The sequence below is a fragment of the Tissierella sp. genome (assembly GCF_032104385.1).
Taxonomy (GTDB): domain Bacteria; phylum Bacillota; class Clostridia; order Tissierellales; family Tissierellaceae; genus Tissierella.
In genome coordinates, this window is record NZ_DAMCHJ010000005.1 from 1 (window position 1) to 57,671 (window position 57,671).

Consider the following 57,671-nt stretch of genomic DNA (forward strand, 5'->3'; position numbering starts at 1 on the left):
TAAGGGGCTTATTGATGTAAACAATTTCAACATTCTATCTCCAGTTATTAAATAATCAATATACTTGAAAACACCCCTTAATCTTTAAATTAAGGGGTGTTTCCAATACTTAGAATAATTATTTATTTTTTGACGCATTTTCACCTAATCTATTTGTACCATGGATACCGTCAGTAACTTCTCCAGCTGCAAATAAGCCGGTGATTATAGATATAAACTTGTCATTGTATATTTCTATAATACTGTCAAAAGATTGACAATATTATTTGCTAGTAATATACTGTAAATGTTAGATTAAATTAAATTAAATGAGGGGGTTTTTTTAATGGCTATTGAGGTTTTTAAAAGTACAACTAAACTAACTAATGGTATGAAAGTAGAGTGTAAAGCTAGGAATCATACTATCCTTTTAGATGAACCAGAAGAACTAGGCGGAACAGATACTGGAATGAATCCAGTAGAAGCAGTATTATCTGCACTAGGAGCTTGTAAATGTATAGTAGCTAGGTGTTTTGCAAAAGCCCATAGAATTGATCTAGAAGATTTTTATATTGAATTAGAAGGGGATTTAGATCCAGATGGATTTATGGGAAAAAATAAAGATGCTAAAATTGGTTTTTCTGAGATAAGATCTAATATATATATTAAATCAAACTCATCAAAAGAAGATATTGAAAAATTTATTGAATTTATAGATAGAACTTGCCCAGTGGCAGACACTTTAGCAAATTCACCTAAATTAATAACAAATGTAAAAATAGAAAGTGATAAAGCTTTATCAGTTTAGACAAAGAGGAGGATGTATAGGTGAAGACGACTATATTTACTGGTGGATTATTGATAAGAGGAAATGGAGAAGTAGTGGACAACTCCATGGTTGTTATTGAAGGAACAAAGATTAAATACGCAGGACCTATTACGAATATTGATTTTGATGGAGAAAAGATAGATATAACTGGAAAAACTATTATGCCAGGTCTAATAGATACACATCTTCATTTTAGTGGAAATCTAAGTGATAATGATACGGAATGGGTTCTTGAACCAGTTATACAAAAGACTATAGTTGCTGTAGCTCAAGCTAAGGAAGCATTGGAACATGGATTAACAACTGTTGGAGAAATTTCTCGCTCAGGTATTCATATTAGAAATATGATTGAGAAAGGCATTATTCCCGGACCTAGAGTTATAACAACTGGTCTTGGGTTTTGCAGAACTGCTGGACATGGGGATTCTCATGAGTTGCCTTTAGAATATAACAATGACTCCCATCCTTGGGCTGAAAGAGTAGATGGACCTTGGGAACTTAGGAAAGCTATTAGAAAAAGACTTCGTGAAAACCCAGATGCAGTTAAGATTTGGTCTACAGGCGGAGGAATATGGAGATATGATGCTAAAGCAGCTACCCATTATTCTATGGAGGAAATACAAGCAGTAGTTGATGAATGTAATATGGTAGATATTCCAGTATGGTCCCATGCAGAAGGTTATGAAGGTGCATTAAATTCATGTAAGGCTGGTGTATCAGCTATTATTCATGGACAAGAGTTAAATGAAGAATGTCTAGAAATTATGAAGGAAAAGGATATTACCTTCTGCCCTACTTTACAGTTTTTCTATGAATGGTTCACTGTATATGAGCCACCTTATAGACCTATACATGATAAATATCCAGGTAATACAACTGCGGAGAAAGAATTAAATCGTATAATAGATAATCTGCAAAATGCCAATAAGAAGGGTATCCGTATAACAGTAGGGTCAGACTCATTTTGCAGTAGTTTAACTCCTTATGGAAAGTATGCAATAACTGAAATGTATGCTCTAAATAAAGCGGGTCTGTCGGAGATGGAAGTAATATTAGCTGCAACTAAGAATGGTGCAGAGATGTTAAAAATAGATGATATTACTGGAACTCTAGATGAAGGTAAGTATGCTGATTTAATAGTTCTTCAAGATAATCCGCTTCAAGATATTCATAATATATCCGTTGAAAAGATGGAAGTAATTATGAAGGAAGGGGAATTTGTAAGGCGATTAATATAAAATAATATTTAATAAAAGTATCCCTCAATTTTTATAATTGGGGGATACTTTTTATTATATAAATACTATAAGGTTTATACTAGATACTATAAATATGTTAAAATATTAGAATAAGAAAAAAATTTTTTTCTAATAAAAGGAGAATGATTATGGATAAAAATAATGAAAAGGGTTGTTTAGAAAGAATTGTAAAGTTGTATAGTAATTTAAATAAAGCAGAAAAGAAAGCAGCAAAATATATATTAGAAAATCCTAGAGATATAGTACATTTTTCAATAACAGAACTTGCTGAATCTAGTGATGTAAGTGAAACGACTATTTTTAGATTATGTAATAGTTTAGGATATAAGGGATTTCAAGATTTGAAAATTAATTTAGCAGGTACAATTATTAAACCTATAGAAAATATACATGAGGAAATAGAAGAAGGTGATGACTCTTATATTATTATGAAAAAAGTATTAAATGCCAATATCTTTAGCATGGAAAGCACTATTAAGTTAAATAATCCAGAAAAATTAGAAGATATAAGCAAACTTATATTAGATTCCTCCCAATTGTTATTTTTTGGGATGGGGGGGTCAGCATCCTTAGCAGAAGATGCATATCATAAATTTATTAGAACAGGGATAAAATGCAATGTAAGCGGAGATTCTCATTGGCAGGCAATGTATATATCTATGGCAGAAAAAGGTGATTTAGTATTTGCTTTTTCAAATTCTGGAAGTAATAAAGAGTTGCTAGATACAATTAAGATAGCTAGAGAAAAGGGTCTAAAGGTAGTTTCTATAACAGGAAATGCAAAATCTCCTATTGCACAAGAATCAGATATCAACTTAATTTGCTATGGAAAAGAATCTATGTTTAGATCTGAAGCTATGGAATCTAGATTAACTACATTAATGTTAATGGATTGTATTTATATTAAGGTAGCATTAGTAAAAAAAGAAGAAACTTTAGGAAATCTTGTAAAGATAAGAGAAGGAATAGCTTTTAAAAGACTATAGTAAAATTTTCTGTCTTTAGAAAGAAATTTTCTTCATGGTTGAATAAATATAATAATATGATATAATAAAGAAAAAAGTTTCGTATCATTAATACTATAAGATTGTAGGAGGAACAAATATGTTTTCTGTTGGGATAGACATTGGTACCACAAGTACAAAAGCCATATTATTTGATGAAAATGGGAAAATGTATGGAAAAGCATCAAAGGAATATCCAATTAATACTCCATCACCTGCCATGAGAGAACAAAATATACAAGAAATTTTTAATGCAGTGGTAACTACACTTGGTGAAATATCAAAGTTGGCTAAAGGTTTAAAAGGAGATATTTCTTTTGTTTCTTTCTCTTGTATGATGCATAGCATTATTGTAGTAGATAAAGATTGTAACCCTCTTACAGAGTGCATTATTTGGGCAGATAGTAGAAGTACTGAGTACGCAGAAGAATATAAAAAGAACGGAAAAGGGATAGAGTTGTATAAAAGAACCGGTACTCCTTGTCATCCAATGTCACCTCTTTATAAAATTATGTGGATAAGAGACAATCAACCTGAAATATTTAATAGGGCTTATAAATTTATTTCAATAAAAGAATATATTTTATATAAATTTTTTAATGAATATATTGTAGATTATTCCATAGCATCAGCTACAGGGATGTTTAATATATATGATTTTAAATGGGATGAAGAGGCACTTAGACTTGCAGGAATTAAGGAAGAACAATTATCTAAGGCATTTCCTACTACATATTGTATCAAAGGAATGAATGAGGAATATCAAAAATTAACAGGATTTAATAATAATACTGTAATAGTCCTGGGTGCCAGTGACGGTTGTTTAGCTAATCTTGGCTCAAATGGCATAGAAGTTGGTTCAGCAGTAGTCACTATAGGTACTAGTGGAGCAATTAGAGTAGTATCTGATAAACCTATGATAGATAGTGAGGGCAGGACTTTTTGTTATATTTTAACAGAAGATAAGTACGTATCAGGAGGTCCAATAAACAATGGTGGAATGGTCTATCGTTGGTTTAGAGATAATTTTTCTCAGAAGGAAATAGCAGAAGCAGATAAATTAAATATAGATCCTTATGAATTAATTAATATTTTAGTAGAAAACACTAAGGTAGGTAGTGATGGGTTAATTTTTCTGCCTTTTTTAACAGGAGAAAGAGCACCTTATTGGAATGCAAATTTAAGGGGGGCTTTTGTAGGAATATCTGATATTCACAAGAGAAGACATTTTGCTAGAGCTATAGTTGAAGGCATATCCTATGCTATAAATGATGTATTTCAAGTATTAAAGGAATTAACAGATAAAATTGATGTAATATATGTTAATGGCGGATTTACAAAATCAAAGTTATGGATTCAAATACTATGTGATATCTTAAATACTAATATTGTTGTATCAAATAATTATGAAAGCCCCTGTTTAGGAGCAGTAATGTTAGGTATGGTAGCAGTAAATAAGGTCAAAGATTTTTCTGAGTTAAGTTATATGTTGGAAGATGGAGATAGATATACTGTGACAGAAGCTAAAGAATTATATGAAGAATTATTCAATATCTATCAAGAAATTATTTTTAGTTCGATGAATGTGTTAGAAAAACTGGCACATTTTCAAAAAAATAAAATATCTTAGGAGGGTAAAAGTATGCAAAGCCAATTGTATTTAGTATCACTTCTTATTATTTCAGTTGCGGTATTATTATTTCTTATTATGAAACTTAAACTCCATGCTTTTGTTTCTCTATTGATAGTTAGTATGCTAACAGCAATTGCTGCTGGGATGCCTATTCAATCTATTATGGGAACAATACAATCCGGTATGGGAGGAACTTTAGGTTTCATATCAGTAGTAGTAGGTTTAGGGGCTATGTTTGGTCAAATGTTAGAAGTATCTGGAGGCGCAGAGAGATTAGCTAGAACCCTTATTAAATCTTTTGGAAAAGATAAGGCAGCTTGGGCATTGGGATTGGCAGGGTTTATTATATCAATACCAGTATTCTTTGATGTAGGATTTATTATTTTAGTTCCATTAGTTTACTCACTATCTAAAGAAACTAAAAAATCTTTACTTCATTATGGGATACCATTATTAGCAGGGTTAGCAGTAACTCATGCATTTGTACCGCCTACACCAGGGCCTGTTGCAGTTGCTCAATTAGTTGGAGCAGACTTGGGTAAGGTAATTTTATTCGGTATTATTGCAGGGATTCCAGCTATGATTATAGCAGGACCAGTATTTGGAAAGTTTATTGGTGAAAGAATATATGCAGATATACCAGACTATATGTCTTTTGATGATAGTATTATAACAAAGGATGATAAGGACTTACCGTCTTTCTCATTAATAATTACACTAATATTAATTCCAATAGTTTTAATATTATTAAATACTTCAGCAACTGTATTTTTGCCTGAAGGCAACTCATTGAGAAATATTGTGAGTTTTATTGGACATCCTTTTTCAGCCTTGACTATTGCAACAGTATTGGCATTTATTACCCTTGGTAAACATAAGGGACTTAGTAGGGAAGAAGTAAGCAAGGTTGCTACTGCAGCTCTTGCACCAACAGGACTGATTTTATTGGTTACAGGTGCTGGTGGTATATTTAAGCAAGTTCTTACAGATAGTAATATAGGAAAGATGTTAGCAGAAGGGTTGGCTAGTTCAAGTATGAATCCAATTATCTTAGCATTTTTAATTGCAACAGTAGTTAGGGTTGCAGCAGGATCAGCAACAGTAGCTATGATGACTGCAGGCGGTATTATGGCCCCTCTTCTTCCAGCTTTTAATGTAGAGCCAGCATTAGTAGTAATTGCCATTGCCTCTGGTGCAACTGTACTTTCCCATGTAAATGATAGTGGATTTTGGTTAGTAAATAGATATTTTGGAATATCAGAAAAGGATACATTAAAGTCTTGGACTGTAATGGAAACATTAATTGGTATAGTGGGATTGATATCAGCTCTAATATTAAGTATATTTATTAAGTAAAAGTAAATAATCCTCCTGTACTTTTGTATAGGAGGATTATTTTACGGATGGATTATTTTATTGATTAACTAAAGAGAGGATGGTAATATGGAAGTTGGAATAATTGGACTTGGAAAAATGGGCTATAACTTGGCGTTAAATTTAAAGAAAAATGGACATAAGGTTGTAGCCTATGATGTATCTGAGGAAAATGTAAAAAATATTATTGAAAAAGAAATAGAGGGTGTTTTTTCTATTGAAGATTTAGTAAGCAAACTAAATAATAGAAAAATTATATGGTTAATGATACCGGCAGGAGAAATTGTTGATGAAGTAATTAAAGAACTTCTAAATTATTTATCAGATAGGGATATAATAATTGATGCTGGAAATTCAAATTATAAGGATTCTATTAGAAGATATAATTATTTGAAAGAAAAAAACATTGAGTTTCTAGACTGTGGGACTAGTGGAGGACCATCTGGAGCATTAAATGGAGCTTGTTTAATGATAGGTGGAGATGAAAATATATATAATTACTGTGAAGAAATGTTTGAAGCTATATCTGTAAAAGGTGGATATCTATATGTGGGTAAAGCGGGTTCTGGACATTTTGTAAAAATGGTTCACAATGGGATTGAATATGGTATGATGCAATCAATAGCAGAAGGTTTTGAAGTGCTGCATAAATCTGAGTACGATATAGATTATGAAAAGGTAGCGAAGTTATGGAATAATGGATCTGTAATTAGATCTTGGTTAATGGAACTAGTAGAAATAGCTTTTAATAAAGATAAAAATCTTGAATCTATAAAAGGAATTATGCAATCTTCGGGAGAAGGGAAATGGACTGTAGAAACAGCACTAGATTTACAGGTGGCTACACCAGTTATTGCAATGTCACTATTTATGAGATATAGATCATTAGAAGAAGATACCTTCGCAGGGAAAATAGTAGCCGCCCTTAGAAATGAATTTGGCGGACACGAAGTTAAAAAAAGATGATTATTTAAACTTAACTAAAAAATAGATATCCCCTTGACTATTATAGTAAGGGGATAAATTTGTTGAAATCTATTATTTTATATATTCATTACTAACTAATATATCTGATATTGCCTCTGTTGGAATAACAAACTCAGGGTTTCCCATGTATCCAGGTGCTACTTCATATTTATCAAAGGAGATTACCAATTTTCCTTCACTTGTGATATAGAAACTTTGTTCATTTGAAATCTTTTCAAAAGGATCTACAAGTTCTTCGTCTAGACCTTCAACCCAGTAAGCTTTATTTTCATCGGATTTCATTTGTTCTTTCATTTGACTCTTAATATTTTCGCTTATAATATCAACATAGGTATTATCCTTAAATAAACTAGGTAATGTTATTAAAATTTGCTTTTCTTTATCTATAGTATCGTATTTAATTGTTGTTGAAGATGAAGCCGCTGTATTTACAACAAAACGTCCAATAGAAAGTATTTTATCTGTATCAGTTTTTATTTCATATCCATGATCTATCCCTAGATGTCCGCCACCATCTTTTTCCAAATCCTTCATATCCTTCATAAATGCATCATATAGTTCCTTGCCTTCATTTAAATATTTTTCATTTAAACTATTTTCTAATTCCTTATTTTCTAAGCCTTGCACTTCTGGAACCTTAATATCAGCATTATAAGTATCTTCATCTATTTTATATTCTCTAAATGTCAATACTTTTACTATGCCACCTACAACGGGTACCTTTGATAATGTACTTGCTAATACTGGACTAGAATTTACCCCAGCTGTTAGTAAAACAATTGATGCAGCCACAGATGCCGATGTTACTTTAATTTTTTTAATATTATTTTTTCTTTTCATGTTTTTCCTCCCATTCTTTATTGCTTTTCTAACTAAAAAATCTAACTCTTCTGGAATTTGAGTATTTATATGCTCTTGTTTTAGTTGTTCCAGATTTCTATTATTCATTGTTGACCTCCTTATTTTCATCATCCATTGAGATACGTAAATTTTTTAGACCTTTATAAAGTCGAGTTTTTACAGTATTTATATTTTCATCTAAAATTTCTGCAATTTCTTCTAGCTTTAAATCCTCGAAAAATCTTAGTACTATTATACTTCGATAATTTTCTGGTAAAGCTTCTAAGGCTTTTTCTAAGTCTATATTGGGATAATTGTCAACTGTACCTATATCATTATTTAATAAAAACTCTTCATCAGTCGCAACTTCTCTTTTTCTCTTACGAAGTAAATCCAATGAAACATTTACTATAATCCTATAAAACCAAGTTTTTATATAATCAAAGTTTTTAAGTGAATCAATAGATGAAAAAGCTTTATAAATAGATTCTTGAACAACGTCCAATGCATCATCAATATTTTTCACATAACTATAAGCTAGCCTATAAAAAAGTTCTTTATTTTCAATAATATAATTTTCAAGTTGTTTTTCTAAGTTGTTATTTGCCATTCGTACGAATTTCTCCCTTCAGCTGTTGTGGGGTCTTTTTTTCATCTTACACTATATAGACGGATATGTAGTATAGAAAGTTTTGGATTTTAAAAAATAATTAATAAATTTTTGGATTCTAGAAAATTATCTCCATAGGATTATTTTATAGACCAGGCTGAAAGCAGAAAGGAAAAGGATATTACTAAAATTATATAATTTCTAGCAATATCCTTTCAAATTCTTCTTTAGGGTAAACTTCTATTTTTCTAGTTTTTACTTTTCTATCTATTAATCTATTTATATCATCTTCAACCTTCCATATAGTATTTTCATAAACAATTTTTCTAAACATTTCAATACCTTTATAATATTGTCCTATAGCTAATATATTTTCTTCTAAAATTGTTAAAGTTGATTTTGAAATTATCTCAATTCTTTTACCATTTATGAAAACATTAATATATTTTGCTCCTTTTCCTGCTATTTCTTTTAGATATTTGGAATAAATATTTCTTATTTCTATTTCCAACATATTTTTAGCATCCTCTGTTAAAATAAAACTTTGATTTATTACTAATAACCCTTCCTTTTCTTCTAAAATATCTGTAGCTATTTGAGTTAAGCTTCTTACTAAAATATCTATATCAATAGGTTTAATCAAATATTTTTCTATTTTTAAGTCTACGGTTTCTAAAATAGTTTTTGCATCAGATAAAGCAGATGTTATGATACAAGGTATACGATATCCTCTTTCTCTTAAATCTCTCATCATCTCAATTCCATTCATATCTGACATAATTAAATCAGTTACTATTATGTCGGGCATAAACTTAACGCATAATCTTATACCAGAATCTCCATTCTCTGCCATGATTATTTTACCAACTTTTTTCTTTAAAGAATTATAAACCCAATTTCTAGTAAGATTATCATCTTCTACATACAATATTTTAATGTGTTGTAATACATTCTTATTCACATTTCACAGCTCCTTCTATTCTTTGCAACCTTTTTGGAATATTAATAAATTATTGATACTATAATATCATTATATATTTTTTAAAAACTTTTCCAATAGCATTAAAGTACTATAATAAAAACTATATTTACTTTTCAAAATATACTAATACTCATAGATACAAGGGTATTATCAATTTAAGTTAATAAAAAACCCTTTGTTTTATTTTACCAAAGGGTTTTTTTACTTACAATCAAAGTTTAACTTGGGACACAATTTCTTCCAAATTTTCAGATACCCGTCTATTTTTTTCCATTGTATCTTTTATATCGGATATAGCTTCAACTATATTCATATTTTTTTCAGCTATATTAGTAGTTGCAATTGTAGATTCTTCTACGGTGCTAGAGATTTCATTCATAGAATTAGATACTTGATTAATAGTGGCAGATAACTCTTCTGAGGTGGCAGATAATTCAGAGAGTATATTGTTTAGCACAGAACCATCTTCTCTATATTCTTTGACTGCTTCTACCATCATTTCATAATCATTTATAATGTCTTTTTCTAAGAAATGTATTAACTCATTTGTATTATTTACTAACTGTTCTACAGCCTTAGTTATACTTTCAGTTACATTTTGTATTTCTCCCACTGTATCATGAGAACTTTCAGCTAATTTCCTTATTTCGTCAGCCACTACGGCAAATCCTCTACCAGATGTTCCAGCTCTAGCTGCTTCTATGGCTGCATTCAAGGCAAGTAAGCTTGTTTGTTCTGATATTTCTAATATGGCATTGGAGAGTATCTTTATTTCATCTACTTTTTTAGAAGATTTAATAGCTTCTTCTATCTCTTTTCTTGTATTAACATATATACTCATAGTGCTATCTTTTGCTTCTGTAAATTGACTACTTAAATTTCCAGCCTTGCTACTTATTTCATTAGATGTAAGAGCACCTTCCTCGACTTTTTGAGCGAAATCTGATATAGCTTTATCAATATCATTAGTGGATTCTTTTATGGATAAAGCTGTAGCGGTGGTTTCTTCCATTCCTGCTGATAACTCTTCAGTAGTAGCTGATGTATCTTCTGCTTGATTTACTAGGAAATTCAATCTGTCTACAGTATCGTTATATACTTGATGATTGGCATTAATAGATTCATTCATATTCCTCATAAAATCTTTTAATTTAATGATTATATTTTGATATGAATTATACATTTGACCGATTTCATCTTTTCTATTTAAATCCTTTTCATCTATTGTATCTAATAGATTAAGATTTCCTATATTTTCTGCAATCTTAACTGTTTTAACTATTGGTTTTGTGATGGAATTTGATATATATACTGATACAATTAAAGAAATCATTAAAACAATAATAGTTGCAGCAATAGTGTAGAAAATTACATTATCAATGGTTCCTACAGCTTCTTTAACAGATATTGCTAGGCCTACCTTCCAATTTGATTCTAGAATATCTCCAAATAAGAAAAATCTGTTTGTCCCATCATAGTCTTTTAATTTCCTATCTCTCATTTTCAAACTATCTTCTTCTATTAATTTTAAAAGGTTTCCATCTAATAAATTATCAATATTTATGTAGTTTCCATCAATAGGTTTAAATTCATCATTAAGATGAGTTAAAAGATTTCCATTATGGTCTATTAAAAAGGCATATGAATCCTGTCCTACATCTACATTAAGTATTAGATTTACTAAATAATCAATCTTTATATCTGTAGATATAACTCCTTCTTTTCCATCAATTGTTTTAAATGCCTTTGAAATTGTTACTACCATATCCTTTGTCTGTGCATCTATATAAGGTTCTGATATATAAAAATCATTAGTTTTCATTGCACCTATATACCAGCCTCTTTGAGTTGGATCATAATCAGGTTTAAATTCACTAGAATCTAAATAATATTGGTCAGAAAAACACATATAATATTCATTTCCTGGATTTCTTTCTGTTGCTTTTTTTAAATAATTAGAGGCATAATTATATTCAAAATTATTTGTTACCAGCATACCATCCATAACTTCAAATAAAGAATCTTTTTGTAAAGACATCCATTTATCTATGTCTTTTGCTATACTTGTAGTTATTAGCTGGGATTTATCATTGACCTCCTTTTCAAGTTTCAGTATAGATAAGTTAAAGTTAATTGTTGAAATAGATAAAATACTAATAATACATAATAATGTAGTAAATAAGATTATTTTATTTCTTAATTTCATAAACAAAAACTCCTTTCCCTTAATAGGCAATATAGTTATAAGTTTATCAACTGTTATTCTAAGTATATATAGCCATAATTTTGCATTTTGAAACAATTTTCCAAATTTTCTATATACATTATAATTGCTTTTGTTATTAAATTATTTGAACATAATTACTTTCATAATTGATAATATTCTTTTTCGTATTTTTTTCTTTATCATATTCTACTTTTCTTATAAACCAATCCGGGAACTTAAACTCTATGTGTAAATAACCTTTAATAAAATCTAATCTTGCTCTTGAAGCATCCCATTTCTGAGGGTGTTCTTTTAAGAATAAAATAAAATCTTCTGCCTTAACTTGAAATATCTTTTTTTCTCCAAATTTTCTACTCTTTATATATCCATCTTTTATCCATCCATAAATTAAACTTGGATCTTTATTTAATAAATATCCAATATCTCCAGTGGTTAAGAACTCTCCATTGGCTATTCGGGAAGGACCTAATTGAAGCTGTATTGCCTTTTTTTTAATAGCATTATTACTTCTATTCAATTGTTTCGATATCTTTTCCATGGGTTCATGTCCCCATTTTTCAATTAAGTAATTTATTTCTTCCTCTTTCCACTTTTTCATAGTGTTTGTTAGGTTTAAACGTTTTGCTTTTTTAAATATAGAATTGCGACTTCTTTTCAATTTGTTTTCAATTTCTTCTATATTTTTGGTTCCATAGTTATTCTTTAAATATTGTATTTCATCGTCACTCCATTTTCTATAAATCATTTTATCCCTCTTTCCTTTATGAAAATTAATATTATGACTAGTTCTAATAAGAATCTTTTTGTTGGAAGGGTAGTTTTATAGTAAACTTAGCACCTTGCCATTGGCTTTCACTGGCTGTTATTAAGCCGTTGTACTTATTTGTAACAATATCATATGCTATGGTTAATCCTAATCCTGTTCCTGCCACTAACCCTTTTGTGGTAAAAAAGGGTTCAAATAATTTACATTTTACCTCTTCAGAAAATCCCATTCCACTATCTTCTATTTCACACACTAGATACATATTTTCTTTATAAGTTTTAATTTTTAAATTATTGGAGATTGTTTGTCCAGTTTTGGAATGTAACTCTATCTTTTTTCTAATTTCGTAAATAGAATTTTTTATAATATTTAAAAGAACTTGACTTATTTCTATTTTATTGCATAAAATAGAAGGCAAATCTTTAGAAAGTTCTAATTCTACTTCATCAAAAATTTTCATATCTAAGCTTAATATATTTAATACATAATATATAATTTCATTAAAGTTTTCTTCATTCAATCCTATTAACTTAGATAATTCTTTACTTTGCATTAGTTTAATTATTTCATTTTGTTTAAGTATTTGAGAATTTAAACCCTCTATATGTTTTTCTTTATCATCTAAAGCCTTCACTATAGATTGAAATTGTTTTTCGTACTCTAATTTCGAAAAAATACTTGAAAACATTTCAGCTGTGATTTTTAATAAAAACTCACAATCCTTATCCCAGGTTTTATTTTCAAAAATATTATCTAAACCTAAATAACCAATTAAGTTATCATTATAGATTAGGGGCAATACAATAAGTGATTTGACATTTTGCTTGAATAGAGTTTCCTTTTCTGTTTTAGCTTCTTCTGGCATATTCTTTATATTACTGATAATAATACTTTTATTATCCTTTAGTTTTTCAAACCACCATGGAAAAAATTTAGTTTTTAAATCTTGCAAATTATCTTTTTCAGAGCTAACACCTTTAGCACACCATTCATAAACATTATCCATATATTTAAAATCATCTCTAAATAAAAACACATATGCCCTGGAGGAGTTAGTATTCTCCCCTAACTCTTCTAAACATTTCTCTATTAAATAGTCTTCACCTAATTTAATATTTATTAATTTAGATGATATGCTGGAAAATACCTCCAAAAATATTTTGGCTTCTTTAATACATTTTTCGTAGCTAATATCTTCAAGGTTATTGTTTTTCACCATATTCCTTTCCTCCCTTTATATTTATATAGTTAAAACAATTTTCATAAAAGTTTATTAATAAAATTTTAATATTTTAAATCATATTATCGATAATTTCCACTAGTTTACAGATTTGAAGTGTTGTTATTTCCTAATCTTTTACCATAAAATCTCTTCCTAATTTATAATTTTAGAAAAATAAAAAAGCCCATAATAAAAGAAAGTATAATCTTTTATTATGGGCTTTTTAAATTACAAAGGTTTCCTTTGGTTTAAATAGCTGTTCCATAATTATATAATTTTAATTTTAAGATTTTCATAATTTTAGATTTAAGTCTAGCTTATACAGATGTATATCCACACTTATTTATCTAATATTTAACAAAATAATTTATTTCAACTTTATCATATATTAAGGAAGTTTAAAAGTCAAGTTTTTATTTTTTATGCTATGGTAAAATCCAGAAATTTTAATAAAATTATAACAAATAAAATCCATTATGATATAATACCATTAATATTTTGACAAAGGGGATGGGGATATGGAGCCAATAATAAAAATAAGGGATTTAAGAAAGAGCTATGGGACTAGAGAAGTCTTAAAGGGAATTAACTTAGATATATATAATGGGGAAATAATAGGATATATAGGACCTAATGGAGCTGGTAAAAGCACTACTGTAAAAATTATGCTGGGTTTAGTGGGAGAATATTCTGGAGATATAAATATATTTGGAAAAGATATAAGGAATGGAGAAGCTGAATATAAAAAGAAAATTGGCTATGTACCAGAAACTGCTGAGATTTATGAGAACCTTACAGCAAGGGAATATCTTACCTTTATAGGAGAACTTTATGGTATGGAATACGAAGTGGCAAATAAAAAGGCAGAGAAATTAATGGAGTTATTTGGGATTAAGAACGTTTATGATGCAAGGATTAGCTCATATTCAAAAGGAATGAAGCAGAAAGCAATTATAATATCAGCTTTGATTAATGACCCAGATATTCTCTTTCTAGATGAACCTTTATCTGGAATGGATGCAAATAGTGTTATGGTGTTTAAAGAGGTATTAGCAGAATTATCTAGAAGAGGAAAGACCATATTCTACTCTTCCCACATCATGGAAGTTGTAGAAAAAATCAGTAGCAGAATAATACTTATAAATAATGGAGAGATAGTAGTAGATGGAAGTTTTAAAGATTTAAAAAGTAGCTCTATGGATGGTTCCTTAGAGGAAATTTTCAATCAACTAACAGGGTTTAATGAACATGAGAAAATAGCTAAGGACATAGTATCTACCATAGAAGAGGTGATGTAGGTGAATGATTTTAAAATATTAAAATTTTTGGATATTTTTAAATGGTTATTTGAAAAAATGGGTGTAGATTATCAGACTATGAGAAAGATACTTAATGTGAAGTTAATATTAGACGGAAGAAGAGTCTCTACTGTTATAAACAATAGAAATAAGAAAAAAGAAGAGGAAACTGATAATAAAAATAATTTTTTAAAATCTTTGGGCGTATATATATTGATGGGATTTTTTTTGATTTTCTTTATAGTAATAGGAGAAAATTATTTATTTCAGATGAGTTTTATATTTGGGATTATTATGTTTTTATTGATGACCTCTTTAATGGCCGATTTTAGTTCTGTGTTACTTGATGTAAAGGATAAGGAAATATTGCTCTCTAAGCCAGTGAATAGTATAACATTAAATATGGCTAAGATAATTCATATATTTATATATATTAGTGCTATTACATTGGCAATTTCAGGACCATCACTTGTTGTATCTATAGTAAGACATGGAAGGATATTTTTTTCCATATATTTAGTGGAAGTTATTTTAATAGCATTATTTATAATTATAATTACAGCACTTATTTATCTTTTAGTTCTTAGATTTTTTAGTGGTGAAAAGTTAAAAGATATAATTAATTATGTTCAAATAGGATTAACTATAGTTATGTCTATAGGATATCAATTAATAGGCAAGTTTTTTAACTTAATAGATATACATAATATAGATTTTAAACCTAGTATATGGAAATACTTTTTTCCTCCAATATGGTTTTCTGCACCTTTTGAGTTGATTTTAAATGATAATCGAGAGATGTATATTATTATTTATTCCATACTTGCAGTAGTAGTTCCTATATTATCAATTATAATCTATATTAAACTGATACCAGTGTTTGAACGAAATCTACAAAAGTTAAACAGTGTTGAAGGGCATACTAAGGATAGGAATAAATCTATTATTTTCATATCAAGAATATTTTGTAGAGATAAAGATGAAAGAACTTTTTATAGATTTGCAACAAATATGTTGAAGAACGAAAGAACATTTAAACTAAAGGTTTATCCAAGTTTAGGAATATCTATTATATTTCCTTTTTTAACTATAATCACTATGGGTAGAAAGGAATTCTTAAATATAGCTAATACAAAGAGTTATTTGTGTATTTATATGGTATTTGTCATGATACCTACTGTAATATCATCCTTGGGTTATTCTGGTAATTATAAAGGTTCATGGATATATGAAACTATACCTATTAAAGATAAATCTACTATTTATAAAGGAACAGTTAAAGCAGCTATTTTGAATTTGTTTATTCCTGTGTATGTTTTAGTAAGTTTAGTATTTTTAATTATTTATAAGATGCAAATAGTTGATGAAATCATAGTAGTGGGAATAAATATATTGCTTTTTACAAGTATTGTATTTAATATTTTTGATAGCAATTTACCCTTCTCCAAATCCTTTGAAGTAGGTGAGAAGCCAGAAGGCGGAGGTAAGGGGATTCTTTCTTTGGTTATAATGGGGCTATTTGTACTAGGACATTTTATACTGACTAAAATCCCTTATGGTACATATATTTATATTCCTATTGGATTAATCATAAGCAAAGTTGTTTGGAATAAATGTATTGTTTAGGATAATTCTATTGATGCTGTAATGAAATTTAATTTCATTACAGCCCTTTTTATTTTATAATGATCATATAACTTACTATATATTAATTCAATTATTCTTGACTAGGAATTTCTTAATATTCAATTAGTTTTTATATAAGAAGTTACAACTATTATAGCAATTATGATACAATAAAAACATAAATAAGAAGGCAATTATTAGTTTGAAAGGATGGGGCAATTGAAAAAGGGGATACATAAATTAACTGCCAAAATTTACAACTTAGAGAGAGTAAGAAAACTATATATCTTTCTGCTTATCTTTTCTATAGTTTTTCTATTAGCCATTATAAATTATTTTTATATATCTACCTTTAGAGATGTAAAAATATTATATGCCCAATATATTAAAGAACGTATTATAAACATAAAAAAAGATTTTCTAAAGGATTCTGTTAATAATATGATAAATAATATTGAGCAAACACAAGCAGAGATAATAGAAACTAATAAAAAACGTGTAGATAGAGCGGCTAAGGTTATATCAGAATATCATCAGTTAAAACAAGAAGATTTTTTGAAAAAAACTATTGATTATTTTGAAATAGGAACTACAAAGGAATCTTTTAGTATACTTATATTGGATAGAGATGTAGATGAAGTTTTATATCAAAATAATATAAATCATATGATAGATATTGAAGGTATTCATTCTTATACTGAGAATTTAAAGAAGGATTTCATAGCTTATAACGAAGATGATTATGGACAATACTATATTCTTTATGGTGTGACCAAAGATTATATAAAAAATGCTACTACAGAATCTATAAAAAAACGGATACATAGGGATAGCTTCGAAAATGATGCTTATATTTGGATAAATGAGGTTATAAATTATGATGGTGGAGATGACTATGCTATTCGGCGTATTCATCCAAACTTAAAAGACACAGAAGGTATATATTTATCTACAAAGATGCAGGATATTGAGGGAAATCATCCCTATCTGACGGAACTCAATGGAATTAAAGAAAATGGAGAAATATATTTTACTTATTTTTTTAAAAAGAAAACATGTAATGAAGTTGCTGAAAAGTTAACTTATGCAAAATTATATAAAGATTATAATTGGATTATAGCCATGGGAATTTATTTCGATGATATTCAACCATATATAGATGAAATTTCTAAGGATGGAGATAAAGCTATTTCTAAAATTACTACATTGATAATTATCCTATCATTAGGGTTAATTTTTATAGGGATTTCAATAGTATTAATCTTAGAACATTGGTATTATAAAAACTCCAATAAAGAATTAATGGAAGAACTAAATATGGATGAACTCACTAAGGCTTTTAATAGACGGGCTGCTACAAAAAAATTAGAAGAAATATTCTATTTATTTAGAAGATATAATTATGTTTATACAATTATTTTCTTTGATATAGATGACTTTAAGAAAATTAATGATAATTATGGACATGATGTGGGAGATATAGTTTTAACCAATATTGTAGAAATCATAAATAAGTCTACAAGAAGGACAGATTTTCTTTACAGATGGGGGGGAGAAGAATTTCTTCTTATTTGTGAAGGGCTGAAAGAAGAGCATTTAGAATCATTTACAGATAAAATTTTAAGGGATATAGAAAGTTTTGAGTATGAATCTGAAGGTAAAAAATATCATGTAACTATTTCAATAGGTGCTTCCTATTTCACTGAAGATGATGAAAACTTTTTATCTGCAATCAAAAGAGCTGACATGGCATTATACAAATCTAAAAAATCAGGGAAAAATAGAGCTACACTTGATATATAATATGATTAAATATAGAGGTGACTAAATGGAGTTAAAAGGAAAATATAATATAGCTAAAGTATTTACAGACAATTTAGAAGACGGAGCAAGAGAACAAATAATAGAGTTATTAAATCAAGATTTTATAGAGGACTCAAAGGTTCGAATAATGCCGGATGTTCATCAAGGTATGGGCTGTGTAATAGGTTTTACTGCTAATATGGGAGATAAGGCAATACCTAATATTGTGGGAGTGGACATAGGATGTGGCATGCTAACTGTTGAACTTGGCAATATAGATATGGACTTACCAAGATTAGACGATATAATAAATAAAAAGATTCCTTCTGGAAAATCCACACATATGGAAAGAAAGTTTAAATTTGATAAATTCAATGATTTATACTGCTTTAGGGATTTGAAGGATACTAAAAGAATAGAAAGAAGCATAGGAACCTTAGGTGGTGGCAATCATTTTATAGAAGTTGGAGTAGATAGTAAGAACAATAAATATTTAGTAATTCATTCAGGCAGTAGAAATCTAGGGAAGCAAGTTGCTGAAATTTATCAAAAATTAGCAATAGATTTATGTAGTGGGAAAGGTGATTATTTTATTAAAAGGGAAGAAATAATTGCTAGTTATAAAGCAGAAGGCAGGAGAAAAGAAATAAAGAAAGTTTTAGAGGAACTAAAGAAGGAATACGATGAACTTAAACCTAAATATCCTAAATCCTTATGTTATTTAACTGGAGAATATAGAGAAAAGTATTTACATGATATGAAGATATGTCAAGAATATGCAAGTTTAAATCGTGAAATGATAGCAGATATTATATTAAATAATTTATTTGGAAAAGGACTTAATGAATTTAACTATTTTGAAACCATCCATAACTATATAAACTTCAAAGATAATATTATAAGGAAAGGTGCTATATCCGCCTATGAAGGAGAAAAGATTTTAATTCCTATGAATATGAGAGATGGCTCTATAATTGCAGTTGGAAAGGGTAATGCTGATTGGAACTATTCTGCTCCCCATGGAGCAGGAAGACTTATGAGCAGAAATGTTGCAAAGGAAGTAATTACTATGGATAAGTTTAAGAAAAGTATGGAAGGCATTTATTCTACTTCAATAAATGAACATACATTAGATGAAAGTCCTTTTGCATATAAACCAATGGAGGAAATAGTGAATAATATTGCTGAAACTGCAGAGATAGTAAATATAATAAAGCCAATTTATAATTTTAAAGCGTAAAAGATAATTAATAAAATATTTTTTGCTGTTGACATATTTAATTTTATATGCTAATATCATTTTAATAATTTAATAGTTTTCCTTATCAAGAGTTAGGGTAGAGAATTAGCTCTATGACCCTACGCCAACCTGCCATTAGGCAAGGTGGTTCTGCTAATGCCGATAAGATGATTTAATAGAAAATCAACCTTCTTAGCATTAGCTAAGAAGGTTTTTTAAATTACAATTTAATATTTTCTTATCTAGAGAGGTGGAGGGACTGGCCCGATGAAACCCGGCAGCAATTTTAAGCTATAAGCTTAAAAAATGTGCTAATTCCTGCAGTGAAAGCTGAGAGATAAGAAGTGGAGTTTTATATCCTTTTATATTATAAATCCCTTCTTATCTAGAAAGGGATTTTTTAATTATAAAAGGAGGAATAAAAAATGAAAAAAGAAACTATTTGTGTGCATGGAGGATATAATCCAAGGTCAGGAGAACCGAGGGTTTTTCCAATAATTCAAAGTACAACCTATAAATATGAAGATCCAGATTATTTGGCAGATTTATTTGATTTAAAACAGGAAGGACATATGTATAGTAGAATCAGCAATCCAACAGTTGCTGCTTTAGAAGAGAAAGTAAGTATATTAGAGGGAGGAGTAGGTGCTTTAGCTGTGGCATCTGGTCAGTCAGCTACTTTAATAGCCATACTCAATATATGTAAAAGCGGAGATCATATATTAGCATCATCCAATATATATGGAGGTACTTTTACACTGCTGTCAGTTACTTTAAAAAAATTAGGAATAGATGTAACCTTTGTTGATCAAGACTTGGAACTAGAAGAATTTATTAAATATGTTAGACCAAATACAAGGGCAATTTTTGCAGAATCCATAAGTAATCCATCTCCTAAGGTATTGGATTTTGAAAAGTTTTCTAACTTGGCCAAGAAGGTAGATTTACCACTTATTATTGATAATACTTTTCCAACGCCATATTTATGTAGTCCATTTGAATATGGAGCTAATATAATAATTCATTCAGCTACTAAGTATTTAGATGGGCATGCTACATCTGTTGGAGGGGTAATAGTCGATGGAGGAAACTATAATTGGGATAATGGAAAGTTTAAAGAATTAACTGAGCCTGATCCAGCGTATCATGGTATTCAATACGTTAAGGAATTTAAAGAAAAGGCCTATATTACAAAAGCAAGAGTACAGCTTTTAAGAGACTTAGGCAATTGTTTAAGCCCTTTTAATGCATTTTTAATAAATCTAGGTATAGAAACCTTACATTTAAGAATTAAAAGACATAGTGACAATGCCTTAGCATTAGCAAAATATTTAGAATTTCATCCTAAGATAAGTTGGGTTAATTATCCCAAGCTAGAATCTAATAATAATTATAAATTGGCAGAAAAATATTTACCATTAGGTGCTTCGGGAATATTAGCATTTGGTATTAAAGGAGGAAAAGAGGCCGCTAAAGAATTTATTAAGAATATAAAATTAACTGGCTTAGTAATACATTTAGGAGAAGTAAGAACATCAATACTTCATCCAGCAACTACTACTCATAGACAGTTATCAGATGAAGAACTAGAATTAGCAGGTATAAGTGGAGATATGATAAGAGTTTCTGTTGGAATTGAGAATATTGAAGATATAATAAAAGATTTTGAAACAGCATTGGGGAATTAAAATATGGGATTGATAATTCATAGAAATATTTCAGCAATAGAACGGCTGATTAAAGACAATATAGATATTAATTATAAAAGTAATCTCAAGGGTTTACCAAAGACATTAATATTAAACTTAATGCCTAATAAAACAGAAACTGAATATCAGTTATTAAAAATACTAGGAAATAGTTTTATAGATGTACAGGTGGATTTCTTATATACAAAAACATATAAACCTAAAAATATAGATCTAAATTATCTAGAAGAAACTTATAAAACATTAGATGAAGTAAGGAATACAAATTATGATGGGATGATAATAACCGGTGCTCCCTTAGAATTTGTAGATTTTAATGAAATATCTTACTGGGAAGAGTTAAAGGATATAATAGATTATTCTAATAAACATATTAAATCCACCATCTATTTATGTTGGGCAGTAGCAGCAGGATTATATTATAATTACAAAATACCTAAACATACAATTCATAAAAAGATAAATGGCATATTTAACCATGAGATTTTAAATGAAAATTCTTTATTACTTAAAAATTGTGGAGAAAAAATAATTTCTCCGCATTCTAGGTACTTTGAAATTAGGGAAGAGGACATAGAAAGCTTCCAAGGATTAGAAATTCTATCTAAGTCAAATGATTCAGGAATATATATAGTAGCTCAAGTAGAAGGGAAGGAAATATATATTACAGGTCATCCAGAGTATGGAGAGGATACTTTAAGCAATGAATATAGAAGGGATATAGATAAAGGATTATTACCGAATTTACCTAAAAATTATTTTCCCAATGATGATTTTAATTTATTGCCTAAAAATACATGGGGAGATCATTCACAAATTTTAATAGATAACTGGTTACGATACTATTTAATATAAGAAAGGGGAGAGAGGCGATGCTAAATATTGGATTGTTAGGATTGGGAACAGTGGGAACGGGAATTGTTCAGATATTAGAAGAAAGAAAACAATACCTAGAAAACCTAGTAAAACAAGAAATTAATATATCTAAGGTTTTGGTGAAGGATATAGATAAAAGACGGGACATTAAAATAAATAAAGAGAAACTGACTACAGATATTTATGAAATAATTGAAGATGATAATATTGATTTAATTATTGAAGTTATGGGGGGGTTAGATAAACCCTATTATTGTATAAAAGAAGCATTGAATAAAGGGAAAGATGTTATAACAGCTAATAAAGCTGTAGTTGCAAAATATTTAGAGGAATTAACAGAACTAGCAAAAGAAAGAAATAAGTCCTTTTTGTATGAAGCCAGTGTAGGTGGTGGAATGCCAATTATAAAACCTTTAAAAGAACAGATAAATATAAATGAAATACAAGAAATAAAAGGGATATTAAATGGCACATCTAATTATATACTGACAAAGATGACATCTGATAACTTAGATTTTGAAGATGCATTAAAGATAAGTCAAGGCTTAGGATATGCAGAGACAAATCCTATTGATGATATTGAAGGCTATGATACTAGAAGAAAACTTAGAATTTTATCAACTATTGCATTTAAAGATAAAATAGATGAAGAAAATATTTCCTGTTATGGTATTAGCAGTATAAATTGTGATGATATAAGAAATATAAAAGGAATGAATAGTACAGTTAAGTTATTAGGCACAGCAGTTGTAAGTGACAATAAATATTATGCTAATGTTGAACCAGTTATTTTAAATCAAAATTCTTATTTTGGAAAGGTTGATAATGCAAATAATTTGGTTTCTTTTGTAGGAGATGTAGTTGGAGAATTAAGATTTTTTGGTGAAGGTGCAGGTAAATTTCCTACAGCTAATGCAATAGTAAGTGATTTAATAGATATTACAGCTAATACTTATCCAAGAAATTGTATTTGGAAAAATAAGAATTTAAACAATATAAATCAGTTATATGAAGGTAAATATTATATGAGAATTACTACGGAAAAAGAAATCAAGGATAAAATAGAAGGATATATAATTGATAATAGAATTACAGAAAATATAATTGAAAATAAAGATAGTATTGCATTTACTACTAAATCCATATTAAGAAAGAAATTAGAAAAAGTAGTTGAGACTTTTATGATAAATTCACAAGATTATTTTATTGCAAGATTAGAAGTGTAAAAAAGGGCGTGATTTCGTGATTGTTCAAAAATATGGTGGCAGTTCAGTAGCAACTACTGAAAAAATTATTCAGATAGCTAAAAAGATTACTGAAAGGAAGGAATTCACTAAAGATATCATAGTTGTAGTTTCAGCTATGGGAAAAAATACGGATATTCTTATTGAATTATCTAAAGGAATATCTTTAAACCCGTTGGATAGGGAGTTAGATGTTTTATTATCTACAGGTGAGCAGCAAACAATAGCCTTACTTTCTATGGCATTAAATAATTTAGGGTGTAAAGCTGTTTCGTTAACTGGAGTTCAAGCCAGAATAAATACTAAGGGAAGTCACACTAGATCAAGTATAGTAGATATTGAAGAAGATGTAATAAAAAAATATTTAAAAGAAGGAAATGTAGTAGTTATAGCAGGGTTTCAAGGAATTAATCAAGAAGGAGATATTACAACTTTAGGAAGGGGAGGATCAGATACTACTGCTGTGGCTTTGGCAGCTAAGTTTAATTGCCCTTGTGAGATATATACAGATGTAGACGGAGTATATTCAATAGATCCTAATGTATATAAAAAGGCTTCCAGAATCCCAAAGTTAAGCTATGATATTGGTTTAGAAATGACTAGATTAGGTGCCAAGGTAATTGATAAAAGGGCATTAGCCCTAGGGAAAAAGTTTGGCGTACCAATATGTATTGGAAATAGTTTTGAAAATGAAATTGGAACAATAATAGGGGATGATAGTATGGAAGAATTAAAAGTTTTATCTTTAGTTGCAGACGATAGTCAAATAGAAGTAAAGATAAAGAATATACCTAATAAAATAGACAATTTGTCTAATATATTTAAGATACTAGGTAAATATGATCTGGATATTGGAATGACGGAAAATAATTTAACAGATAAGAATTTAAATATTTCTTTTATATGTTCTAAAGAATACACTAAGTTGTTTTCACCTATAAAAAAAGAGATAGTAAGAGATATAGATAGATTTGTAGAGGTGGAAGTCAATAATACTACAAGGGTATCTATAATAGGTACTGGACGAATAAATCAGGCAGAAGTTACTTCAAAGATATTTGATTTAATAAAAGAAACCAATGTAAAATATAAAAAATTATGTACATCAGAATTAAGTTTATCATATTTTTTTGAGGGAGGAGAGATAAAAGAATTAATTAATGGATTGGCACAGGCTTTTAACTTATAATAAAATGAAATTTACAGGGCAATTTTGAAATGATTATTTTAATTTAGTAAATGAATTTATTATGGATAGAATAAAAAAACTCATAACCATGATATGCTCCCCTTGTAGTAGACAGCTAAAATAATAAAACTGTGGACTATAAGGGGAGTAGTTTTGATGGAAGTTTTTTAATATCTTATTAAATACTGTGTTAAGAGCAAAAAAAGGGGTATTATATAAATAAGTTAGGCATGCCTAACATTTACCAATATGGAGGAAGATTATGAACATAAGTAAGGAAGATTATTTAAAAGTCATTTATGAACTAGGTGGGGAGAATGATTTAGTTAGTAACAAGGATATAGCTACAAAACTTGATATATCTGCTCCTTCTGTATCGGAGATGATAAAAAAGTTGTTACAAGATGGATATGTTGAGTATACATTATATCAAGGTATAAGGCTTACAAAATATGGAACTAAAGAAGCTAAAAAAATTAGAAACAGGCATCTTCTATGGGAGTTTTTTCTAGTAGAGAAGCTGGGATATAATTTGGATGAAATACATGAAGAAGCAGAGAAACTAGAACACGTAACCAGTGATATGTTAGAAGAAAGATTGGATAGATATTTGAATTACCCAAAGGAATGTCCTCATGGGTCAAAGATAATAAGGGAGGAATAAATAATGAAAAGAATATTAAGTTTGATTATGGTTTTATCTATTGTAATGGTCATGGCAGTAGGATGTGGAAATGGAAATGATGTTACAAATGATGATAAATATAAAGTCGTTGCAACGACTACTTTGATTGCAGACCTTGTGAATGTCATAGGTGGAGAGTATGTAAATGTTCAAGGGTTGATGGGGCCTGGAGTAGACCCTCATTTATATAAGGCAAGTGCTGGAGATGTTAAATTAATGCAAGATGCAGATATGGTAGTCTATAATGGGCTTCATTTAGAAGGAAAAATGGGAGATATATTTGAAAACATAGAAAATAGTAAAAAGCTGATTTTAGCAGTATCTCAAGATATTGATGAATCAAATTTTATTGATTTTGTCACCAGTCCTGGAAGTTACGATCCTCATATATGGTTTGATGTAAGTTTGTGGAAAGAGGCTGCCAGAACTGTAGCAATAGGGCTTAAGGAATTAGATGAGGAACATGGAAAGGAATTTGATTCTAATTTAGAAAAATATTTAGGAGAACTTGATGAACTTGAAAAATATATTCAACAAAGAATATCGGAATTACCTGAAGAAAAAAGAGTTCTCATAACAGCTCATGATGCTTTTAACTATTTTGGAAATGCTTACGGTTTTGAAGTAAAGGGACTGCAAGGTATAAGTACAGCCTCAGAAGCTGGAACATCTGATGTTAGTCAGTTGGCAAAGTTTATTGTAGAGCGTAGGATTAAGGCAATATTTGTGGAGTCATCAGTCCCAAGAAAAAGTATTGAAGCGTTGCAGGAAGCAGTAAAAGCTCAAGGATTTCAAGTGGAAATCGGTGGAGAACTTTATTCAGACTCTACAGGTGATATAGGAACCGATGCTGAAACTTATATAGGCACATTTAAAGCAAATATAGATACTATTGTTGATGCATTGAAATAATTGAGCAAGGGAGAGGAAATAAAAATGGATTACAATTATATAATAGAAGTTGAAGATATGACAGTAGCATATCAAGCAAAGCCTGTATTATGGGACATAGATCTTAATATTCCAAAATCTGTTTTAATGGCTATAGTTGGACCAAATGGTGCAGGAAAGTCCACTTTGATAAAGGCTATGCTGGATTTAATAAAACCTGTATCAGGGAATGTACTATTTAATGGTCAAAGTTATAAATCTCAAAGAAAACATATAGGATATGTACCTCAATCAGAAAGTGTAGACTGGGACTTTCCAGCTAATGTTTTAGATGTAGTTCTTATGGGAAGGTACGGAGAATTGGGATGGTTTAAACGTCCAAGGGAAGATGATAAAAAGAAGGCTAGAGAAGCCTTAGAAAAAGTAGGCATGATAGAGTTCGCAGATAGGCAGATATCGCAATTGTCTGGTGGACAGCAGCAGAGAATATTTCTTGCTAGAGCATTAGTTCAAGATGCAGATATATACTTTATGGATGAACCTTTTAAGGGAGTAGATGCTAAGACTGAGAAGGCTATAATAGCAATTCTAAAGGAGCTAAAGAAAAGAGGAAAAACCATAATAGTTGTTCATCATGATCTTCAAACAGTAGAAGAATATTTTGATTGGGTAGTATTGTTAAATACTCAAATCATAGCTAGTGGACCAGTTAATGAAGTTTTTACAGATGAAAATTTAAAGAAAACCTATAGAAGTACAGGTCAAATTTTAAAGAGGTAGGTGAGAATAGTGGTATTAAATCTTATTTTAACAGATTATACTTTGAGAATTGTATCATTAGGTTCTGCTCTTTTAGGTATAATATCTGGAGTATTAGGTAGTTTTGCCGTCATAAGGAAAGAAAGTTTATTAGGAGATGCTGTTTCCCACTCAGCATTACCAGGTATAGCATTAGCATTTTTAATGACTCAAACTAAAAGAACAGAAGTATTGCTATTAGGGGCTTTAATATCAGGATTATTATCCACATTCATTATTCTTGCCATAGTTAAATATTCAAGAATTAAGTTTGATAGTGCTTTGGCATTAATATTATCAGTCTTTTTTGGAGGGGGAATTGTTTTATTAACACATATCCAAAAAATACCTAATGCAAATCAAGCAGGATTAGAAAAATTTATTTTTGGTCAGGCATCTACTTTGCTTCAGAGAGATGTTAAGGTTATGGGAATACTGGGAATAGTTTTAATAACATTAACTATTATATTTTGGAAGGAATTTAAGATAGTATCATTTGATGGGGATTATGCAGAGAGTCTTGGTTTCTCTGCAAAAAGTATAACTACATTACTTTTCTTTATGATGGTAACGGCTATTATTATAGGGTTACAGACTGTAGGAGTTATTCTTATGAGTGCTATGCTTACAGCACCAGCAGTAGCTGCTAGGCAATGGACAAATAAACTATCTATTATGGTAATTTTATCAGCCATATTTGGAGCAATATCAGGGGTTATTGGTACTATATTGAGTTCAGTAGTTTCAAAACTGCCTACAGGGCCAATGATAGTAATAGTCATAAGTATAATAGTAATCTTTAGTTTAGGATTTGCACCTAATAGGGGATTGATATGGAAATATTTTAGGGATAGGAAGAAACAAAGAGAAATAAATGAAGATCAAGTATTGGTAAATCTTTATCGTCTAGCTATGAATCATGAGGATATAAATCATAGCCATGATATTTTCATAATCAAGCCAAATAAATCTAAGACAGGAAGAACTGTAAAGGAGCTTACAAGTAAATTAGAATCCCTAGGAAGCAGAGGACTTGTAAAAAAAGACTATTTTAATAAATGGGCAATTACCGAAAAGGGTTTAGAATATGTGGAAAATCATTTTAAAAAGGAGGAGATATAATGTCACCACAATTAGAAATTCAAATTATAGCAGTTATAGTTGCAGCAGCATGTTCTCTTCCAGGAGTATTTTTAGTACTACGAAAAATGTCCATGATGTCAGATGCTATAACCCATACGATTTTATTGGGTATAGTAATTGGATTTTTTATAACCAATAGCTTAACATCTCCAATTTTAATATTGGGGGCTGCTCTTATGGGCGTATTTACTGTATTTTTAACTGAGATGCTAAATAGTACTAAATTGGTATCCGAGGATTCAGCCATAGGAATTGTATTTCCATTGCTTTTTAGTATAGCCATAATAATTATATCAAGATATGCTGGCTCAGTTCATTTGGATACAGACTCTGTATTATTAGGAGAGCTTGCATTTGCACCCTTTGACCGTCTGAAAGTATTTGGAGCAGATATAGGAGCAAAATCTATGTATTCTATGGGAATTATCCTAATAATAAATCTTTTATTTGTAATAATATTCTTTAAGGAGCTTAAAATAGTGACCTTTGATCCTGCACTAGCAACTGTTTTAGGATTTTCACCTGCATTAATACATTATAGTTTAATGACTATTGTGTCAATAACTGCTGTTGGAGCATTTGAATCAGTAGGTTCTATTTTAGTAATTGCTTTTATGATAGGCTCTCCAGTTACAGCATATCTTATTACAGATGATTTAAAAAACATGCTTATTTTAAGTGGTCTTATAGGTGGATTAAATGGAGTTCTAGGTTATCAGCTTGCTTCTATTTTAGACGTTTCCATAGCTGGATCTATGGCGTTGATGACAGGGATAATATTTATATTAGTTTTTGTATTTTCTCCTGGAAGAGGTCTTTTGACTACAATTAGTAGGAGAAAACGTCAAAGAGTAGAATTTGCAGAGAAATCTTTAATGTTTCATTTATATAATCATGAGGGTAAAGAGAATGAAGCTCTTGAAAGTGGAATTGATACCATTAAAAAACATCTAGATTGGAATGAACAGTTTTTAAAATCAATTATAAAGGAATTAAAAAGAGAGGAGAAAATCTATATACAAGAAGATATAATTAAATTAACTGAATCAGGACGTCAATATGCTATAAAAAGTTATGAGGAAATAGTATCAGGATAAATATAATCTAAAACTATATCAGACAAACAATTAATAGGAGGAAATATGATTTTAATATTCGCAGTAGATAATAATTGGAATATTGGATATGATGGAGATTTACTATATAAAATATCAGAAGACTTAAAAAGATTTAGAAGATTAACTGAAGGTAATATAATTATAATGGGAAGAAAGACATTTGAATCCTTACCAGATAAAAAGGCATTACCTAATAGGATAAATATTGTAATTACTAGAGATAAGGAATATAGAGCAGAAGGTGTAAGAGTAATTAATTCCTTGGAAAAACTCTTTCCACTATTAAAGGAGTTAAACCCTAATAATGAAATGGAAAATTTTATAATAGGAGGAGGGGAAATTGCGAAGCAGACTATCTCCTATTGTAACAAGGCTTATATAACTAAAATCTTTAAAACCTTTGAAAATGCAGATGCTTTCATTCCAAACTTAGATTTACTTGATGATTGGAACATAGTAAAGGAATCAGATATATATAAACAGGATGATTTAGAATATAAATATGTAGATTATATTAGAGTTAAATAAATATTCCCTACAACTTTTTAGTTGTAGGGAATATTTATTTAGGATTTATAGACTTAAATTAGTTTTAATAGTCCTAGTATTATCAATATAATTCCTGATAGCCAAGATAAATTTATCTTAGTTTTTTCAACGATCTTTTTACCAATGAACAATCCACTCCAAATGGAAAGCATACCAATAATTAAGGACAATCCTATTACTTGTAAGTAATTGATATTGCCTAAACTACTTCCAAAACCAACAGCTAGGGAATCTAAGGAAAGAGCTGTTGCAAGATATAGGGCTTCTTTAGAGTCAAGGTTTTTTGATAGATTAAAGTCTGCTTTAGTTTCATCAACATATACATCTATAACAAACCATATATCAAATAATTTTATTTTAACTTTTTCATTTTCTTTCAATTTGTTTTCTAAATATGATTTAAAAATACTTTCAAATAAATAATATATTCCAAGTAATATGAGTATAGTAGCACCTAAGATTAAGGCAATGCTTTCAGGGAGTACTTTTCTTATTTGAATTCCAAAAAAAATGGACAATGCTAAAAAGGTTGCACAAACAATATCAATAATTAATATTGATTTGAAAGGCATTTTTATCTTATTTGTCCCATAAGCAATACTAGCCATAAAGGCATCTAAAGATAATGCTAATACTAATAATATATTTTCCACATTGAGCACCTCTATTATTTTGAACTATTATTATTTTATTCAGATTGGAAATAACTGTTACCACAATATGGTAAAAGGAAGTGTCTGGTAATAATAAAAAACTTATCCAAATATAAATATAAAGTAGTATATTAAAGAATAAATAAGTTATAGGGGGATAATATGAATATCATTTTTACTTTATTATTATTTATTATTGGATTAATAATGATAGTTAAAGGTGGAGATTGGTTTTTAGATTCCACCGTCTGGATTGCGGAAAAGACGGGAATTTCCTTTGGGATAATAGGTGCTACTATAGTCAGTATAGCTACTACATTGCCAGAACTTTTAGTTTCAACTTTATCAAGTAAGGAAGGCTTCACAGACATGGCAGTAGGTAATGCATTAGGCTCATATATATGTAATATAGCATTTATTATTGGGATATGTGCCTTGATAAAACCAATAAGGATTAAGGATGATTTCTTTGGCATCAAAGGAGCAATGATGTTTGGATATCTAGCTGCTTTCTATTACTTTGCATCTGATGGAGTGATTAGCCATATAGAAGGGAAGATTTTATTACTGTTAATCTTACCATTTATTTTAATAAATATTTTTGAGCATAAGAATGAAAAAGGAAATGCTAAAAAAAGGGATCAAAAAGATATCAAAAAGGTAGAAGTATTTTCAAATGCTGCTAAATTTGCAGTAGGTTCATTTCTTATTGTCTATGGTGCAAATATATTGGTAAAGACTGGTGTGGAAATAGCAAATCTCTTGAGAATTCCCAAGCAAGTGGTTAGCTTAACTTTACTTGCAGTAGGAACGTCTTTGCCTGAATTTGTAACAGCTGTAACAGCTACTATAAAAGATAAGCAAAACATATCCGTAGGAAATATAATAGGAGCAAATATATTAAATATGACTATAGTTATGGGAGTATCGACTTTAGTTAGCAATAGAGGTCTTATTATATCAAATCAAACTTTGAGTTTAGATGTTCCTATGGGTACAGCAGTAACACTAATGTTTATATTAGTTGGAATATTTCGTGAAAGAATAGGAAGATTTACGGGAATACTATTACTAGCTTTGTACATAGGATATTTATTTATATTGTTTTAAAAAATTCACACAAATAAAATAAATTAGGAGGCTATAATATGTGTGGAATAGTAGGATATATTGGAAATAAAGATGCACAGGAAGTAATATTGCAAGGATTAGAAAAACTAGAATACAGAGGATATGATTCATCAGGTATTGCAGTAAATGGAAATGATCATATTAAATTTAAGAAATTAAAAGGCAGACTTTCAGTATTAGAGGATTATTTAAAAGAGAATCCATTAATAGGAAGCGTAGGAATAGGTCATACAAGATGGGCAACCCATGGAGCACCGTCAGATGTAAACTCCCATCCCCATCTAAATGAAAAAGAAACTATAGCAGTAGTACACAATGGAATAATAGAAAACTATAACGAGCTTAGAGAAGAATTGCTGAAAAAGGGATATAAATTTAAGTCTCAGACAGATACAGAAGTAATAGTACATTTATTAGATAGTCTTTATGATGGCGATTTGCTTAGTACAGTATTTAAAACTGTGAATATGCTTAGAGGAGCATATGCTTTAGGGATTATCTCATCAAATAATCCTGATGAATTAGTTGCCGTTAGAAAAGAAAGTCCATTAGTAGTGGGCTTGGGGCATGGTGAAAATTTCATAGCGTCAGATATTCCAGCATTGCTAAAATATACTAAGGATGTATATTTTTTAGAAAATGGAGAGATTGTTTATTTAACAAAAGACAATGTTAAAATCTATGATGAAAATAGAAATGAAATAAAAAGAGAGAAGTTTACAGTAAACTGGAATATTGAAGCTGCTTCAAAAGGTGGATACCCCCATTTTATGCTTAAAGAAATCTATGAACAGCCATTGGCAATTAAGGAAACTTTACTAAGAAGACTTGATGGCAATGGAAGAATAAAATTAGATGATATTAATCTAACAAAGGAAGAATTAGATAAGATTACCAAGATTTATATTGTAGCTTGTGGTACGGCTTATCATGCAGGTTTAGTAGGAAGATATGTAATAGAAAAACTTACTAATATTCCTGTGGAGCCTGACGTAGCATCAGAATTTAGATATAGAGATCCATTTATTGATGAGAATACTTTGATTATAGCAGTTAGTCAGTCAGGAGAAACTGCAGATACTCTTGCAGCCATTAGAGAGGCGAAGAAAAAGGGGGCAAGAATTCTTTCAATTACCAATGTACTAGGTTCATCTGTAGCTAGAGAATCAGATGATGTATTCTATACCTGGGCAGGACCAGAGATTGCTGTTGCATCAACAAAGGCATATACTACACAATTGGTGGCTTTATATATGGTTGCACTTTATATGGCAAATATTAAGGATAGTATTACAGAAGATTACTACTTTGATATAATTGAAAGGATTAAGGAATTACCAGAAAAGGTAAAGAATATCCTTAAAGATGTCGATGGAATAAAGAGAATAGCAGAAGTAATTAAGGATAAAAATAGCGTTTTTTATATAGGTAGGGGATTAGATTATCAGACTTCTATGGAAGGAGCCCTAAAATTAAAGGAGATTTCTTATATCCATACAGAAGCTTTTGCAGCAGGAGAGTTAAAGCATGGAACCATAGCCTTAATTGAAAAAGGAACTCCTGTTATTGGGGTAGCTAGTCAAGATTATTTATATGAAAAGATGGTTTCAAATATACAAGAAGTAAAGGCTAGAGGAGCAACTACTATTTCTATAATAAAAGAAGGATTAGATAAAAGTTTAAATCATGCTGACTATACTATTTATATTCCAGAAGTTGATAATATATTGGCACCAGTTTTAACAGTTATACCTACTCAGCTACTTGCTTATTATACATCTGTTATAAAAGGAAATGATGTAGATAAGCCAAGGAATTTGGCGAAGTCAGTTACGGTAGAGTAGATAAAATAAGGTCTATGGGGGATAATCATGAATTATAATTATACAAAAACTAAAAAAGAAATAATAATAAAAAATCTAAAGCTATTGATAGATTATAAGACTTTAATAGCAATTATATTTTTAGCTGTAGGATATTTAAAGTCTTTTAACTATATATTTTTATTAGGTTCTATATATTTTGCATTGTATCTGATGGTTATAGTTAGGTCATTATTAAGCAAACACAAGATTATATCCTTGAACTTTATCATTGGAGAAGAGGAATTAATAGCTAAAGTAGAAAATAATCAATTGATATTTCCTTTTAGTGATATAAAAACAATGAAGGACAGTAGGCATAGCCTAATAATTAAGATGGATAAACGGTCTAAGGCATCTATTAATAGACTTGAAATTCCTTATGATTTAGAGGACAAGCATGTAGAATTTATAAAAGAATTAAAGTATAAATATGAAAATTATAAGCCAAAGGATAGAGCTGAGGAAAGCTTTGAAAAATCCATAATAGCATTTAAACTAAACCCTAGAAAAGATGTTATTAGATATATTAAATATTCTAAGAGGATTTATTTCAATATAGTTATTTCAATTATTTGCGTATTTCTTTCAATCATGTTAATAGACAAGCCACAAGCTAGTATTATGTTTATATCCATTTTTATCTTATCTTGGGCAGGATATTATATTGATTATAGAAGAATAAAAATAAAGGGAAACTTAATATGCTCAATTGAAAAGATAGATGATGAAAGTCTTGAAATCAAAGGAAGTGCATTTAAAAGTATTGCAAATATAAAGGACGTTAGGCTTTTAAATATAAATGACAAGGAATATATTATTAAAATTGAAGGAATAACAAATGATTCATATGTTTTTACTAAAGATGAGATAATAGTTGGAGATATAGATAATCTTGTTAATGTTATAGGTGAACCTTGTATAAGTATAAAGAGCCAAAAACTACCGTTTTTATCTATGATATTTGCAATAATAAGTATCCTCTGTATCCCTATGGTTCTTACTCCTTTAGGGACAGAATTATCCCTATATTGCAATATTATATTTTTTATAATTTCATTGATTCTTGTAATTATTGCACTAATTAAGAAAAATATAATTAAAAGATTTGCTTATATAGCTTTGTTTTCAGATTTGCTTTTATTGGTATTTTATATTCATATTATTATAGAAGTATGGTAGGATTTTACATATTGGGATAAAAGATTATGGAATAAGTTGAGGTGAAGATATGGATAATAAATTGTTCACAGTAAAGACTTCCATGACTAAGGAAGACTATCATAAGTTTTTATATATAGCAACATTTCGAAGAAGTAAGATAGTAATTCCCTTTATAGTTGCATTTGCTGCTTTAATCTCTGCATTACTTGCCTATGGGGAAGGACAGTTTAATGCAATGGAATTTTTTATATTTTGGATTTTACTTATATTTGTTTCATTTGCTACAGTAATTTTCAAGGTTGAAAGAAGAAATAAACAAAGAATAAAAACGGATAATACTGGAGTATTTAACTCTCAAGATACCTTGGATTTTTATGAAGATTTTTTAATTGTAAAGAACACAGCAATTGAAGGTCAATCTAAGATTAGATATAATCAGCTTTATCAAGTTTTAGAGTCGAAGGATTATTTTATAAATTATTTTAATATGAATCAGGCATCTTTAATAAGAAAAAAAGATATGGATGATGAAGTTATTGAAAAGTTAAAAAACTTATATCAAAAAGAAATGGGAAATAAATACAGAAGAATATAAATTAGGTAAATACCATGTAATATATAATATAAGTTAAATTATTTATAACAATACTTGCACTATATATGGGTTGTTGAAAGATTCTTTTTTAAAAGGAATAGGAAAACTCTGCTTTTTTCAATCTGTAACTTAATAAATTAGCTAAACTAATAAATTCTCAATTCAGCTATTCAACAAGCTATATATAATAAATATAAGGTTTTTCATTAGTTTATAATTATATATGATATTTTAAAATAACAACTAATAAGGTTTGAATATAGTATTGACAGTAGTAGTATTGTTCTATATACTTAATTGATGAGATAAGGGAGTAGTTGGCACAATAAAAATTGTGTAATAAAGTCAACATACTGATAAAATTTATCTGGCTTTATTTTAAATAATGAGACTTGTCTGCAGGAGAAAACTGCAGATAAGTCTTTTTTTTATTAAAAAGTTAAAGGACAAAGGAGAATGGAAGATGAGTTTATTTGAATTATTTATTATTGCAGTTGGTTTGTCAATGGATGCATTTGCAGTATCTATCTGTAAAGGGCTGTCTATGAATAAGATTAGCATTAAAAAGGCTGGAATTGTAGGGCTATATTTTGGAACATTTCAAGCAGGAATGCCTTTAATAGGATATTTTCTCGGAGTAAGGTTTCATGATAAGATTACATATTTGGATCATTGGATAGCATTCATATTACTTGTATTAATTGGATTAAATATGATTCGAGAGTCAAGAAATTGTGAATGTGAAATTGAAGATTGTTCTGGATCTCATAATAGTATAGATTATTCTCTCAAATTCAAAAATATGTCTGTTTTAGCAATTGCAACAAGTATTGATGCTTTAGCAGTAGGAATCACTTTTGCATTTCTTAATGTAAATATTACTCCAGCAGTTTCGTTTATTGGAATTGTTACCTTCACATTATCAATGATTGGTGTTAAGATAGGAAATGCATTTGGAAATAAGTGTAAATCAAAAGCTGAACTTGTAGGCGGGTTAATTTTAATATTCATGGGTTCTAAAATTTTGCTTAGTCATATGGGAATAATAAATTTTTAGAAAGTTAGTAATTAATTTTGCCAAAACTATGTTATTCATAAAGATAGTTTTGGCAAAATTTTATTATGGGTAATGGATTTTATATGAAACTATATTAATTTTCTGTTAGTTTTATTTTATTAATTAAACTATATAGACTATCTGCTAGTTCTGATAAAGAGTCTGTTGAACTAGTTAATTCACTCATTGAAGCCATTTGTTCTTCTGTAGCTGCTGAAACATCATTAATTTCTATAACAACTTCTTTAGTGATTGTTTCCGTTCTAATCATTGAATTCATAGCATTGTAAAGATTATCTTCAACATTATTTAAGGTTATGGTGCTTTCATTCATTTCCTTAACTACACTATTGAATATTGTTGCCATTTCATCAAAAACTATCTTTGTTTCATTTACAGTTGTAATACCTTTATTGATTTCGCAATCACTATATTCCATACTTTGATTTGCATAAGAAATAATATCTTGATTATTTTTAATTAGTTTATTTATTTCATTAGTAGAAGATTTTGTTTGATCGGCTAGAAGTCGAATTTCTTCAGCTACAACAGCAAAGCCTCTTCCATACTCACCAGCTCGGGCAGATTCTATTGCTGCATTTAGTGCTAGTAAATTAGTTTTTTCTGCTATTTTTTCTATTATTATTAGTATTCTATCCATTTCCTTGGAGCTAATATTGATATCTTTTAGTGAACTCTTTACTTTTTCTGAACTATTATTAATATTTATCATTTGTCCAATTAATCCATCAATGGATTCTTTGCCTTTATAGGCATTAGAATGAGCCTTATCATTAAGAAACTTTATATCCTTTATTTGTTCCAATACAAGGTTGAAGCTATTATTTACATTTTTTATTTCATTTGATACCCTAAGTATTTCCTTTAATTGAATATTAGCTTTAGAATTTATATTATTTGCTGCTTCAGCAACTGAATTTGATGATGCAAAGGATTCTTGGGTGATAGCAGCTAATTTAACAGATGAAGAAGATAATGAGTGAGATGAGGTTTGAATTTCAGCAGCGAAAAATTTAATATTGTTTATTACAGATTGGATTGCTTTAGCCATTATACCAATCTCATCTTTTCTATTCCTCATTTTTTCATCTATGGAAAAACTAAGATCTAATTCAGCCAAGCTTGTAGTTTGATTGCTAATACTCACTATTCTATTAGATAGATTTTTAGATATAAAATAAGATGATATTATACCAAATATAAGAGCTAATAAACTTATAGAAGGTAAATAAGAGTTTAATTTATCTAATTCTGATAGAATTTCTTTTTCCGTAATATGAACTAATATTGTCCATCCTTTCGATGGAATTGGAGCATAACCTATATATATTTTCTCACCATTTTGCTTGTACCAATCTATTCCAATATTTTTCCCTTTAATTTCCTGTAAGATATTATCTATCCTTTTCTTTGAATCTTCATCAACTTCACCAATGGAGTCTTTGAAACCTATTTTAGTATTTTCATTTTGTTTAATTATTTCTAGAGTAGGATGAGATATTACATTTATATTTTCATCTATTATATACGCATAACCTGTTTTACCAATATGTACATCTTGGGCAATACCATAGAATTCTTTAGCATCTTTATATGCTACTATTACTCCCACTACCTTTCTATCGTGTTTTAAGGGAGCTGCCATAGCAATATCTACTTGTCCAGATTCTTCTCTATAAAATGGTGCAGAGAAAGATGGAAGTCCTAGGTTAGCTTGTTTAAAGAACCAAAGATTACTAATATCTACTGTTTTATTATTATCTAATCTAAGATATCCCTCTGTACTAGCTATACCAATGTTTGATAAATTAAGCCTTTTTTTTTCTGCCTGAAGATACTCTATTTTTTCTTCCCATGAATTATCTATATTACTTAATAGCTCTAAGGAACCTAAAGAATCAATTGAAATTAAATAATTCTTAATTCGTTCATCTACTATAAGACCTGAATCATGAGCTTTGTTGAGAAGTAATTCTTTTGATGTGTTTATTAGAGAATTTTTTGCAATTATATAGGCTGTTAAGCTAATTGTTCCAGATAGTAATATAATAATCAATATAACTGTAATTAATAATGAAGTACCTATTTTTCTAAATTTAAATAATTTGTTAAAACAAGAACCTATGTTTTCAAATTTAGATAATTTATTAAAATTATTAACTAAATTTTTAAGTTTAGACCTTAATAGATTAAGAACTTTCAACTATATCATCTCCTTAGAATGACTTTATTAACAATTATTTCTTAGGTTAATCTTAACATTTCAATGTTAAAACTATGTTAAAAAATACCAAGCTAATATTAAGTATAGGTAAATTTTAGAAATATAAAAACTGCCAATCTAATTAGATTGACAGTTTTTAATTTATTTTATATAATTATCAAAATATCCTTGAATATAAATTATAGGGGTTCCTTTATCTCCACTACCAGAAGTTAAATCTGATAAGGATCCAATTAGATCAGTAAGTCTTCTGGGAGTAGTTCCTTGGGATGCCATGTTTCCAACAAGCTCTGATTCTTTATTCTCAATATATTTAGAGATAGCTTTCTTTAACTCCTCACCTCTTAAGTCAGCAAAATCGTTATCAGCCAGATACTTTAGTTTTACTTCAGAAGGAGTTCCTTCTAATCCTGATGTATATGCAGGAGAAACTACAGGATCAGCTAATTCCCAAATCTTGCCCACTGGATCTTTAAAAGCACCATCTCCATATATCATGACCTCAACTATTTTACCTGTTTTTTCTTTAATTGATTCTTGTATTTTATCCACAATAGGTTGACAATCTCTAGGAAATAATTTTATTTTATCTTCTGTTGATTTATTTGAACCAAGCAAACCATATTTTTCATTATATCCACTACCATCTGTTGAATAACTAAGAATATCATCAAGACCATAGATATTTTTTCCGCCATTTTCTTTTAACAATCTTTTAGTTCTAAATCTAGTATGAATATCACAAGCAATTACATTTTTTGTATAATTTAAAATAGTCTTTGGATCATTAGAAAATATTATTTCACAATCAATACCATATTCAGATATTAGGGATTTATAATATTCAATATAATCTACACCAGTAAAGGGATGTAAAGTATATCCAAAGTATTCCCTGAATTCTTTTTCATTCAATACATCTGTCCAAGGATTTACTCCCTTTACATCAAGTATATCCATATCTACTAAATGATTACCCACTTCGTCAGAAGGATAACTTAACATAAGAACTATTTTTTTTGCACCTTTAGCAATACCTCTTAGTATAATGGCAAAACGGTTACGGCTTAGAATAGGAAATACTAGACCTATGGTTTCATCACCAAACTTTTCCCTTATGTCATTTGCAATAGCATCAACGCTGGCATAATTTCCTTGAGCACGTGCAACTATAGATTCCGTTAGCGTAACAATATCTTTGTCCTGAATTTTAAAACCTTCTATCTCTGAAGCTTTCATTACACAATTAACCACTATATCTGCGATATCATCCCCTTCTTTAATAATAGGGGCTCTTAGACCTCTAACTACAGTACCTACTATTCTTTCCATTTATATCGCTCCTTTTAATATCCTATTTGATATCTTACACATTTAATATATAATATATTATGGTATAAGTAAAATAAATATCTAGTATAATAGATATAAGGAGTGATTATATGTCTATTAGGTTGGAACTTTATAGAATATTTGATAAGGTGGCAAAATGTAAGAGCTTTTCAAAGGCTGCTAATGAACTATATATGACACAGCCTGCCATAAGTCAAGCCATAATGCAATTGGAAGATGAACTGAAAATTAGACTTTTTACTAGGACACCTAGGGGAGTAATACTTACTAATGAAGGGAAGATACTATTTGAATATACTAATTCTGCAATTAGTTTATTAGACAATGGTGAAAAGAAAATAAGACAATCTAGAGATTTAAAGCAAGGGGAATTGAAAATAGGAGTTAGCGATACAATTTCTAGATATTACTTATTACCTTATGTAGAAAAATTTCATAAAGCTTATCCAAATATTAAGTTAAAAATAATTAATCAAACTACAGATGAACTTTGTAAATTAATAAAATCAGGGGAAATTGATATTGGAATATGTAACTTACCAATAAAAGATAATTCCTTAGATATAAAAAGATGTAAGGATATACAAGATATTTTTGTATTTGGTGAAAGATATAAAGATATGGTTACAAATTCCATTACCTATGAAGAACTGTTAGGATATCCCTTAATATTTTTAGATAATAGGTCTAAGACTCGACAATATGTAGAAGGATATTTATTTTCTAAAGGTATAAAAATAAATCCAGAAATTGAATTAGGCTCACATGATTTATTATTGGAATTTGCAAAAGTAGGATTAGGATTAGCCTGTGTAGTTAGAGAGTTTTCGGAAAATTATTTGTTAGAAGGAAGTCTGTATGAGTTAAATCTTGTTGAGGATATTCCCAAGAGAGGTATTGGGATTTGCTCATTAAAGGGAGTTTCATTATCTCCTTCATCTGAAAAATTTATAGAATATCTTGATATAAAATAAAGTTAGATAAAAATCTAACTTTATTTTATGGTTTTACTAAAATATTTGGCAGAGTATAATAGTCTGTTATTCCTGATATTATATTGTTTTTTCCTATTCTAGTATATATTCCTGCAAATTTTTCTTTATACATAAATAATCCGACTATAGACTTAAAGTCTTCTACCTTTAGACTTTCATTTTCAAAGACTATATGCTCTCTAGTAAATGGTTCAAAGAATTCTTGATAAAGGTAATCTTTTTCCCAGGATTCATCTAATCTTTTTTTCCATTCATCTTGGGTTAAATCTCTACCAGCATATACTCCCCTTGAAGCATTTAAATCTAAAGGTTTCATAATATACTTATCTTTATTATTTAAAACCTTATTATATACTTCTTTATCTCCTTTAAAGAGTCCAGTTACTGGGATATGTTTCTTTATAAATTCTCTTTCATCTTCTGATAAAAACTCTAGAGTATCCTCATCGTGTAAAATCTTAAATATTATCTTATTGTGGATTATTTGAGATCTAATAGAGCCTATTGAGCAAAATGCTTTGTTTCTATATGCTTCAATAAAATCTGGTATTTCATTGGCTTTTTCTATTAATTCAAAGGTAACAATTCTTCTATATACTAAATCTATTCTATAATCTTTAAAATATAGATGTTCATCTTTGTATTTTAAATCCCTAGGATCAGCTATTATGGCATTATATCCTTTCCTAATAAAAGCATCTTTAAATACTTCAAATTCTTTAGATGTACCAGATTCTGTAAAATCAACTATTGCTACATTGGGCTTTTCTATTTTACTATTCCATTTTCTAAATATACTAATACTATCTTCAACCCATTTATCTATTAATTCAAATAAAGATAATTTATATTTTTTTCCAAAGTCCTTTAGTCCCTTTGTTTCTAAGAGGATATTTCCTATGGTATTATCTTCATTCATAGCTGAAGAGCCATCTGTATTTAATTCACAGAACTTGAAATTATCTAAATCTTTGTAGAAAATATCAAATCTGCCTATAGGAACATTAATATCATATCCATTATCTATAAGTATAAGTTCTTCTAGAAGGGGACTATATTCAAATTTTTTTCTGAACTCCTTTGAGTCGAGATATTTTTGTGTTACCTTATTTGTTATGGATATTAAGATGTCACCAATTTTATTAAAGTTTTCTACATCTTTTTCCGTATAAAACATTGGGTGGTAGAGAAAAGGTACTGGTTTACCCTTGTATATTGCAGTGGAGTTCTTTACTTTTTCCATGGCTGTTTTATAATCTATAATATAACTTTCTGGATTAGATTTAATTAAGTCTATATATTCCTCATTTATGTCCTTATAATTCATTTTCTCACCTCAAATATATTATTCAATAAGCACCAACTCAAAGATTTCTTTTTACCATCTTTAAGTTTCTCCTTAGTAATCTCATAAGGATTTTTATTATCATTTATCATCTTCTCAAGAGGTAGAATATATTTAATTTCGTCTGGATTTAACCCTTCTTTTCCCAATTTTACTAACCATTTACCTGTTTCAAGAACAGTTTTATCTTTAAATTTGCCTTCTAATCCATTTTTTATAATATCTTCCTTAGATTTTTTTATATCTTCTATGGTTATATCTTTAATATATTCATATGCTTTATCTAGGCTTTTCTCATTGTAGAAGATACCCTTTAATAAGGCTACTGCTGAAAAATTTAAAGGATATGGGATTGAATCCATCATTCGTATTTCAATATATTTTTTAGTTCTTACATCTGGGAAAAACATGGTTAGCAGATGTTCTAATTCATTTTCATGGTAGTCATTAGGATTGAACAACTCCTTTACCTTTTTTTCTCCTGTTGGAATTACTTCTTTGTCTTTAAATATAAAGATTGGTGGTCTGTTTAAAATATATTCTGCATATTTTTCATAGCTAAAATCATCTTCCAGTGCATTATCTACTATTCCTGACCTATCATCATCACAGTTATTCCATATATAAGCTCTTAAACCATGTTTATTCCATATATCTCCTTCAAAATATAATGTATTATCAAATAATGCATATAATACTGGAGACAGTCCATTAGCTACTTTAAACTTTTTCTTATAATCTTCTTCATCTTTAAAATCTAGAGATATTTGTAGTGCAGCTGTGCCTTTCATCATATTATGAGCATGGCTGCCCTTAGTTTTAAAATAGTTGAACATAAAATCATATCTTTTTTTAGGCAATAGTTTTATATCCTCTATTTTGGTTTCAGGATGATAACCTGTAGTGATTAATCCTTGATTTTTCTTATTAAGGATTGGAATTATTTCTTCCATAAATTCTATATATTCTTTTTCAATATTTAATATATCTTTTTGAGCATCTATACTAAGTTCCAATTGACTTCCTGGTTCTAGGGTTATAATTTTATTTCCTTTATTTAATCCTAATATATATTCTCCTTCATAAACACCTTTCCAACCATTCTTCTCTAATTTTTTTAGGGTTTCAGCTACCCCATTTTTACCATAATAGGAGATGGTTTTTAAGGTATCCTTATCTATTACATAATGTTCAAATTCAATTCCGATTTTAAAATCTTCTGCTTTTTTTTCACTATTTTTAAAATACTTTACGATTTCTTTTACTTGTTTATTGTAATCCATCTATATTTCTCTCCCTTAGGTATTATGTATTTCCTGGTTCTAGATATAGTTACCCATAAATTATAATTTTAATAATATTATACTAATTTAACTATAATATTATAATATATGTATTAAAGTGATATAATTTTATATTATAATTTATTGTGGAGGTGTAATATGAAGAATAAAATAAGAATTGGAATAGTAGGGTATGGAAATCTTGGACATGGAGTTGAATTGGCAATTAGTCAAAATCCAGATATGGAGCTTATAGGAATATTTACGAGAAGAGAGCCTAATTTATTAAATACAAAATCTAATGTAATACATATTTCTAAAATATTGGATTTTAAGGATAAAATAGATGTAATGATTCTTTGTGGAGGCTCTGCAAAGGACTTGGATGAGCAATGCCCTATGGTAGCAAAAAAATTTAATACAGTAGATAGCTTCGATAATCATGGGAGAATTCCTGAATACTTTGAGAAAGTCAATAATATAGCATTAAAATCAAATAAGTTAAGTCTTATATCTGTTGGATGGGATCCAGGTCTTTTTTCTCTTAATAGATTATTAGGTCAATCAGTTTTACCTAATGGTAAGGATTATACATTCTGGGGTGAGGGAATAAGTCAAGGACATTCAGACGCTATTAGAAGAATAAAGGGTGTAAAAGGTGGTGTCCAATATACCATACCTGTTAAAGAGGTTTTAGATAAGGTTAGAAATTGTGAAGATATAAATGTTTCATCTTGTGAAAGGCATAAAAGAGTTTGTTATGTAGTATGTGAAGACAATGAGGATTTTCATAGAATAGAAAATGAGATAAAAACTATGCCAAATTATTTTGCAGAATATGATACTACTGTGCATTTTATTTCTGAAGAAGAGTTAGAGGAAAAACATAGCAAAATGCCTCATGGAGGATTTGTTATTAGAACAGGTATTACTGGACATGGTACTAAACAAAAGATGGAGTTTAATTTAAATCTTGAAAGCAATCCAGAGTTTACTTCATCAGTGTTAACCGCCTATGCTAGAGCAGTTTATAGAATGGCTTGTGAAGGCAAAACAGGTGCAATAACTATCTTTGATATTCCTCTAGGCTATTTATCTCCTAAGACAGGGGAAGAATTAAGAGAAGAATTACTATAGGGAAAACCCCCCAGTTGTATAAGGAACTAGGGGGGGTTATCTTATCTTTTTATATCTTTCTATATTGTCATCACTTAAAAATTCATAAGCATTGTTTATTTCTTGAAATATTTTTGTTGCATCTGGTGATTTGTTTAAATCTGGGTGATATTCTTTGGCTTTTTTTCTATATGCTAGCTTTATTTCATATTTATCTGCATCATATCCAACTTCTAATAAATCACAACTTTTTTCATATTTACTTTTAAATTCTATAGATGGGTTTACATAGGAGTTTCCATAATTGTTGTTTTGATAGTTTCCGCCATAGGTATTATATCCACCATATCCGCTATTTCTCCTTTGAGAATTTTGGTATTCATTCCATTGTCTAAATCTTTCTTCCCATTGTCTTTGTTCTTCTTCCTGTCTTCTCTGCTGTTCTTTTCTCCTTTTTTCTTCTTCCATCTTTTTATATTTATTCCCATATTCATTAAATGAATCAAATTGGGCTTTCTTTCCATTTATAAAATTATCAGCATGATCAAATAGAAACTCTGTTATCATATATTTTATATACTTTAAATAGGATATAAATTTGGTTCCCAATATTGGAAATATAACAAGGAATAGTATAATAAAGAATGTTATAGGATTAAGCAATAGTGCTGGTCCTAATATCATAATCAATAAGCAGCCCCCCATTGATATAAGGGTAAGAAATCCTTTTCCGATATTTATTACAATTCCTACTATAAATCCTACAATACTAATAAAAATATCAAATATTATAGAAATAATACTAGCAATGCCATATAAAAATTTACCCCAAAGTTTTTTTAGTATATTCATTTACTTTTGAGCCTCTCTTTATTAAATTAATTAATTTCTATGTTCTTTTCTCAAATTTTTCTTTGCATTTTGGACAAGTAACCATGAGTCTTCCTTTTCCTTTTGGAAGTCTTAGACTTGAATTGCAATTTGGGCATTTAATATATTTATGAGTTTTACGGTCTTTTATTTTATTTTCTGTTTTTTTGAACCAGGAATAAACTGGACTCATAAAAATTGCAAATTTATAATTTTCCATTCTGCGTTTATTTATATCCTTAGAAAATATTCTAAAGATACTTATTACCAAAGGGATGTAACCAAGATATAGCAACAAAGGAATGTTAGTTAATCTACCAAATAAGGTTAAGAATAAGGAGAGTAGTATTAATAGTGTTGAAAGTTGATCTCCTCCATATCTTCCATTCATAAATTTATTTAACCAATTCATTTTCATTCTCCTACTTTATATTTTGTTAATATCTTACTATTAATAATAAGATATTTCAAGTATAACCATATACGGTCTTAAAATAACTTGGATTTAATGTCCTTGGAGCAAGAACTGTAATAAATCTTATGCCAATTTATTTTTGTAATTCTTAAAAACTTATTGACAAGGAATATGAGAACTTATATACTTAGTTACATAACTAACTAACCGTTTAAGTTGTGGAGGTGATAATTTGTTAGATTTAAATTCGGATAAATCAATTTATATACAAATAGCTGAAATAATAGAAAATGATATTCTATTAGGAAATTTAAAAGAGGAAGAACAAGCACCTTCTACAAATCAATTTGCAAGGGTATGTCAGATAAACCCAGCAACGGCTGGAAAGGGACTAAATATTTTGGTGGAAGAAGGTATACTTTATAAAAAAAGAGGTATTGGTATGTTTGTATCAGAAGGGGCAAGAAAAAAGATAATTAAAAAGAGACAAAATTTGTTTTTTGAAGAAATATTACCTGAGATAATAGTGGAGGCAAATAGACTGGAGATACCTATAGAAGAAATTATAAAGTTTATTGTAGAATTTAAGGGAGGGAAACAAAATGCTTGAAATAAGAAATTTAAGTAAATCTTATGGAAGAAATAAGGTGCTTACGGATATTAACCTAGATATTGAAGAAAACAAAATCTATGGATTGCTTGGAAGAAATGGGGCAGGAAAAACTACTTTATTAAAATTAATAGCTAGTCAAATATTGAAAGATGATGGAGAAATAAAATTAGATGGGGAAGAAATTTTTGAAAATTCAAAGGCAATGGAAGATATTTGTTTAGTAAAAGATTTCCCAAACTCTGTTAAAGAAAGGAAAGTAAAGGATATATTAGCCTTAGGCAAGATTATATATAAAGATTGGGATGAAGAATATAAAAATTATCTAATAAGAGAATTCAATCTAAATATAAGGAAAAAACTGCTAAAGTTATCGACGGGAAATCAAACTATTGTAGGGTTAATCATAGGACTTGCTTCAAGATCTAGAATTACTATATTTGATGAGCCTACTATAGGACTTGATGCAGCAATGAGATATAAGTTCTATAATTTACTTCTTGAAGATTATGAAAAAAATCCTAGAACAATAATAATATCTACCCATTTAATAGATGAAGTAGCCAATTTGTTTGAAGAGGTGATTATCCTTAATAATAGGAGAGTTATGCTAAAGAATGAAGTAAATGCACTTAAAGAAAAGGCATATTTTTTATCTGGTCGTGAAGATTTAATTAATTCAATTATCAAGGATAAGATAGTAATTCACAAAGAAGAATTTGGCTCTACCAGAATAGTGGGTATATATGGTAATTTAACGGAACAGGAAGTAAAGTATGCAAGAAATAGCAATATTGATGTAAGTAATATACCTCTTCAAAAATTATTTATATATCTTACTGAAAATATTGTGGAAGGAGAGTCTTTAAATGAATTTATCTAAAAGAATTTTTAAATTTCAAAATTATGACTCAAAAAGAACCATAGGTGTATTCTGGGGAATTATATTATTAATTAACATATCTGTATATATATTAACTCTATATTATAAATCTAGAGTTAGGATAGGGTTAATGAATAATGACCAGTTATCAATAGCAGGTTCCAATATTATGCCTATATTTATTTTCTTTATAGTCAACGGCATTGTTATGTATCATGAATATTTCTCATTAGCTCTTAGTTTCGGAGTCACAAGAAGGGATTTCTATAAATCAGTGATAGTGGACAATGTTATTGTATCTTTCATTTTTGCTGTTATTCAAGGTGTTTTACTTATTATTGATAAATATATTGTCCAATATTCAGAATATAAGCCAATAGTGAATTTTGGAGTATTCAATACCTCAATAAATAATGCATTATTTATAATTTTAAGTTTAACTACAATTTTTCTTGTATCTGCTTCAATTATTAATCTAATAGGAGTTTTACAATATAGATTTGGATATAAATTGTGGATAGGATTTGGTACAATATTTTTCATAGTACAGCTATTAGGTGATTTTTTTATTAAGTTAGTAAGGATAACTCTAAAGATATATTTATATTTAGAATCAATATTTAATAGCTTTACTATATTTACAGTAGGCTTGTTAATAATTATTATATTCTATATTTTAGGGTATATTTTTATAAGAAAAGCTGGTATTAGAGAATAGATAAACAAATTGAAACTTATAAAGCAAAGCTAGAGAATAGTTCTTTAGCTTTGTCTTATTATAATAATTATAATTTTCCCTATTATTCTATAGAGCTATTTGGTATATTAAATAAGAGGTGACGAATATGAAAGTAATGGTAGTAGGTGCTGGTAAATTAGGATATAAGCTAGCAGAATCAATGGTACTAGAAGAGATAGATGTAACGGTAATAGACAACAATCCAAAGGTAATAAATTATGTAAATGAGCATTTAGATGTTTTAACGGTTTTAGCAAATGGAATAGATATAAATATTCTTAGAGAATTAGATATAAATCAATATAATTTATTAGTAGCTGCAACAGATAGTGATGAAACTAATACGCTTATATGCTCCTTGGCAAATAAGCTAGGATGCGAGAAAACAATAGCTCGTATTAGGAATCCAGAGTATATGCAACAATTAGATTTTATAAAAGCTGAAATGGGAATTGATCATATAGTAAACCCAGATTTAGCAACTGCCCAAGCCATGGAAAAATATTTATTAAAGAATTATAGTTTTTACTCAGGAGAATTTGCCAGTGGAAAAGTTAGGATGATTGATTTTAACATTGAGCATATAGAAGAATTTGTTGGTAAAAGATTAGCTGAATTAGAAAATTTTGATAGATTGTTAATTACAGCAATATCTAGAGACGGAGATATAATAATTCCAGATGGCTCTACAGAGTTATTAGCAAATGATACAATCCATGTTATAGGGAAAAGTGATGATATTAATAATCTAAACAATAGATTTACACAGGATATAACAAGAAAAGATATAGAGAGGGTAATGATTCTTGGCGGTAGCAATATTGGTTTTTATTTAGCTCAAAAATTATCAGGGGCAAATATATCAGTTACATTAATAGAAAAGGATAAAGAAAAATGCCAAGAATTATCAGAATTACTTAGTGATGTACTTATAATTCATGGAGATGGGACAGATATTCATCTCTTAGAGGAAGAAAGAATATCTACTATGGATGCATTTGTTGGAGTAACAGGTTATGATGAAGAAAATTTACTTATGGCTCTTATGGCAAAACAATCTGGGGTTCCAAAGACAATTTCCAAGATTAGCAGACAAAACTACACAAAGATAATTGATAGATTAGGAATAGATGCAGCTTTAAATCCTATTTATATTACTGCAAGCAATATATTAAAATATATCCGTGGTGGAAAAATAGTATCTGTTTCATTACTCATAGGTGGAGATGGAGAAGTAACAGAAATAATTATTGGAAAAGATTTGCCTATAGTTGGGAAGACCTTAGAAGAATTAAGCTTACCTAAAGGTATAATAATTGGTGCCATAGTTCATAATGGAAAGGTCATAATACCTAATGGTAAGTCTGTAATACATGCTAATGATAGGATAGTGGTATTTTGTTTGACAGAGGACTTGCCTACCCTAAAGATATTCTTTAAGTCACACAAGGGAGGGGTATTAAGTGAATTATGGAATCGTGCTAAATGTATTAGGTAATATATTAAGGGTGGAAGCAATGCTGATGATGCCTTCTTTGTTTATATCTTTATATACAAATCAGAAGGATAGATTTGCATTTTTAATAGCCATATTGTTAACAGGTATACTTGGATTTGTATTAACTAGAAGTAAAAGTCGCGATAGGCATATAAATGCAAAGGAAGGTTTAGTTATTGTTTCCTTAGGATGGGTATTGATATCTTTGCTGGGTGCTCTTCCATTATATATTTCAGGTAGTACACCTACATATATAGATGCATTTTTTGAAATAGTATCGGGATTTACAACTACAGGTGCAACAGTAATAGCAAATGTAGAGGTATTACCTAGGGGAGTTTTATTTTGGCGTTCTTTTACACATTGGATAGGGGGCATGGGAATACTGGTCTTTACCTTGGCATTATTGCCAGCTCTTGGAATAGGAGGATTTCAAATATTTAAGGCAGAAAGTCCAGGGCCTATTGCAGGAAAGATAGCTCCTAGAATAAAGGACACAGCTAAGATACTCTATGTAACGTATTTTACTATTACTGTAATCCAGGCTATATTATTGAAATTTGGAGGAATGTCTTTATTTGATTCTTTAGTTTATACCTTTGGGACGGTTGGTACAGGTGGATTTGCTGCTAAAAATGCCAGTGTAGGTGCCTATGACAGTACTTATATTCATCTTGTAATAGGAAGTTTTATGGTATTATCGGGCGTAAACTTTTCTCTATATTATTCTTTATTTAAGGGAAAAATAAAAGACGTATTTAAAGATGAAGAATTAAAGCTTTATTTTACAATTGTTTTTATAGCAGTCATTGCAATTGCTATTAATCTGTTTAAAAATACATACTCTACCATAGGGTTAGCCTTTAGAGATTCATTTTTTCAAGTTGGTTCTATTATTACAACAACTGGGTATTCTACAGCTAACTTTGATATATGGCCAACTTTTAGTAAGTGTATTTTGCTACTTCTTATGTTCATAGGAGGAAGTGCAGGCTCTACTGCTGGGGGTATGAAAGTTATTAGGATACTAATTATATTAAAATTAATAAAGAGAGAGATACTGAAAATTTTTCATCCACGAGCAGTTATTCCAGTTAAACTGAATGACAAGGTTCTGCCTAATGAAACCATAGCAAGCATAAATAGTTTCGCTGGACTATATATGATAATATTTATATTATCAACTATTTTAATATCATTAGAAGGCGTAGACTTAGAATCTGCTGCTAGCTCAGTTGCTGCAACATTAGGAAATATTGGTCCAGGTTTAGGATTTGTAGGACCTACTAATACATTTAATGGATATAGTCAAATTGCAAAAGTATTTTTCTCCTTGTTAATGCTCTTAGGAAGACTTGAACTATTTACTATAATAGCATTATTTGCACCAAAGAACTGGAGAAAGGAAATATAGATTAACAAATTTAACCATTTTGTTACTTTTTTGTAACCCTTATGAAATTGACATGTTAATCATATATCTGGTAATCTAAATAATGATACGATATGATACCGTATACATTATATGTGGAAGGGGCTTTATCTATGAAAAAAAAGATGTTTATCATAATACTGGGAATAGTCATCTTATCAGTAATTGCAGTAAGAAATATATTAAGGAAAAATCAAAAGCCTAATAAAGCTATGGTTCAGACTACAACTATCAAAAAAGAGAACATAGAATCTCATATTCAAGCAACTGGAAAGATCTTTTCTATGGATAAAAGAGATGTAGTATCTGATGTAGAAGAAAAGATTGAAAAGATGTATGTACAAAAAGGTGACAAGGTAGAAAAAGGTCAAATATTAATGAAGCTGGAAGAAACAAATATTCGATATAAGATTAAGGATGCAAAACTTAGACTTTCTATGGAACAGGAGAATTTGAGACAATTAGAAAAACAAGGAAATACAGAACTTGAAATAAATTTGTCTAATGCAAAGATAAAGTATGAAGATGCTAAAAATGCATATGAGAGAAATAAAGAATTATATGAAGGAAGTGTAATTTCCAAGGTAGATTTAGATAAATCAAAGGATGAGATGGATCAGCAGTACAATGATTATATTCTAGCTGAAGAAAAACTAAAGAATTCTAACAATGAAAACTCAATCATTATTCAAAAACAAAAGATTGAAACAGCAAGATTAGAAGTGGAAAAATTAGAAAAGGATTTAGGGAAACACACAATAAAAAGTCCTATTACAGGAACAATTGTAGATACTAATATTTCAGAAAGTGGGATTATACGATCTAGTGTAGCTTTAATGTCTATTCAAGATATAGAGCATTTAGAAATTGTATTAGATATGAATGAATATGAGTCAAGTAAAATAGAATTAGGAGATTCTGTAAAGATTACAGGAGATTCCTTTCAAGGAAAAGTATATGAAGGCAAGGTGAAATATATAGGTTCCATTGCAAAACAGTCCAATGGAGGGCAAGGAAAGGAAAGTGTAGTAGAAATAAAAGTGGATATCCAAAATACTGATGAATCTTTAAAGCCAGGTTTTTCAGCAAAGGTAGATATTCTTACAGAGAAAAAAGATGGCGTGTTAACAGTTCCCTATGAGGCAATATTCACTAAAAAAGATGGAACAAAAGTTATTTTCACAGTGGAAGATGGAATAGTGAAGGAGAATGAAATAAAAACAGGAGTAGAAAGTAATTTTTCCTTAGAGATTATAGGGGATGTAAAAGAGAGTGACGAAGTGATCTTGAACCCAACAGAAGAAATAACAGATGGGACTGAAGTCATAACAAATAAGGTGATTTAATATGATTAAAATAGAAAATTTAAAAAAGATATATACAAATGGAAGTATATCTGTAGAGGCTTTAACGAATATTAATCTAAAGGTGGAGGAAGGAGAATTTGTATCTATTATGGGACCTTCTGGTTCAGGGAAATCTACATTGATGAATATATTAGGGTGCTTGGACAAGCCGACAGAAGGTATTTATGAATTAGATGGTGAGAGTGTTCAGAAGATGAATGACAATCAACTTGCCATGATTCGTAATAGAAAAATAGGCTTTATTTTCCAATCCTTTAACTTGATCCCTCGTGTAAATGCTTTGAAAAACGTGGAACTTCCTATGATTTATGCTGGAATTCCTCCTAGAGAGAGAAAGGAAAGAGCCATAAAGGCATTGGAGAGAGTTGGCTTGAAGGAAAGGATGGGGCATAATCCTAATGAACTATCAGGTGGACAAAGGCAAAGAGTTGCTATTGCTAGATCCTTAGTAAACGACCCTTCTGTAATTTTTGCAGACGAGCCTACAGGAAATTTGGACACAAAATCTGGAAATGAGGTTATGGCCATATTCCAAGAACTTAATGCGGAGGGAGTAACTATTATAATGGTTACTCACGAACCAGATATAGCACAACATACAAAAAGAATGATTGTGTGTAGAGATGGACAAATCATAGAGGATAGACCTGTTGAAGGACAAATTATTCTTAACAAACAGGAGGAGAGAATATGAACATATTTGAGAGTATACAAGTATCCTTAAGTGCTATTCTTGCAAATAAGATGCGTTCCCTCCTTACTATGTTGGGAATTATTATAGGTATATCATCAGTTATTACAGTAGTGGCATTGGGAGAGGGAGGCCAAAAATTAATAGATAAAGAATTTGAACAATTCGGTGCAGGTCGTGCATATCTTTCTATGAATTGGAGTGAAAATTATTTAACGAAAGATTTACTAACCCATGATGATATAGATGTACTTAGGGACACTTTTCCAGATGATTTAGAAGCTATTGTACCTGGTGTTAATGAGCGAGGGAAGGTTAGAACTAAAAGTAAAAAATTTGATATAAAGCTTACTGGTGCAGATGAAAATTATATTAAAATAGAAAATGTAGATATCATAAAAGGTAGATATCTGACAGATGCAGATGTAAAGGGAAAAAGATCCGTAGCCATAATAGATAAAGGTATGGCATTAGATGCATTTGGAAGGACTGATATCTTGGGAGAGAGTATTGATATAGAGCTTGGAGAAAGTCAGGTTTCATTGGTTATAATAGGAGTCTATGAAAAACCAAGAAGCAGTCTTCAAGGAATGGGAGAAAAAGGCCATGGGAGCATATTTTTACCCTATACAAACTTAGAACAAATGACGGGTGGAGGAGATAGGTTTTGGGATGCCCAGCTGAGTATCAGAAAAGGTATAGATACAAAGACTGTTACAAATAAGATGATTAGTTTAATAGAAAGAAGACATGGAAATGAAGGGGAAAATAAGTATATAATTCAAACGGCAGAGGGAGAATTACAGTCTATAAATAAAATTACTGGAATTATAACAGTAGTTATCGGTGCTATTGCAGCTATTTCTCTTTTAGTAGGAGGAATAGGGGTTATGAATATTATGTTTGTTTCAGTTACAGAAAGAACAAGAGAGATAGGAACAAGAAAAGCTATAGGTGCAAGGAGAAAAGATATTTTATTACAATTCTTAGTAGAATCTGTTATTGTATCAGGAATTGGTGGAATAATTGGAACGATTATTGGAGTAGGTTTAGCCTTTATTGTTTCAAGTTTTATTAAGATACCACCTAGTGTATCTATAAAGACCATTGCTATTGCTTGGTTATTCTCAGCTGGAGTAGGCATTTTCTTTGGTATTTATCCTGCTAATAAAGCATCAAAATTGGATCCTATTGATGCCTTAAGATATGAATAGTATTATTAAATTAATAAATATCACCATTACAAACAATATATGTAGTGGTGATATTGTTTTTCTTGATAATTATATAACTATACTAGACAATTATATATTATGGTGGTAATATATAATTAGTGGTAAGACCACTGAACCAACAAACCAATAAAGGGATTTATGATATGGAGGGAACTTATAAAATGGAAAAGAATAGAAGTACTAAAATATCAATTATAGGTGCAGGTGCAGTAGGAGCGACAGCTGCCTATGCAATAGTTATGGAAGGATTAGCTTCAGAATTAGTTATAGTAGATGTTAATAAGTTAAAAACAGAAGGAGAAGTCTTAGATTTAAGTCATGGTGCTGGATTTATAAAGCCTGTAAACATTAAATCAGGAGAGTATAAGGATACCAAGGATTCGGATATAGTCATTATAACAGCAGGGGCAGCACAAAAAACTGGAGAGACTAGAATTGATCTTGTAAATAAAAATATAAAAATACTTGAATCAATAATTCCGGAAGTTGTTAAATATAGTCCAAACTCAATACTCTTAGTAGTCTCAAATCCAGTAGATATACTAAGCTATGTAGCTTATGAGTTATCAGGATTTCCAAAGGAAAGAGTTATAGGTTCAGGTACTGTTTTAGATACATCAAGATTAAAATATGAAATAAGTAAGAAATTAAATGTGGATGCAAGAGATATCCAAACTTATATTATGGGAGAACACGGGGATACAGAATTCCCAGTTTGGAGTCTGACAAATATACAAGGTATCAAAATTGATGAATATGCTAAAGAAGCAAATTGCAAATATGATGAAGATTTTAGATATGAAGTACATGAAAATGTCAAAAATGCAGCTTATGAAGTTATAAATAGAAAAGGTGCTACATTTTATGCCATAGGATTATCTATAAAACGTATAGTAGAGGCTATATTAGGTGATGAAAAATGTATATTACCAGTATCAGTGTTGATTGAGGATTATTATGGTATAAATGATATTTATCTTGGAGTACCAGCAATCGTTGGTAGAAATGGCATTGACAAGGTATTAAAGGTAAATCTAAATGATGATGAAGTTCAAAGACTAAAGAAATCTGCAAATGTTTTAGAAGGGGTATTAAAATCATCATTCTTAGGAGATGGAATAGCAATATAATGAAGAAAGTCATCTTTATTATTGAATAAAGATGACTTTTTATCTGCAGAGTTTTAGTTATTCCTTGAAATAGAATAATTTATTAGGTAGAATATAATGAGGAATCAAATTGAGAAAGGAAGAAATATTATGTTTACTCCAATTAAAAACACAACTGTTTCTGAGAAGGTAGTTGAACAAATTAAAGATATGCTTTCAAAGGGAAATTTAAATAAAGGTGATAGACTACCATCTGAAAGGCAAATGGCTGAAACATTAGAAGTAAGTAGGTCTTCTGTAAGAGAAGCACTAAGGGAATTAGAAATGATAGGATTAATTGAATCTAGACAAGGAGAAGGAAACTTTATTAAAAGTAATTTTGAGGATATATTATTCGAGCCATTTTCTACAATTTTTTTAATAAAAGAAAGTAATGCAAAAGAAATATTAGAGCTTAGGAATGTAATAGAAAAAGGAACTGTAGTATTAGCAGCTGAACGGATTACAGCAGATGAGTTGGAGGATATAAGAAAGATTTTAGATAATGCTGAAAACTTAGATTCGGAAGAAGAATTAGCAAAACTAGATATAATATTTCACTATAAAATAGCACAGGCAAGTAAAAATTTTCTTTTGCAAAGTATATTAAATGCGGTTTCATCCCTTATTGAGGCGTCAATAAAAGATATAAGAAAAAACATAATGATAAAGGATGAGCATAAAGAAATAATAAAAAAACAGCATCTAGATATATACGAATCTCTAGAGTCACATAATCCCAAAATTGCTGAAAGGGCTATGTCAAGTCATCTTGATTTTGTTAACAATGAAATGAAAAAATCTATAATATAAATGGCATCTTTATTAATAAGTAAAGGTGCCATTTTACTAATATTTAATATATATTTCAAGAAAAGATCTAAGAAAATATTTGCCCATATTCATAAATTTACGGTGAAATTATACAAAGAGCTTTAAATTATGATAATATACTAAGTATAGTATAAGAGAATGGATATTGGCATAATTAATAAAATGAAAATTTAAAAAAATTAAAGTGAAAAATGACATCAAAGGTTTTCTCATAAAATTTTACTTTATTACTAGATATAAATAAATCTATGTTATTAAAGATTAATTGACGTTCATAGAAGGACTTCTGTCTCCATAATATAATATTTGGTGCTGCTTATATTATTTACATAGAGAGGGGAAGACCATTTTGAAATTTGAGGTGAGAAATTTGAGTGAAGAGTTAAACGTATTTGTTCAGCAGTGTGCAGAAGCAATTGGTAATTCATTAGATGTAGAAGTAACGATTATAGATGATAACTATATAAGGATAGCAGGTACTGGCAAGTATAAAAAGGAAGTTGGTAAAAAGATACCAGAGTATTTTGTTTCTGCAAGTGTTATCAAAACTGGAAAGAGTTATATGATTGACAGTGCTAGAGATAATGAAATATGTAACAAATGCCAAGAACATCATACTTGTGATGAAAAAGGACATATAAATGTTCCAATAACAGATGGAAAGAAAATATATGGAGCCATAAGCATACTTTGTGTAAATGAAAAACAATTTAATGTCTTATTGAAAAAACAGAAATCATTGCAAAAATTTCTTAAAAATATAGGAGATTTACTTATATCCAAGTTTAAAGAAAATGAGTATGTAAAACAATTAGAACTAAATAATAGTCAATTTAATGTTATATTTTCTTCAATGAGTGATGGAGTATTAATGACAGATGAAAAGGGAGTCATTATTAATTGCAGTGATGCTATAAATAAATTGCTTAAACTATCTAAAGTTAAACTATTAGGAAAGAATGTGAAAGAACTTTTCTCTAATATAGAAATGGAACAAATTAAAGACAATGAAAGTAATACTCAATTTACGGAGATTAAACTTAAAGATAGTAAGAAAATATTTTTAAGTTTAACCAGCCCAATAATTATTGATAATGTATTTAAAGGTTTAGTTATTGTATTGATGGAAGATACAAAGATTAACACTTTAATTTACAATAAAATGAATGTTCATCAAATTTTTATCTTTGATGATATGATTGGTGAGAGTGAAGAGTTTACTGATATCATTGAAATGGGTAAAAAGGCAGCTGCTTTTGATTCGAATGT

The 57,671-nt window shown here is 29.2% G+C and carries 52 protein-coding genes and 2 riboswitches (1 of these 54 running past the window's edge); of the genes, 38 read left to right on the forward strand and 14 right to left on the reverse strand.

Annotated elements, in window-relative coordinates; translation table 11 throughout:
• Positions 1 to 118: 118 nt before the first annotated feature.
• On the reverse strand, positions 119 to 241 hold the full coding sequence (locus RT714_RS15920; protein WP_399326281.1) for an FAD-binding protein: 123 nt from the start codon (positions 239 to 241) through the stop codon (positions 119 to 121).
• An 84-nt stretch (positions 242 to 325) separates the two neighbouring features.
• Between RT714_RS15920 and RT714_RS06690 the strand changes: the two genes are divergently transcribed.
• From RT714_RS06690 to gnd, 6 genes are all read left to right on the forward strand, one after another.
• A complete protein-coding gene (locus RT714_RS06690) occupies positions 326 to 787 on the forward strand; it encodes an OsmC family protein (protein WP_313756804.1) in 462 nt (153 codons plus the stop codon).
• A gap of 20 nt (positions 788 to 807) precedes the next feature.
• Positions 808 to 2,046 carry an amidohydrolase family protein gene (locus RT714_RS06695; protein ID WP_313756805.1) on the forward strand — a complete coding sequence of 413 codons (1,239 nt, stop codon included), beginning with the start codon at positions 808 to 810 and terminating at the stop codon, positions 2,044 to 2,046.
• Between the two features lie 149 nt (positions 2,047 to 2,195).
• Complete coding sequence (locus tag RT714_RS06700; RefSeq protein WP_313756806.1) at positions 2,196 to 3,053, forward strand: MurR/RpiR family transcriptional regulator; 858 nt, start codon at positions 2,196 to 2,198, stop codon at positions 3,051 to 3,053.
• Positions 3,054 to 3,171: 118 nt separating this feature from the next.
• Positions 3,172 to 4,701 carry a gluconokinase gene (locus tag RT714_RS06705; RefSeq protein ID WP_313756807.1) on the forward strand — a complete coding sequence of 510 codons (1,530 nt, stop codon included), beginning with the start codon at positions 3,172 to 3,174 and terminating at the stop codon, positions 4,699 to 4,701.
• Between the two features lie 12 nt (positions 4,702 to 4,713).
• The gene (locus RT714_RS06710) at positions 4,714 to 6,060 is read left to right on the forward strand and encodes a gluconate:H+ symporter (protein ID WP_313756808.1); all 1,347 of its coding nucleotides are present in this window, start codon (positions 4,714 to 4,716) and stop codon (positions 6,058 to 6,060) included.
• 87 nt (positions 6,061 to 6,147) lie between these two features.
• Positions 6,148 to 7,044: a phosphogluconate dehydrogenase (NAD(+)-dependent, decarboxylating) gene (gnd, locus tag RT714_RS06715; protein ID WP_313756809.1), complete on the forward strand. Its 897-nt coding sequence runs from the start codon at positions 6,148 to 6,150 to the stop codon at positions 7,042 to 7,044.
• A 72-nt stretch (positions 7,045 to 7,116) separates the two neighbouring features.
• Here gnd and RT714_RS06720 read toward each other — a convergent pair whose 3' ends face one another.
• The 6 genes from RT714_RS06720 to RT714_RS06745 form a co-directional block, all read right to left on the reverse strand.
• A complete protein-coding gene (locus tag RT714_RS06720; protein WP_313756810.1) occupies positions 7,117 to 8,013 on the reverse strand; it encodes a DUF3298 domain-containing protein in 897 nt (298 codons plus the stop codon).
• Entirely contained in the window at positions 8,006 to 8,515 is a 510-nt protein-coding gene (locus RT714_RS06725) for a sigma-70 family RNA polymerase sigma factor (RefSeq protein WP_313756811.1), read from the reverse strand. Before RT714_RS06725 ends, RT714_RS06720 begins: the two co-directional genes overlap by 8 nt.
• A 190-nt stretch (positions 8,516 to 8,705) precedes the next feature.
• Positions 8,706 to 9,476, reverse strand: coding sequence for a Na-translocating system protein MpsC family protein (locus RT714_RS06730; protein WP_313756812.1), 771 nt, complete (start codon positions 9,474 to 9,476; stop codon positions 8,706 to 8,708).
• Between the two features lie 232 nt (positions 9,477 to 9,708).
• Entirely contained in the window at positions 9,709 to 11,703 is a 1,995-nt protein-coding gene (locus RT714_RS06735; RefSeq protein ID WP_313756813.1) for a methyl-accepting chemotaxis protein, read from the reverse strand.
• 136 nt (positions 11,704 to 11,839) lie between these two features.
• Positions 11,840 to 12,469: a hypothetical protein gene (locus tag RT714_RS06740; protein ID WP_313756814.1), complete on the reverse strand. Its 630-nt coding sequence runs from the start codon at positions 12,467 to 12,469 to the stop codon at positions 11,840 to 11,842.
• Positions 12,470 to 12,512: 43 nt separating this feature from the next.
• Positions 12,513 to 13,709 carry a GAF domain-containing sensor histidine kinase gene (locus RT714_RS06745; RefSeq protein ID WP_313756815.1) on the reverse strand — a complete coding sequence of 399 codons (1,197 nt, stop codon included), beginning with the start codon at positions 13,707 to 13,709 and terminating at the stop codon, positions 12,513 to 12,515.
• 521 nt (positions 13,710 to 14,230) lie between these two features.
• Here RT714_RS06745 and RT714_RS06750 point away from each other — a divergent pair.
• The 14 genes from RT714_RS06750 to RT714_RS06815 all read left to right on the forward strand — a co-directional run bounded on the left by RT714_RS06750 (position 14,231) and on the right by RT714_RS06815 (position 29,860).
• On the forward strand, positions 14,231 to 15,010 hold the full coding sequence (locus tag RT714_RS06750; protein ID WP_216544199.1) for an ABC transporter ATP-binding protein: 780 nt from the start codon (positions 14,231 to 14,233) through the stop codon (positions 15,008 to 15,010).
• The gene (locus RT714_RS06755) at positions 15,011 to 16,636 is read left to right on the forward strand and encodes a hypothetical protein (RefSeq protein ID WP_313756816.1); all 1,626 of its coding nucleotides are present in this window, start codon (positions 15,011 to 15,013) and stop codon (positions 16,634 to 16,636) included.
• Between the two features lie 219 nt (positions 16,637 to 16,855).
• Positions 16,856 to 18,439, forward strand: coding sequence for a sensor domain-containing diguanylate cyclase (locus RT714_RS06760; RefSeq protein ID WP_313756817.1), 1,584 nt, complete (start codon positions 16,856 to 16,858; stop codon positions 18,437 to 18,439).
• A 25-nt stretch (positions 18,440 to 18,464) separates the two neighbouring features.
• A complete protein-coding gene (locus tag RT714_RS06765) occupies positions 18,465 to 19,679 on the forward strand; it encodes an RtcB family protein (protein WP_313756818.1) in 1,215 nt (404 codons plus the stop codon).
• Positions 19,680 to 19,758: 79 nt separating this feature from the next.
• A riboswitch (SAM riboswitch) is annotated at positions 19,759 to 19,848 on the forward strand.
• Between the two features lie 66 nt (positions 19,849 to 19,914).
• Positions 19,915 to 20,023, forward strand: a riboswitch (SAM riboswitch).
• Between the two features lie 81 nt (positions 20,024 to 20,104).
• Positions 20,105 to 21,367 (forward strand): O-acetylhomoserine aminocarboxypropyltransferase/cysteine synthase family protein, encoded by a 1,263-nt coding sequence (locus RT714_RS06770; RefSeq protein ID WP_313756819.1) that lies wholly within the window; start codon positions 20,105 to 20,107, stop codon positions 21,365 to 21,367.
• Positions 21,368 to 21,370: 3 nt separating this feature from the next.
• Positions 21,371 to 22,243 carry a homoserine O-succinyltransferase gene (locus RT714_RS06775; RefSeq protein ID WP_313756820.1) on the forward strand — a complete coding sequence of 291 codons (873 nt, stop codon included), beginning with the start codon at positions 21,371 to 21,373 and terminating at the stop codon, positions 22,241 to 22,243.
• 17 nt (positions 22,244 to 22,260) lie between these two features.
• A complete protein-coding gene (locus RT714_RS06780; RefSeq protein ID WP_313756821.1) occupies positions 22,261 to 23,490 on the forward strand; it encodes a homoserine dehydrogenase in 1,230 nt (409 codons plus the stop codon).
• A 16-nt stretch (positions 23,491 to 23,506) separates the two neighbouring features.
• A complete protein-coding gene (locus RT714_RS06785; RefSeq protein WP_313756822.1) occupies positions 23,507 to 24,697 on the forward strand; it encodes an aspartate kinase in 1,191 nt (396 codons plus the stop codon).
• 262 nt (positions 24,698 to 24,959) lie between these two features.
• Positions 24,960 to 25,361: a metal-dependent transcriptional regulator gene (locus tag RT714_RS06790; protein ID WP_313756823.1), complete on the forward strand. Its 402-nt coding sequence runs from the start codon at positions 24,960 to 24,962 to the stop codon at positions 25,359 to 25,361.
• Positions 25,362 to 25,364: 3 nt separating this feature from the next.
• Positions 25,365 to 26,294 (forward strand): metal ABC transporter solute-binding protein, Zn/Mn family, encoded by a 930-nt coding sequence (locus RT714_RS06795; protein WP_313756824.1) that lies wholly within the window; start codon positions 25,365 to 25,367, stop codon positions 26,292 to 26,294.
• Positions 26,295 to 26,318: 24 nt separating this feature from the next.
• Positions 26,319 to 27,053: a metal ABC transporter ATP-binding protein gene (locus tag RT714_RS06800; protein ID WP_313756825.1), complete on the forward strand. Its 735-nt coding sequence runs from the start codon at positions 26,319 to 26,321 to the stop codon at positions 27,051 to 27,053.
• 9 nt (positions 27,054 to 27,062) lie between these two features.
• Complete coding sequence (locus tag RT714_RS06805; RefSeq protein WP_313756826.1) at positions 27,063 to 28,193, forward strand: iron chelate uptake ABC transporter family permease subunit; 1,131 nt, start codon at positions 27,063 to 27,065, stop codon at positions 28,191 to 28,193.
• On the forward strand, positions 28,193 to 29,311 hold the full coding sequence (locus RT714_RS06810) for a metal ABC transporter permease (protein WP_313756827.1): 1,119 nt from the start codon (positions 28,193 to 28,195) through the stop codon (positions 29,309 to 29,311). The genes RT714_RS06805 and RT714_RS06810 overlap by 1 nt, the downstream gene beginning before the upstream one ends.
• Before the next feature lie 45 nt (positions 29,312 to 29,356).
• Positions 29,357 to 29,860: a dihydrofolate reductase gene (locus tag RT714_RS06815; protein WP_313756828.1), complete on the forward strand. Its 504-nt coding sequence runs from the start codon at positions 29,357 to 29,359 to the stop codon at positions 29,858 to 29,860.
• Positions 29,861 to 29,913: 53 nt separating this feature from the next.
• Here RT714_RS06815 and ytaF read toward each other — a convergent pair whose 3' ends face one another.
• Positions 29,914 to 30,534: a sporulation membrane protein YtaF gene (ytaF, locus tag RT714_RS06820; protein ID WP_313756829.1), complete on the reverse strand. Its 621-nt coding sequence runs from the start codon at positions 30,532 to 30,534 to the stop codon at positions 29,914 to 29,916.
• A 162-nt stretch (positions 30,535 to 30,696) separates the two neighbouring features.
• Between ytaF and RT714_RS06825 the strand changes: the two genes are divergently transcribed.
• The 5 genes from RT714_RS06825 to RT714_RS06845 all read left to right on the forward strand — a co-directional run bounded on the left by RT714_RS06825 (position 30,697) and on the right by RT714_RS06845 (position 36,343).
• On the forward strand, positions 30,697 to 31,644 hold the full coding sequence (locus tag RT714_RS06825) for a calcium/sodium antiporter (RefSeq protein WP_313756830.1): 948 nt from the start codon (positions 30,697 to 30,699) through the stop codon (positions 31,642 to 31,644).
• A gap of 38 nt (positions 31,645 to 31,682) precedes the next feature.
• Entirely contained in the window at positions 31,683 to 33,509 is a 1,827-nt protein-coding gene (gene glmS / locus RT714_RS06830; protein WP_313756831.1) for a glutamine--fructose-6-phosphate transaminase (isomerizing), read from the forward strand.
• A gap of 27 nt (positions 33,510 to 33,536) precedes the next feature.
• Complete coding sequence (locus tag RT714_RS06835; RefSeq protein ID WP_313756832.1) at positions 33,537 to 34,709, forward strand: hypothetical protein; 1,173 nt, start codon at positions 33,537 to 33,539, stop codon at positions 34,707 to 34,709.
• A 49-nt stretch (positions 34,710 to 34,758) separates the two neighbouring features.
• Positions 34,759 to 35,286: a YcxB family protein gene (locus RT714_RS06840; RefSeq protein ID WP_313756833.1), complete on the forward strand. Its 528-nt coding sequence runs from the start codon at positions 34,759 to 34,761 to the stop codon at positions 35,284 to 35,286.
• Between the two features lie 463 nt (positions 35,287 to 35,749).
• Complete coding sequence (locus tag RT714_RS06845) at positions 35,750 to 36,343, forward strand: manganese efflux pump MntP family protein (RefSeq protein ID WP_313756834.1); 594 nt, start codon at positions 35,750 to 35,752, stop codon at positions 36,341 to 36,343.
• A 94-nt stretch (positions 36,344 to 36,437) separates the two neighbouring features.
• Here RT714_RS06845 and RT714_RS06850 read toward each other — a convergent pair whose 3' ends face one another.
• Both RT714_RS06850 and RT714_RS06855 read right to left on the reverse strand, forming a co-directional pair.
• On the reverse strand, positions 36,438 to 38,567 hold the full coding sequence (locus RT714_RS06850) for a methyl-accepting chemotaxis protein (RefSeq protein WP_313756835.1): 2,130 nt from the start codon (positions 38,565 to 38,567) through the stop codon (positions 36,438 to 36,440).
• Positions 38,568 to 38,729: 162 nt separating this feature from the next.
• Complete coding sequence (locus RT714_RS06855; protein ID WP_313756836.1) at positions 38,730 to 39,920, reverse strand: coenzyme F420-0:L-glutamate ligase; 1,191 nt, start codon at positions 39,918 to 39,920, stop codon at positions 38,730 to 38,732.
• Positions 39,921 to 40,030: 110 nt separating this feature from the next.
• Between RT714_RS06855 and RT714_RS06860 the strand changes: the two genes are divergently transcribed.
• Entirely contained in the window at positions 40,031 to 40,915 is an 885-nt protein-coding gene (locus RT714_RS06860; protein ID WP_313756837.1) for a LysR family transcriptional regulator, read from the forward strand.
• Positions 40,916 to 40,940: 25 nt separating this feature from the next.
• Here RT714_RS06860 and RT714_RS06865 read toward each other — a convergent pair whose 3' ends face one another.
• Both RT714_RS06865 and RT714_RS06870 read right to left on the reverse strand, forming a co-directional pair.
• Complete coding sequence (locus tag RT714_RS06865; protein WP_313756838.1) at positions 40,941 to 42,263, reverse strand: glutathionylspermidine synthase family protein; 1,323 nt, start codon at positions 42,261 to 42,263, stop codon at positions 40,941 to 40,943.
• On the reverse strand, positions 42,260 to 43,564 hold the full coding sequence (locus RT714_RS06870; protein WP_313756839.1) for a glutamate-cysteine ligase family protein: 1,305 nt from the start codon (positions 43,562 to 43,564) through the stop codon (positions 42,260 to 42,262). Before RT714_RS06870 ends, RT714_RS06865 begins: the two co-directional genes overlap by 4 nt.
• A 159-nt stretch (positions 43,565 to 43,723) precedes the next feature.
• On the opposite strand from RT714_RS06870, the gene RT714_RS06875 reads away from it, so the two are divergent.
• Complete coding sequence (locus RT714_RS06875; RefSeq protein WP_313756840.1) at positions 43,724 to 44,701, forward strand: diaminopimelate dehydrogenase; 978 nt, start codon at positions 43,724 to 43,726, stop codon at positions 44,699 to 44,701.
• A gap of 36 nt (positions 44,702 to 44,737) precedes the next feature.
• On the opposite strand, the gene RT714_RS06880 is transcribed toward RT714_RS06875, so the two are convergent.
• Entirely contained in the window at positions 44,738 to 45,532 is a 795-nt protein-coding gene (locus RT714_RS06880; protein WP_313756841.1) for a DnaJ domain-containing protein, read from the reverse strand.
• 37 nt (positions 45,533 to 45,569) lie between these two features.
• Positions 45,570 to 45,962, reverse strand: a complete 393-nt coding sequence (locus RT714_RS06885) for a hypothetical protein (RefSeq protein ID WP_313756842.1) — start codon at positions 45,960 to 45,962, stop codon at positions 45,570 to 45,572.
• Positions 45,963 to 46,197: 235 nt separating this feature from the next.
• On the opposite strand from RT714_RS06885, the gene RT714_RS06890 reads away from it, so the two are divergent.
• The 11 genes from RT714_RS06890 to RT714_RS06940 form a co-directional block, all read left to right on the forward strand.
• Complete coding sequence (locus RT714_RS06890; RefSeq protein ID WP_313756843.1) at positions 46,198 to 46,575, forward strand: GntR family transcriptional regulator; 378 nt, start codon at positions 46,198 to 46,200, stop codon at positions 46,573 to 46,575.
• Positions 46,568 to 47,458 (forward strand): ABC transporter ATP-binding protein, encoded by an 891-nt coding sequence (locus RT714_RS06895; protein ID WP_313756844.1) that lies wholly within the window; start codon positions 46,568 to 46,570, stop codon positions 47,456 to 47,458. Before RT714_RS06890 ends, RT714_RS06895 begins: the two co-directional genes overlap by 8 nt.
• Positions 47,445 to 48,176 (forward strand): hypothetical protein, encoded by a 732-nt coding sequence (locus RT714_RS06900; protein WP_313756845.1) that lies wholly within the window; start codon positions 47,445 to 47,447, stop codon positions 48,174 to 48,176. Before RT714_RS06895 ends, RT714_RS06900 begins: the two co-directional genes overlap by 14 nt.
• A 127-nt stretch (positions 48,177 to 48,303) precedes the next feature.
• On the forward strand, positions 48,304 to 49,695 hold the full coding sequence (trkA, locus tag RT714_RS06905) for a Trk system potassium transporter TrkA (RefSeq protein ID WP_313756846.1): 1,392 nt from the start codon (positions 48,304 to 48,306) through the stop codon (positions 49,693 to 49,695).
• Entirely contained in the window at positions 49,661 to 51,109 is a 1,449-nt protein-coding gene (locus tag RT714_RS06910; protein WP_313756847.1) for a TrkH family potassium uptake protein, read from the forward strand. The genes trkA and RT714_RS06910 overlap by 35 nt, the downstream gene beginning before the upstream one ends.
• Positions 51,110 to 51,240: 131 nt before the next feature.
• Positions 51,241 to 52,473 carry an efflux RND transporter periplasmic adaptor subunit gene (locus RT714_RS06915; RefSeq protein WP_313756848.1) on the forward strand — a complete coding sequence of 411 codons (1,233 nt, stop codon included), beginning with the start codon at positions 51,241 to 51,243 and terminating at the stop codon, positions 52,471 to 52,473.
• A 1-nt stretch (position 52,474) separates the two neighbouring features.
• Entirely contained in the window at positions 52,475 to 53,188 is a 714-nt protein-coding gene (locus RT714_RS06920) for an ABC transporter ATP-binding protein (RefSeq protein WP_313756849.1), read from the forward strand.
• The gene (locus tag RT714_RS06925) at positions 53,185 to 54,399 is read left to right on the forward strand and encodes an ABC transporter permease (RefSeq protein WP_313756850.1); all 1,215 of its coding nucleotides are present in this window, start codon (positions 53,185 to 53,187) and stop codon (positions 54,397 to 54,399) included. Before RT714_RS06920 ends, RT714_RS06925 begins: the two co-directional genes overlap by 4 nt.
• 182 nt (positions 54,400 to 54,581) lie before the next feature.
• On the forward strand, positions 54,582 to 55,550 hold the full coding sequence (locus RT714_RS06930; RefSeq protein WP_313756851.1) for an L-lactate dehydrogenase: 969 nt from the start codon (positions 54,582 to 54,584) through the stop codon (positions 55,548 to 55,550).
• A gap of 129 nt (positions 55,551 to 55,679) precedes the next feature.
• Positions 55,680 to 56,381, forward strand: a complete 702-nt coding sequence (locus RT714_RS06935) for a FadR/GntR family transcriptional regulator (RefSeq protein WP_313756852.1) — start codon at positions 55,680 to 55,682, stop codon at positions 56,379 to 56,381.
• 370 nt (positions 56,382 to 56,751) lie between these two features.
• A protein-coding gene (locus RT714_RS06940; protein ID WP_313756853.1) for a sigma 54-interacting transcriptional regulator crosses the window boundary here: on the forward strand, positions 56,752 to 57,671 show its 5' portion. It continues 883 nt past the right edge of the window; the window shows 920 of its 1,803 coding nt (coding positions 1-920); the start codon lies at positions 56,752 to 56,754; the stop codon falls past the right edge of the window.

What these genes read in the sequence shown, in the direction of transcription:
- RT714_RS06865 (WP_313756838.1), bottom strand. Translation starts at nt 42,263, where the DNA reads ATGAATTATAAGGACATAAATGAGGAATATATAGACTTAATTAAATCT.
- RT714_RS06930 (WP_313756851.1), top strand. Translation starts at nt 54,582, where the DNA reads ATGGAAAAGAATAGAAGTACTAAAATATCAATTATAGGTGCAGGTGCA.
- RT714_RS06740 (WP_313756814.1), bottom strand. Translation starts at nt 12,469, where the DNA reads ATGATTTATAGAAAATGGAGTGACGATGAAATACAATATTTAAAGAAT.
- RT714_RS06710 (WP_313756808.1), top strand. Translation starts at nt 4,714, where the DNA reads ATGCAAAGCCAATTGTATTTAGTATCACTTCTTATTATTTCAGTTGCG.
- RT714_RS06860 (WP_313756837.1), top strand. Translation starts at nt 40,031, where the DNA reads ATGTCTATTAGGTTGGAACTTTATAGAATATTTGATAAGGTGGCAAAA.
- RT714_RS06925 (WP_313756850.1), top strand. Translation starts at nt 53,185, where the DNA reads ATGAACATATTTGAGAGTATACAAGTATCCTTAAGTGCTATTCTTGCA.
- RT714_RS06920 (WP_313756849.1), top strand. Translation starts at nt 52,475, where the DNA reads ATGATTAAAATAGAAAATTTAAAAAAGATATATACAAATGGAAGTATA.
- RT714_RS06835 (WP_313756832.1), top strand. Translation starts at nt 33,537, where the DNA reads ATGAATTATAATTATACAAAAACTAAAAAAGAAATAATAATAAAAAAT.
- RT714_RS06780 (WP_313756821.1), top strand. Translation starts at nt 22,261, where the DNA reads ATGCTAAATATTGGATTGTTAGGATTGGGAACAGTGGGAACGGGAATT.
- RT714_RS06870 (WP_313756839.1), bottom strand. Translation starts at nt 43,564, where the DNA reads ATGGATTACAATAAACAAGTAAAAGAAATCGTAAAGTATTTTAAAAAT.
- RT714_RS06800 (WP_313756825.1), top strand. Translation starts at nt 26,319, where the DNA reads ATGGATTACAATTATATAATAGAAGTTGAAGATATGACAGTAGCATAT.
- RT714_RS06765 (WP_313756818.1), top strand. Translation starts at nt 18,465, where the DNA reads ATGGAGTTAAAAGGAAAATATAATATAGCTAAAGTATTTACAGACAAT.
- RT714_RS06700 (WP_313756806.1), top strand. Translation starts at nt 2,196, where the DNA reads ATGGATAAAAATAATGAAAAGGGTTGTTTAGAAAGAATTGTAAAGTTG.
- RT714_RS06705 (WP_313756807.1), top strand. Translation starts at nt 3,172, where the DNA reads ATGTTTTCTGTTGGGATAGACATTGGTACCACAAGTACAAAAGCCATA.
- RT714_RS06770 (WP_313756819.1), top strand. Translation starts at nt 20,105, where the DNA reads ATGAAAAAAGAAACTATTTGTGTGCATGGAGGATATAATCCAAGGTCA.
- RT714_RS06720 (WP_313756810.1), bottom strand. Translation starts at nt 8,013, where the DNA reads ATGAATAATAGAAATCTGGAACAACTAAAACAAGAGCATATAAATACT.
- glmS (WP_313756831.1), top strand. Translation starts at nt 31,683, where the DNA reads ATGTGTGGAATAGTAGGATATATTGGAAATAAAGATGCACAGGAAGTA.
- RT714_RS06810 (WP_313756827.1), top strand. Translation starts at nt 28,193, where the DNA reads ATGTCACCACAATTAGAAATTCAAATTATAGCAGTTATAGTTGCAGCA.
- RT714_RS06690 (WP_313756804.1), top strand. Translation starts at nt 326, where the DNA reads ATGGCTATTGAGGTTTTTAAAAGTACAACTAAACTAACTAATGGTATG.
- RT714_RS06750 (WP_216544199.1), top strand. Translation starts at nt 14,231, where the DNA reads ATGGAGCCAATAATAAAAATAAGGGATTTAAGAAAGAGCTATGGGACT.
- RT714_RS06725 (WP_313756811.1), bottom strand. Translation starts at nt 8,515, where the DNA reads ATGGCAAATAACAACTTAGAAAAACAACTTGAAAATTATATTATTGAA.
- RT714_RS06790 (WP_313756823.1), top strand. Translation starts at nt 24,960, where the DNA reads ATGAACATAAGTAAGGAAGATTATTTAAAAGTCATTTATGAACTAGGT.
- RT714_RS06745 (WP_313756815.1), bottom strand. Translation starts at nt 13,709, where the DNA reads ATGGTGAAAAACAATAACCTTGAAGATATTAGCTACGAAAAATGTATT.
- RT714_RS06775 (WP_313756820.1), top strand. Translation starts at nt 21,371, where the DNA reads ATGGGATTGATAATTCATAGAAATATTTCAGCAATAGAACGGCTGATT.
- RT714_RS06735 (WP_313756813.1), bottom strand. Translation starts at nt 11,703, where the DNA reads ATGAAATTAAGAAATAAAATAATCTTATTTACTACATTATTATGTATT.
- RT714_RS06825 (WP_313756830.1), top strand. Translation starts at nt 30,697, where the DNA reads ATGAATATCATTTTTACTTTATTATTATTTATTATTGGATTAATAATG.
- RT714_RS06915 (WP_313756848.1), top strand. Translation starts at nt 51,241, where the DNA reads ATGAAAAAAAAGATGTTTATCATAATACTGGGAATAGTCATCTTATCA.
- RT714_RS06895 (WP_313756844.1), top strand. Translation starts at nt 46,568, where the DNA reads ATGCTTGAAATAAGAAATTTAAGTAAATCTTATGGAAGAAATAAGGTG.
- RT714_RS06880 (WP_313756841.1), bottom strand. Translation starts at nt 45,532, where the DNA reads ATGAATATACTAAAAAAACTTTGGGGTAAATTTTTATATGGCATTGCT.
- trkA (WP_313756846.1), top strand. Translation starts at nt 48,304, where the DNA reads ATGAAAGTAATGGTAGTAGGTGCTGGTAAATTAGGATATAAGCTAGCA.
- RT714_RS06795 (WP_313756824.1), top strand. Translation starts at nt 25,365, where the DNA reads ATGAAAAGAATATTAAGTTTGATTATGGTTTTATCTATTGTAATGGTC.
- RT714_RS06900 (WP_313756845.1), top strand. Translation starts at nt 47,445, where the DNA reads ATGAATTTATCTAAAAGAATTTTTAAATTTCAAAATTATGACTCAAAA.
- RT714_RS06885 (WP_313756842.1), bottom strand. Translation starts at nt 45,962, where the DNA reads ATGAATTGGTTAAATAAATTTATGAATGGAAGATATGGAGGAGATCAA.
- gnd (WP_313756809.1), top strand. Translation starts at nt 6,148, where the DNA reads ATGGAAGTTGGAATAATTGGACTTGGAAAAATGGGCTATAACTTGGCG.
- RT714_RS06935 (WP_313756852.1), top strand. Translation starts at nt 55,680, where the DNA reads ATGTTTACTCCAATTAAAAACACAACTGTTTCTGAGAAGGTAGTTGAA.
- RT714_RS06855 (WP_313756836.1), bottom strand. Translation starts at nt 39,920, where the DNA reads ATGGAAAGAATAGTAGGTACTGTAGTTAGAGGTCTAAGAGCCCCTATT.
- RT714_RS06845 (WP_313756834.1), top strand. Translation starts at nt 35,750, where the DNA reads ATGAGTTTATTTGAATTATTTATTATTGCAGTTGGTTTGTCAATGGAT.
- RT714_RS06840 (WP_313756833.1), top strand. Translation starts at nt 34,759, where the DNA reads ATGGATAATAAATTGTTCACAGTAAAGACTTCCATGACTAAGGAAGAC.
- RT714_RS06815 (WP_313756828.1), top strand. Translation starts at nt 29,357, where the DNA reads ATGATTTTAATATTCGCAGTAGATAATAATTGGAATATTGGATATGAT.
- RT714_RS06875 (WP_313756840.1), top strand. Translation starts at nt 43,724, where the DNA reads ATGAAGAATAAAATAAGAATTGGAATAGTAGGGTATGGAAATCTTGGA.